This window comes from Pseudomonas sp. GXZC (assembly GCF_026967615.1).
Lineage (GTDB): Bacteria > Pseudomonadota > Gammaproteobacteria > Pseudomonadales > Pseudomonadaceae > Aquipseudomonas > Aquipseudomonas azotoformans_A.
The window spans coordinates 6,027,354-6,085,024 of sequence record NZ_CP114115.1 but is presented as its reverse complement, the minus strand read 5'-3'; the positions used below and the strand labels follow the sequence as shown (position 1 = coordinate 6,085,024).

General features: G+C 58.6%; 45 protein-coding genes, 2 tRNA genes, 3 rRNA genes and 1 pseudogene (2 of these 51 cut by a window edge). 27 read left to right on the top strand and 24 right to left on the bottom strand.

Annotated elements, in window-relative coordinates; genetic code table 11:
* The 12 genes from OZ428_RS28750 to dksA all read right to left on the bottom strand — a co-directional run.
* A protein-coding gene (locus OZ428_RS28750; protein ID WP_269132045.1) for an oxygenase MpaB family protein crosses the window boundary here: on the bottom strand, positions 1-670 show its 5' portion. 200 nt of this gene lie to the left of the window's left edge; only the first 670 of its 870 coding nucleotides appear in the window; it begins with the start codon at positions 668-670; its stop codon lies off the left edge, out of view.
* Between the two features lie 16 nt (positions 671-686).
* Positions 687-2,624: an acetate--CoA ligase gene (gene acs, locus OZ428_RS28745; RefSeq protein ID WP_269132044.1), complete on the bottom strand. Its 1,938-nt coding sequence runs from the start codon at positions 2,622-2,624 to the stop codon at positions 687-689.
* A gap of 105 nt (positions 2,625-2,729) precedes the next feature.
* Complete coding sequence (pgi, locus tag OZ428_RS28740; protein ID WP_269132043.1) at positions 2,730-4,394, bottom strand: glucose-6-phosphate isomerase; 1,665 nt, start codon at positions 4,392-4,394, stop codon at positions 2,730-2,732.
* 225 nt (positions 4,395-4,619) lie between these two features.
* Positions 4,620-5,471: a pantoate--beta-alanine ligase gene (panC, locus tag OZ428_RS28735; RefSeq protein WP_269132042.1), complete on the bottom strand. Its 852-nt coding sequence runs from the start codon at positions 5,469-5,471 to the stop codon at positions 4,620-4,622.
* A complete protein-coding gene (gene panB / locus OZ428_RS28730; RefSeq protein WP_269132041.1) occupies positions 5,468-6,268 on the bottom strand; it encodes a 3-methyl-2-oxobutanoate hydroxymethyltransferase in 801 nt (266 codons plus the stop codon). The genes panC and panB overlap by 4 nt, the downstream gene beginning before the upstream one ends.
* Positions 6,269-6,482: 214 nt before the next feature.
* Entirely contained in the window at positions 6,483-6,980 is a 498-nt protein-coding gene (gene folK, locus OZ428_RS28725; RefSeq protein WP_269132040.1) for a 2-amino-4-hydroxy-6-hydroxymethyldihydropteridine diphosphokinase, read from the bottom strand.
* 2 nt (positions 6,981-6,982) lie between these two features.
* Positions 6,983-8,371: a polynucleotide adenylyltransferase PcnB gene (locus OZ428_RS28720; protein ID WP_269132039.1), complete on the bottom strand. Its 1,389-nt coding sequence runs from the start codon at positions 8,369-8,371 to the stop codon at positions 6,983-6,985.
* A gap of 697 nt (positions 8,372-9,068) precedes the next feature.
* Positions 9,069-10,496: a sigma-54-dependent transcriptional regulator gene (locus OZ428_RS28715; RefSeq protein WP_177053169.1), complete on the bottom strand. Its 1,428-nt coding sequence runs from the start codon at positions 10,494-10,496 to the stop codon at positions 9,069-9,071.
* 22 nt (positions 10,497-10,518) lie between these two features.
* Complete coding sequence (locus OZ428_RS28710) at positions 10,519-13,473, bottom strand: sensor histidine kinase (RefSeq protein WP_269132038.1); 2,955 nt, start codon at positions 13,471-13,473, stop codon at positions 10,519-10,521.
* Complete coding sequence (locus tag OZ428_RS28705) at positions 13,457-13,633, bottom strand: hypothetical protein (protein WP_003176118.1); 177 nt, start codon at positions 13,631-13,633, stop codon at positions 13,457-13,459. The genes OZ428_RS28710 and OZ428_RS28705 overlap by 17 nt, the downstream gene beginning before the upstream one ends.
* 62 nt (positions 13,634-13,695) lie before the next feature.
* On the bottom strand, positions 13,696-14,583 hold the full coding sequence (gluQRS, locus tag OZ428_RS28700; RefSeq protein ID WP_269132037.1) for a tRNA glutamyl-Q(34) synthetase GluQRS: 888 nt from the start codon (positions 14,581-14,583) through the stop codon (positions 13,696-13,698).
* 83 nt (positions 14,584-14,666) lie between these two features.
* Complete coding sequence (gene dksA, locus OZ428_RS28695) at positions 14,667-15,110, bottom strand: RNA polymerase-binding protein DksA (RefSeq protein ID WP_025857127.1); 444 nt, start codon at positions 15,108-15,110, stop codon at positions 14,667-14,669.
* 319 nt (positions 15,111-15,429) lie between these two features.
* Between dksA and OZ428_RS28690 the strand changes: the two genes are divergently transcribed.
* Both OZ428_RS28690 and sfsA read left to right on the top strand, forming a co-directional pair.
* Entirely contained in the window at positions 15,430-16,602 is a 1,173-nt protein-coding gene (locus OZ428_RS28690; protein ID WP_033898290.1) for a pyridoxal phosphate-dependent aminotransferase, read from the top strand.
* Entirely contained in the window at positions 16,602-17,312 is a 711-nt protein-coding gene (gene sfsA / locus OZ428_RS28685; RefSeq protein ID WP_269132036.1) for a DNA/RNA nuclease SfsA, read from the top strand. The genes OZ428_RS28690 and sfsA overlap by 1 nt, the downstream gene beginning before the upstream one ends.
* Here the strand turns inward: sfsA and OZ428_RS28680 are convergent.
* Positions 17,309-17,626 carry a Rieske (2Fe-2S) protein gene (locus tag OZ428_RS28680; RefSeq protein ID WP_269132035.1) on the bottom strand — a complete coding sequence of 106 codons (318 nt, stop codon included), beginning with the start codon at positions 17,624-17,626 and terminating at the stop codon, positions 17,309-17,311. The two genes, sfsA and OZ428_RS28680, sit on opposite strands and share 4 nt — an antisense overlap.
* A 156-nt stretch (positions 17,627-17,782) precedes the next feature.
* On the opposite strand from OZ428_RS28680, the gene OZ428_RS28675 reads away from it, so the two are divergent.
* The 4 genes and pseudogenes from OZ428_RS28675 to OZ428_RS28660 all read left to right on the top strand — a co-directional run.
* The gene (locus tag OZ428_RS28675; protein ID WP_033898293.1) at positions 17,783-18,661 is read left to right on the top strand and encodes a heme/hemin ABC transporter substrate-binding protein; all 879 of its coding nucleotides are present in this window, start codon (positions 17,783-17,785) and stop codon (positions 18,659-18,661) included.
* On the top strand, positions 18,658-19,695 hold the full coding sequence (locus OZ428_RS28670) for a FecCD family ABC transporter permease (RefSeq protein WP_442964809.1): 1,038 nt from the start codon (positions 18,658-18,660) through the stop codon (positions 19,693-19,695). Before OZ428_RS28675 ends, OZ428_RS28670 begins: the two co-directional genes overlap by 4 nt.
* Positions 19,695-20,462 (top strand): heme ABC transporter ATP-binding protein, encoded by a 768-nt coding sequence (locus OZ428_RS28665; RefSeq protein ID WP_033898295.1) that lies wholly within the window; start codon positions 19,695-19,697, stop codon positions 20,460-20,462. The genes OZ428_RS28670 and OZ428_RS28665 overlap by 1 nt, the downstream gene beginning before the upstream one ends.
* Positions 20,463-20,613: 151 nt before the next feature.
* Positions 20,614-20,832: pseudogene (locus OZ428_RS28660) on the top strand (IS3 family transposase); the annotation flags it as partial.
* A gap of 98 nt (positions 20,833-20,930) precedes the next feature.
* Here OZ428_RS28660 and OZ428_RS28655 read toward each other — a convergent pair.
* The 4 genes from OZ428_RS28655 to OZ428_RS28635 all read right to left on the bottom strand — a co-directional run bounded on the left by OZ428_RS28655 (position 20,931) and on the right by OZ428_RS28635 (position 23,853).
* On the bottom strand, positions 20,931-21,350 hold the full coding sequence (locus OZ428_RS28655; protein ID WP_125862910.1) for a hypothetical protein: 420 nt from the start codon (positions 21,348-21,350) through the stop codon (positions 20,931-20,933).
* Complete coding sequence (locus OZ428_RS28650) at positions 21,316-21,570, bottom strand: hypothetical protein (protein WP_065758073.1); 255 nt, start codon at positions 21,568-21,570, stop codon at positions 21,316-21,318. The genes OZ428_RS28655 and OZ428_RS28650 overlap by 35 nt, the downstream gene beginning before the upstream one ends.
* A 10-nt stretch (positions 21,571-21,580) precedes the next feature.
* Positions 21,581-22,507, bottom strand: coding sequence for a hypothetical protein (locus OZ428_RS28645; RefSeq protein WP_065285140.1), 927 nt, complete (start codon positions 22,505-22,507; stop codon positions 21,581-21,583).
* 581 nt (positions 22,508-23,088) lie between these two features.
* Complete coding sequence (locus tag OZ428_RS28635; RefSeq protein WP_001389365.1) at positions 23,089-23,853, bottom strand: IS6-like element IS6100 family transposase; 765 nt, start codon at positions 23,851-23,853, stop codon at positions 23,089-23,091.
* On the opposite strand from OZ428_RS28635, the gene OZ428_RS28630 reads away from it, so the two are divergent.
* The 5 genes from OZ428_RS28630 to OZ428_RS28610 all read left to right on the top strand — a co-directional run bounded on the left by OZ428_RS28630 (position 23,840) and on the right by OZ428_RS28610 (position 31,504).
* Positions 23,840-25,240, top strand: a complete 1,401-nt coding sequence (locus tag OZ428_RS28630; protein WP_269132034.1) for an N-6 DNA methylase — start codon at positions 23,840-23,842, stop codon at positions 25,238-25,240. The genes OZ428_RS28635 and OZ428_RS28630 overlap by 14 nt on opposite strands.
* The gene (locus tag OZ428_RS28625; RefSeq protein ID WP_065761706.1) at positions 25,230-26,567 is read left to right on the top strand and encodes a restriction endonuclease subunit S; all 1,338 of its coding nucleotides are present in this window, start codon (positions 25,230-25,232) and stop codon (positions 26,565-26,567) included. Before OZ428_RS28630 ends, OZ428_RS28625 begins: the two co-directional genes overlap by 11 nt.
* The gene (locus OZ428_RS28620; RefSeq protein WP_021264142.1) at positions 26,560-27,495 is read left to right on the top strand and encodes a hypothetical protein; all 936 of its coding nucleotides are present in this window, start codon (positions 26,560-26,562) and stop codon (positions 27,493-27,495) included. Before OZ428_RS28625 ends, OZ428_RS28620 begins: the two co-directional genes overlap by 8 nt.
* Positions 27,496-27,590: 95 nt before the next feature.
* Positions 27,591-30,707, top strand: a complete 3,117-nt coding sequence (locus tag OZ428_RS28615; protein ID WP_021264141.1) for a type I restriction endonuclease subunit R — start codon at positions 27,591-27,593, stop codon at positions 30,705-30,707.
* A gap of 5 nt (positions 30,708-30,712) precedes the next feature.
* Positions 30,713-31,504 carry a hypothetical protein gene (locus OZ428_RS28610; protein WP_021264140.1) on the top strand — a complete coding sequence of 264 codons (792 nt, stop codon included), beginning with the start codon at positions 30,713-30,715 and terminating at the stop codon, positions 31,502-31,504.
* Here OZ428_RS28610 and OZ428_RS28605 read toward each other — a convergent pair.
* The 7 genes from OZ428_RS28605 to OZ428_RS28575 form a co-directional block, all read right to left on the bottom strand.
* Positions 31,451-31,756: a GIY-YIG nuclease family protein gene (locus OZ428_RS28605; protein WP_031300532.1), complete on the bottom strand. Its 306-nt coding sequence runs from the start codon at positions 31,754-31,756 to the stop codon at positions 31,451-31,453. The genes OZ428_RS28610 and OZ428_RS28605 overlap by 54 nt on opposite strands.
* The gene (locus OZ428_RS28600; RefSeq protein WP_087933163.1) at positions 31,749-32,861 is read right to left on the bottom strand and encodes a hypothetical protein; all 1,113 of its coding nucleotides are present in this window, start codon (positions 32,859-32,861) and stop codon (positions 31,749-31,751) included. The genes OZ428_RS28605 and OZ428_RS28600 overlap by 8 nt, the downstream gene beginning before the upstream one ends.
* Positions 32,862-33,057: 196 nt before the next feature.
* Complete coding sequence (locus OZ428_RS28595) at positions 33,058-33,537, bottom strand: helix-turn-helix domain-containing protein (protein WP_021264138.1); 480 nt, start codon at positions 33,535-33,537, stop codon at positions 33,058-33,060.
* 6 nt (positions 33,538-33,543) lie between these two features.
* Complete coding sequence (locus OZ428_RS28590; protein ID WP_223717154.1) at positions 33,544-34,722, bottom strand: tyrosine-type recombinase/integrase; 1,179 nt, start codon at positions 34,720-34,722, stop codon at positions 33,544-33,546.
* A 379-nt stretch (positions 34,723-35,101) separates the two neighbouring features.
* The gene (locus tag OZ428_RS28585) at positions 35,102-35,374 is read right to left on the bottom strand and encodes a TfoX/Sxy family protein (RefSeq protein ID WP_010206563.1); all 273 of its coding nucleotides are present in this window, start codon (positions 35,372-35,374) and stop codon (positions 35,102-35,104) included.
* Positions 35,375-35,565: 191 nt separating this feature from the next.
* Positions 35,566-35,910 carry a pentapeptide repeat-containing protein gene (locus tag OZ428_RS28580; RefSeq protein ID WP_033898296.1) on the bottom strand — a complete coding sequence of 115 codons (345 nt, stop codon included), beginning with the start codon at positions 35,908-35,910 and terminating at the stop codon, positions 35,566-35,568.
* A 93-nt stretch (positions 35,911-36,003) separates the two neighbouring features.
* Complete coding sequence (locus OZ428_RS28575; RefSeq protein ID WP_033898298.1) at positions 36,004-37,560, bottom strand: bifunctional aminoglycoside phosphotransferase/ATP-binding protein; 1,557 nt, start codon at positions 37,558-37,560, stop codon at positions 36,004-36,006.
* Between the two features lie 118 nt (positions 37,561-37,678).
* Between OZ428_RS28575 and mrcB the strand changes: the two genes are divergently transcribed.
* The 16 genes from mrcB to recB all read left to right on the top strand — a co-directional run.
* Positions 37,679-40,003 carry a penicillin-binding protein 1B gene (gene mrcB / locus OZ428_RS28570; RefSeq protein ID WP_033898300.1) on the top strand — a complete coding sequence of 775 codons (2,325 nt, stop codon included), beginning with the start codon at positions 37,679-37,681 and terminating at the stop codon, positions 40,001-40,003.
* Positions 40,004-40,019: 16 nt separating this feature from the next.
* Positions 40,020-40,754, top strand: a complete 735-nt coding sequence (locus tag OZ428_RS28565) for a tetratricopeptide repeat protein (RefSeq protein ID WP_269132033.1) — start codon at positions 40,020-40,022, stop codon at positions 40,752-40,754.
* Complete coding sequence (locus OZ428_RS28560) at positions 40,754-41,083, top strand: YqcC family protein (protein WP_269132032.1); 330 nt, start codon at positions 40,754-40,756, stop codon at positions 41,081-41,083. Before OZ428_RS28565 ends, OZ428_RS28560 begins: the two co-directional genes overlap by 1 nt.
* 431 nt (positions 41,084-41,514) lie before the next feature.
* A complete protein-coding gene (locus tag OZ428_RS28555; RefSeq protein WP_269132031.1) occupies positions 41,515-43,239 on the top strand; it encodes an acetolactate synthase 3 large subunit in 1,725 nt (574 codons plus the stop codon).
* Between the two features lie 2 nt (positions 43,240-43,241).
* Complete coding sequence (ilvN, locus tag OZ428_RS28550; protein WP_003176102.1) at positions 43,242-43,733, top strand: acetolactate synthase small subunit; 492 nt, start codon at positions 43,242-43,244, stop codon at positions 43,731-43,733.
* A gap of 47 nt (positions 43,734-43,780) precedes the next feature.
* Positions 43,781-44,797 (top strand): ketol-acid reductoisomerase, encoded by a 1,017-nt coding sequence (gene ilvC / locus OZ428_RS28545; RefSeq protein WP_003176099.1) that lies wholly within the window; start codon positions 43,781-43,783, stop codon positions 44,795-44,797.
* 145 nt (positions 44,798-44,942) lie between these two features.
* Positions 44,943-45,800 (top strand): CDP-diacylglycerol--serine O-phosphatidyltransferase, encoded by an 858-nt coding sequence (gene pssA, locus OZ428_RS28540; RefSeq protein ID WP_016976855.1) that lies wholly within the window; start codon positions 44,943-44,945, stop codon positions 45,798-45,800.
* Positions 45,801-45,863: 63 nt separating this feature from the next.
* Positions 45,864-46,877: a protein-methionine-sulfoxide reductase catalytic subunit MsrP gene (msrP, locus tag OZ428_RS28535; protein WP_269132030.1), complete on the top strand. Its 1,014-nt coding sequence runs from the start codon at positions 45,864-45,866 to the stop codon at positions 46,875-46,877.
* Positions 46,877-47,497 (top strand): protein-methionine-sulfoxide reductase heme-binding subunit MsrQ, encoded by a 621-nt coding sequence (gene msrQ / locus OZ428_RS28530; RefSeq protein WP_033898304.1) that lies wholly within the window; start codon positions 46,877-46,879, stop codon positions 47,495-47,497. The genes msrP and msrQ overlap by 1 nt, the downstream gene beginning before the upstream one ends.
* A 488-nt stretch (positions 47,498-47,985) precedes the next feature.
* Positions 47,986-49,522: ribosomal RNA gene (locus tag OZ428_RS28525) — 16S ribosomal RNA — on the top strand.
* An 82-nt stretch (positions 49,523-49,604) separates the two neighbouring features.
* Positions 49,605-49,681: transfer RNA gene (locus OZ428_RS28520), tRNA-Ile, on the top strand.
* A 30-nt stretch (positions 49,682-49,711) separates the two neighbouring features.
* Positions 49,712-49,787, top strand: a tRNA-Ala gene (locus OZ428_RS28515).
* Positions 49,788-50,036: 249 nt separating this feature from the next.
* A 23S ribosomal RNA gene (locus OZ428_RS28510) occupies positions 50,037-52,925 on the top strand.
* 153 nt (positions 52,926-53,078) lie between these two features.
* Positions 53,079-53,194: ribosomal RNA gene (gene rrf, locus OZ428_RS28505) — 5S ribosomal RNA — on the top strand.
* Together the 16S, 23S and 5S rRNA genes with 2 tRNA genes alongside form the textbook arrangement of a ribosomal RNA operon.
* A gap of 144 nt (positions 53,195-53,338) precedes the next feature.
* A complete protein-coding gene (recC, locus tag OZ428_RS28500) occupies positions 53,339-56,791 on the top strand; it encodes an exodeoxyribonuclease V subunit gamma (protein ID WP_269132029.1) in 3,453 nt (1,150 codons plus the stop codon).
* A protein-coding gene (recB, locus tag OZ428_RS28495) for an exodeoxyribonuclease V subunit beta (protein WP_269132028.1) crosses the window boundary here: on the top strand, positions 56,788-57,671 show its 5' end (the start). It continues 2,791 nt past the right edge of the window; only the first 884 of its 3,675 coding nucleotides appear in the window; the start codon lies at positions 56,788-56,790; its stop codon lies off the right edge, out of view. The genes recC and recB overlap by 4 nt, the downstream gene beginning before the upstream one ends.

Here is a 57,671-nt window from a genome sequence, read left to right as displayed (position 1 = left end):
CCAGCAGGCTGGGGGAGGGCGCATTCAGGAGCAAGCGCAGTACTTCGCGGCTGCGATCGTCGCACAGTAATTGCGGGCGGATGCGCGCCAGATAATCCGAAATTTCCTGCCGAGAACGCGGAACATGCCGCGCGCCCAGCTGTTCGGCGACTAAGGCAATTTCACTGTAGTAACGGTCCTGGTCTCGACCGGACAGATTCGGGTTGCGATAGCGCAAGTGGGCGGCGAGGAAGTTACTGACCTCTGCCACATGCACCCAGGTCAGCAACTCCGGGTCGCTGGCCGCGTAAGGTCGCCCGTCCGGGGCATGGCCGACTACCTGCAGGTGAATGGTGCGGACTTTTTCGATCAGCCCTTCGGCGTCTTTGCGCGAGCCAAATGTTGTGCCCGAGATGAACTGCGAGGTGCGCCGCAAGCGCCCGAGCATGTCCTGGCGAAAGTTGGAATGGTCCCACACGCCCGCCAGGGCCAATGGGTGCAAGGCTTGCAGCATCAAGGCGCTGATGCCGCCGATGAGCATGCTGCTGAAGTCGCCATGGACCTGCCAACTCACCGAATCGGGCCCGAACAAACCAGGGTCACCCTTGGGGTTTTCCAGGTCCAGTTGGCCCAGTGACAAACCGGTCAGGCTCATCAACTGGTTTTCGATACGGCTGCGGATAAATTCCATGGCGACTCAGGGGTTCCTATCGGTTCAGGCGTTTGTCGATCAAGCCCTCTACGACACTCGGGTCGGCCAGGGTCGAGGTATCACCGAGGCTGTCGAGTTCGTTGCAGGCGATCTTGCGCAAAATCCTGCGCATGATCTTGCCGGAGCGGGTTTTCGGCAAGGCCGTGGCCCATTGGATCAGTTCCGGCTTGGCAAAGCTGCCGATTTCCTTGCTGACCAGCTCCAGCAGGTGTTTTTTCAGCGCATCGTCGGGTTCCACTCCATTCATGGGCGTGACAAACGCATAGATGCCCTGGCCTTTGACGTCATGGGGGTAGCCCACCACGGCGGCCTCGGCCACCTGGTCGTGCAGCACCAGGGCGCTTTCCACCTCGGCGGTGCCGATGCGATGGCCCGACACGTTGATCACATCGTCGATGCGCCCGGTGATCCAGTAGTCGCCGTCGTCATCACGGCGTGCGCCGTCGCCGGTGAAGTAGTAGCCGGGGTAGGGTTTGAAATAGGTGTCGATCATGCGCTGCGGATCGCCGTACACGCTGCGGATCTGCCCTGGCCAGCTGGCTTTGATCGCCAATACGCCACTGCCGGCGCCGCTGAATTCCTTGCCCTGTTCGTCAAGCAACACGGGCTGTACGCCAAACATCGGCTGGGTCGCGCAGCCGGGCTTGATGCGCTGCGCACTGACCAAGGGGCTGAGCATGATGCCGCCGGTCTCGGTCTGCCACCAGGTGTCCACGATCGGGCAGCGTTGTTCGCCGACGGCATTGAAGTACCAGTCCCAGGCTTCCGGGTTGATCGGCTCGCCGACACTGCCCAGCAGGCGCAGGCTGGCGCGAGAGGTGTTCTCCAGCGGGCCGTGACCCTCACGCATCAGAGCACGCAAGGCGGTGGGCGCGGTGTAGAAGATGTTGACCTTGTGCTTGTCGATCACTTGCCAGAAGCGCGAGCTGTCCGGGTAGCTCGGTACGCCTTCGAACATCAGCGAAGTCGCGCCGTTGGCCAGCGGGCCGTACACGATGTAACTGTGGCCGGTGACCCAGCCCACATCGGCGGTGCACCAGAACACCTCGCCCTCGCGGTAGTCGAGCACGTATTTGAAGGTCATCGCCGCTTGCAGTAAGTAGCCGCCGGTGGTGTGCAGCACACCTTTGGGTTTGCCGGTGCTGCCGGAGGTGTAGAGGATGAACAGCGGGTCCTCCGCGTCCATTGGCTCGGGCGGGCAGTCGTCGCTGGCCGCATCCAGGGCCTGTTGATACTTGAGGTCGCGGCCTTCGCTCCAGTTGACGGTCGCACCGGTGCGCTCTACCACCAGCACTGTGCTTACATTTGGGCAACTGGTCAGGGCTTTGTCGACATTCTGCTTCAGCGCCACTGGCTTACCGCCGCGCACGCCTTCATCGGCGGTGATTACGGTGCGGCAGTCGGCGTCCAGAATACGGTCACGCAAGGCATCCGGCGAGAAACCACCAAACACCACGGAATGCACCGCGCCAATCCGCGTGCAGGCGAGCATGGCGTAGGCCGCTTCCGGGATCATCGGCATGTAGATGCACACCCGGTCGCCTTTCTTCACGCCACGGCTTTTCAGCACATTGGCCAGGCGACTGACGTTCTGGTGCAGTTGGCGGTAGGTGATGTTGGAGGATTTGGCAGGATCATCGCCCTCCCAAATGAAGGCCGGCTGATCGGCGCGTTGCGCCAGGTGACGGTCGATGCAGTTGTAGCTGACGTTCAGTTGGCCGCCGGCAAACCACTGGGCGGCGCCAGTGTTGATGTCGGAGCTTTGAACGGTGTGCCACGGGGTGATCCAGTCGAGAAAGCCTTTGGCCTGTTCAGCCCAGAAGGTGTCCGGCTGCTCGATGGATTGGCGGTAGAGGCGCTGATAGTCCTCTTGACTGAGTTGCGCAGCCCGGCGGACGGCATCGGCGGTGGGGAACGTGCTGATATCGAACATGAGCGATCCTTATTCTTGTTTTTGCGACAAGTCATAAAGATGCACCCTGCAAGGGGAGGGTTCAAGGCCAACGTCCAAACGGACGTTGGCCTTGCCATACCTGGATCAGCCGCGGTGACGACCGCGGAAGTAGTTGATCAGGCCCTGGGTCGAAGCATCCTCGGCCGAGGTTTCTTCGGCGCCGGTCAGGCGGTTGTAGACGCCTTTGCCCAGCTCTTTGCCCAGTTCCACACCCCATTGGTCGAAGGCGTTGATACCCCAGATCACGCTCTGCACGAACACTTTGTGCTCATACATGGCAACCAGAGCGCCCAAGCGACGCGGGCTGATGCGCTCGACCACGATGGTGTTGCTCGGACGATTGCCCGGGATCACCTTGTGCGGTGCCAGCTTCTGCACTTCGTCTTCCGGGATGCCCTTGTCGCGCAGCTCGGTTTCGGCTTCGGCGCGGGTCTTGCCGAGCATCAGCGCCTGGCTCTGGGACAGGCAGTTGGCGTACAGCCACTGATGGTGGTCGGACACCGGGTTGAAGCTGACGATCGGCACGATAAAGTCGGCCGGGATCAGTTGGGTCCCCTGGTGCAGCAACTGGTGGTAAGCGTGTTGGCCGTTGCAACCCACGCCACCCCAGATCACCGGGCCGGTATCGGTCGCGACGGGGGTGCCGTCCTGGCGCACGCTCTTGCCGTTGGATTCCATGTCCAGCTGTTGCAAGTGTTTGGTGATGTTACGCAGGTAGTGGTCGTACGGCAGGATCGCATGGCTCTGCGCGCCCCAGAAGTTGCCGTACCAAACGCCCAGCAAGCCCAGCAGTACTGGCATGTTCTGTTCGAACGGCGCGTTCTGGAAATGCTGGTCCATGGTGTAGGCACCGGACAGCAGCTCCTTGAAGTTGGACATGCCGATAGCCAGGGCGATCGGCAAGCCGATGGCCGACCACAGCGAGTAACGGCCGCCGACCCAATCCCACATCGGGAAGATGTTTTCTTCACGGATACCAAAGGCCACCGCCGCCGCGTTGTTGCTCGATACGGCGATGAAATGGCGGTACAGTTCGGCTTCCGAGCCACCCTGGGCCAGGTACCAGGCGCGGGCGGCCTGGGCGTTTTTCAGGGTTTCCAGGGTGTTGAAGGATTTCGACGAGACGATGAACAGCGTGGTCTCGGCGCGCAGCTTCATGGTCAGTTCGTGGAACTCGCTGCCGTCGATGTTCGCCAGGTAGTGGCAGCGCACGCCTTTGTGGGCGTAGGACAACAGCGCTTCGGAGACCAGCTCCGGGCCGAGGAACGAGCCACCGATACCGATGTTCACCACGTCGGTGATCGGCTTCTCGGTGTAGCCACGCCACAGGCCATCATGAATGCGGCCGACCAGGTCAGTGATCTGGTTCAGCACCTTGTGCACGTCCGGCATGATGTTCACGCCGTTCACCGACAACTTGTCGCCTACCGGGCGGCGCAAGGCGGTGTGCAGGGCCGGGCGGCCTTCGGAGGAGTTGACCGGCTCGCCGGCGTACAGCGAGTTGATCGCGTCTTTCAGGCCGACTTCTTTGGCGAGGCCCACGAGCAGGTCGCGGGTTTCGCTGGTGATCAGGTTTTTCGAGTAATCGAGGAAAAGTCCGCAGCTGCTCAGGGTGAACTGGGAAAAACGCTGAGGATCGGCATTGAACGCTTCGCGCATGCTGAAATCCTGCATGGCTTGGCGATGTTGATTGAGCGCTTGCCAGGCGGGCAGAGCGGTAACGTCATGAGGAGTGCGGTAGTACGCCATCGCTGCGGGTTTCCTTTTATTACGGGGACTGCCTTTAGGACACTTCTAAGCCCGGAACGTCCAGTCTTTGATCAAGCATTGGGTTCCGGACAGCGCTAACCATAGCGCAGGGCGATTACATTAAACCTAGCGTGTCGATATGTCTTGGCTTTGTCTGCGCTAAGGCCGGTACTTTTTTATACCGGCCCTTTTTATTGACGCAGCGAGGAGGGTGACTGAAAGGGGTCAGTCGAGGGTCAGGTGCAGGTTGTCGATGAGTCGGGTAGCGCCGAGATAGGCGGCGACGAGGATCACGATATCCCGATCCTCGGCCGTGGCCGGGCGCAAATGCACACCCTGACGCACTTCGAGGTAGTCCAGGCGCAACCCGGCGGCTTCGATCTGCTGGACCTGTTCGGCGCGCAGCTTGGCGAAGTCGTGGTCACCGGCTTTGATCGCGGCACCGATCTGGCTGAGGCTGCGGTACAGCACCGGCGCAATGGCCCGTTGCTCGTCGGTGAGGTAACCGTTACGCGACGACAGTGCGAGGCCGTCGTCGGCGCGCACGGTGGGCTCGCCGATGATCTGGATCGGCATGTTCAGGTCGTGGACCATGGCGCGGATCACGGCCAGTTGCTGGTAATCCTTCTGGCCAAACACCGCCATGTCCGGCTGGACCATGTTGAACAGCTTGCTCACCACCGTCGCCACGCCTTCAAAATGCCCCGGACGGCTGGCGCCGCACAGGCCTTCAGACAATTGCGGCACGCTGACGCGGGTCTGGCCGGTCATGCCGCCGGGGTACATTTCCTCGACGGTGGGCGCGAACAACAGGTTGCAGCCCGCTTGCAGCAGCATTTCCTGGTCGGCGGCCAGGGTGCGCGGATACTTGTCCAAGTCTTCGCCAGCACCAAACTGCAGCGGGTTGACGAAGATGCTGGCCACCACGAAATCCGCCTGCTGGGCGGCCTTGGTCACCAACGTGGCATGGCCGCTGTGCAGGTTGCCCATGGTCGGCACAAAGCCAATGCGCTTGCCGGCATTGCGAGCGTGGGTCACCGCAGCCCGCAGTTCACGTACGGTTTTTACGGTGTTCATGCAGAGAATCCGTGTTCAGCGCCAGGGAAGGTCACGCCTTTGACTTCGGCGACGTAGGCGCTCAATGCAGCGTGAATGCTGTCCTGGCCGGCCATGAAGTTCTTCACGAACTTCGGCACACGGCCGCTGATCGACAGGCCGAGCATGTCGTGCAGCACCAGCACCTGGCCATCGGTGGCCGAGCCTGCGCCAATCCCGATCACCGGCACTTTCACCGCCTGGGTGATTTCTGCCGCCAGTTCGCTTGGCACGCATTCGAGCAGGATCATTGCCGCGCCCGCCTGTTCCAGGGCGATGGCATCGGCGCGCATCTGCCGCGCCTGGGCCTCATTGCGGCCTTGTACCTTGTAGCCGCCGAGGATGTTCACCGACTGTGGCGTCAGGCCCATGTGCGCACACACCGGCACGCCGCGTTCCGCCAGCAGGCGGATCGACTCGGCCAGCCACACTGCGCCTTCGACTTTGATCATGTGCGCGCCGGCTTGCATCAGCTTGCCGGCATTCTGGAAGGTCTGATCGAGCGTCGCGTAACCCATGAACGGCAGGTCGGCGATGATGAACGCACCGTCGTTACCGCGTTTGACGCTGGCGGTGTGGTACGCAAGTTCATCGGTGGTGACGGGCAGGGTGCTGTCATTCCCTTGAAGAACCATGCCCAGGGAGTCGCCCACCAGCAACACTTCAACCCCGGCCTGGCAACTGGCGTGGGCGAAGGTGGCGTCATAGCAGGTCAGCATGGCGATTTTTTCACCTTTGAGCTTGAGGCTCTGCAAGGTGGTCAGGGTAATGTCTGGCATGAAAAGGGTCCTCATTCAGGCGCTTGGAAACAGCGAGTAACGCGCGTGAGTCTTCGTTTATACAGGCGCACGGTCTTGAGAGCAGTGCTTATATGGCCTGGATTGCGCCCTTTAGCGCCGGGTTGGCGGCAGCGGGACGCCTATAGTCGTGAGGAGGACACGGGAAGTCAATTGGATGTGTTACCGCATTGTTACGATGACGGTGTTACCGCTGTTACTGACGCGATTCAGCAACTGTAAGGCGTTCCAGACCGACAAACGGGCAGGCTGCCAGCAAGTCATCAAGAGTTTGGCCATCGGGTAACAGCAGGCTGGCGGGCGCCAGTTCGGCCAACGGGTACAGCACAAAAGCACGCAGGTGCATCTGATAGTGCGGGACCTTGAGGCGCGGTTCGTCGATCAGGTGATCGCCAAACAGCAAGATGTCCAGGTCGAGCGTGCGCGGGCCCCAGCGCTCAAGACGTTCGCGGCCCTGGTCGTTCTCGATGGCTTGCAGTGCATCCAGCAACTCAAGGGGCGCCAGATTGCTGTCCAGGGCGGCAACCGCATTGGTGTAGCGCGGCTGGCCTGGGAGCAGGGAATCACTTTGATAAAACGCGGACACACTGGCGACGGTGGTGCCCGGCAATTGCGCCAGCGCTTCGATAGCGCTGCGCAATTGCTGGTCCGGGGCCGCCAGATTGCTGCCCATGCCGATGTAGATGCGTTCCACGTTTATTCGCCCGAGGTATCGGCCGCGCTGCGCTTGCGCTTGGTGCCGCTGCGACGACGCTTCTTCGGCCCTTCGCCGTCGCTTTTGCTGCCGAGGTCACGAATCATGTCGCGGCGCTCGCTGTCATTGGCGTCCTGGTAATCGGTCCACCATTCACCCAGGCCATCGGTCTGCTCGCCAGCGCTTTCACGCAACAGCAGGAAGTCGTAGCCGGCGCGGAAGCGCGGGTTGTCCAGCAACAGGTCGGCGCGTTTACCGCTGCGGCGTGGCAGACGCTCCTGCATGTCCCAGATCTCGCGGATCGGCATGGTGAAACGTTTCGGAATGGCGATGCGCTGGCACTGCTCGGCGATCAGCTCATGGGCGGCTTCCTGCATGGCCGGGATCGGTGGCATGCCGCGCTCCTGCAAGCGCAGTACGCGTTTGGGCAACGCTGGCCACAGCAAGGCGGCAAACAGGAACGCCGGGGTGACCGGCTTGTTCTGCTTGATGCGCAGGTCGGTGTTGATCAACGCTTCGCTGATCAAGGTGTGGGTGTACGTCGGGTTGTATTCCAAAGCCTCGGCGCTGGCCGGGAACAGTGGGTCGAACAACTGCAGGTCCACCAGCATTTCAAAGGTGTCGGCGGCATAACCCGAGAGGAACAGCTTGAGCACTTCTTCGAACAGGCGTGCCGACGGGATCTCCCGCAGCATCGGTGCCAGTTCGCGAATCGGCGCGGCGGTATGGCGCTCAATACCGAAGTTCAGCTTGGCGGCAAACCGCACGGCCCGCAGCATGCGCACCGGGTCTTCCTGGTAGCGTTGGACCGGATCGCCGATCAGGCGAATCAGATTGTTACGAATATCGTGTACGCCATTGGCGTAATCGAGGATGCGCTCGCTGACCGGGTCGTAATACAGGGCGTTGATGGTGAAGTCGCGGCGTTGCGCGTCTTCTTCCAGGGTGCCGTAGACGTTGTCGCGCAGGATGCGCCCGCTTTCGTTGCGGGAGGACTGATTGGTGTCTTCCTCTTCATCGTTTTGCGGGTGGCCGGCACGGAACGTCGCGACTTCGATGATTTCGCGACCGAAGTGGATATGCACCAGCTTGAAGCGTCGGCCGATGATCCGCGCATTACGGAATTCGGCACGCACTTGCTCAGGCGTGGCGCTGGTGGCGACGTCGAAGTCCTTTGGCGTGATATTGAGCAGCATGTCGCGCACACAGCCACCGACCAGGTAAGCCTGGTAGCCAGCGTTCTGCAGGCGTTCGACGATATTCACGGCATAACGGCTGAATTGAGCGCGCTGCAGCGAATGCTGGCTGCTGTTGAGCACTTCAGGCGTGCTGCGTTTGTGTTGCGTACGACGCAAGGGAGAACGGAATGACTGGAACAACTTCTTCAGCATGGGATGCACTGTTTGAAGGAATGTTCGGCCATAACGAAGAATGACCGCATGATGGGCGGGGATTCTAGCATTTAGTCAGGGGATGGTGTAGGAACAAGCTACAGGCATTGCGCCATAAGCCTTGAAAGGTCAAATCCCGGAAACTACAAGGGGAGCCGAAGCTCCCCCAGAAGTAGTTGCGTGCTCTATTTTTATTATTGATTTCGGGCTTCTTGTTTTTGTTGATCGCCCTCGCCATGAAGCTTCACCTTCATGACACTCCCAATCGGGAGTCAAGAGCAAACGGATTGCTTTGGTCGCTGTGTTGCTGATCTACGATCCAACCAGTTCAGGCTCTGCCTTAGGGCAGTTTTTGTTGTTCTCGGCCTGGTTGCGGGGCAAGCCCCAAATGCAACGCCTCTCCAAAAGAATCAGTTAGCTGCGCCTCCGCCGTGTTGTTTTTGTTATGCGTGAGTCGATTCGTCTTATTTTTATTGTCTTGTACAAAGCTTGTTATTGTTTTTGTACTAAGCATATAGCAGGGTGCGTGCCAACTTTTGCGCCGCCCAGTAAAACCGGGGGTTTGAGGTGGTTTCGGGTTTTTGACGGGCCAAAAAAAGCCGGGGCTTCGTTACCGTAAGCCCCGGCTTTTGTTACGCGAAATATCCGCGGTAACAGTTTTTTCACATCGGTGGGTGTTACCTGTGGGCGCGCGCCCTCAGCTTTCGCTGGCCACACCGGTCTTGCGCCGTGGAATGCCCAGGCGCTGGCGGCGCTCCCACAGGCATTTACGGCTCACGCCTAGCTTGCGCGCCAGTTCGGTCTCGGTCATGTGGTCCTGGTGCTCAAGGACGAAATGCTGGAAATAATCTTCCAGTGACAAATCTTCCGTCGGCTCATGGCTGGTATTGCTACCGCCCTGCTGTGGGGCCAGACCGATGAAGTCGTCATCCTCCAGGTCGCTCAGCTCAATATCGATGCCCAGCAGTTCGGCGGAAATCTCCGGGCTCTCCGACAGGATCACCGCACGCTCCACCGCATTCTCCAGCTCCCGCACGTTACCCGGCCATGAGTAATGCCGGATCGCCTGCTCGGCGTCTGGCGCGAACTTCAGGTCGGTACGGTTGATGCGCGCGCTCTGGCGCAGCAGGAAGGCGTTGGCGATCTCGTTGACGTCGGCGCCACGCTCACGCAGGGCAGGCAGCTTGAGGGCGATCACATGCAGGCGGTAATACAAGTCTTCACGGAACTGGCCGATCTTGGCCAGGCTCTTGAGGTCGCGGTGGGTCGCTGCGATCAGGCGCACATCGACCTTTTGCGACTGCACCGAGCCTACGCGGCGAATTTCGCCTTCCTGTAGCACACGCAGCAATCGGGCTTGGGCTTCCAGCGGCAGCTCACCGATTTCATCGAGGAACAGCGTGCCGCCGTCCGCCGCTTCGACCAGGCCCGCACGCCCGGCGCTGGCGCCGGTAAACGCGCCTTTCTCGTGGCCGAACAGTTCGGACTCGATCAGCGATTCGGGGATCGCTGCGCAGTTCACCGAAATCATCGGCGCCTTGGCACGCTTGGACAGGTTGTGCAGGGCACGGGCCACCAGTTCTTTACCGGTGCCGGACTCGCCCTGGATCAAGACATTGGAGTCAGTCGGCGCTACTTTGCGGATCTTGCCGTACAGGTCCTGCATCGGAGGGCAGGAGCCGATGATGCCAATCTCGCCGTTGCTGTTATCGACGCCTGGCTTGTCGGCAGCTTTGCCCGCTGGACGTTGCTCGGCGGGCGCATTGCTGGCCGACTGTCGGTCGCGCAGGATGCGGGCCACGGCCTGAAGCATCTCGTCATGGTCGAAAGGCTTGGCGATGTAGTCCACCGCGCCCATCTTCATGGAGTCGACCGCCGAACGCAGGCTGGCGTAGCTGGTCATGATCAGCACCGGGGTGCCCTGGCCAAGCTTGATCAACTCGGTGCCAGGCGCGCCAGGCAGGCGCAGGTCACTGACAATCAGGTCGAACGTGGGAATGCTGAAACGCTCCTGGGCTTCCTGCACCGAGCCGGCTTCGCTGACCTGGTACTGATTACGTTCAAGCAGGCGACGCAAGGCAGAGCGGATAATGGTTTCGTCTTCGACGATCAAAATGTGCGGCATTGATTCAATTCTCTCGACGGTCTCAGTTCACAGCGGACGTCGCTTCGACATGACGCGGCAAGGTCACCCGAATACGGGTGCCGCGTTGGCTTTCGGTGTCAGCCGGGCTGTCGATGGTGATTTGTCCATAATGCTCTTCAACGATGGAATAGACCAGTGCAAGGCCCAGACCGGTACCTTCACCTGGGTCCTTGGTGGTGAAGAAGGGTTCGAACAATCGGTCCATGATGTTCTGTGGAATACCGCTACCTTCATCTTCGACGATCAGATCGACCGTATGTTCGAAAGCCTCGGTCTTGACGCGTACCGCACCGCCAGCCGGGGTGGCGTCACGGGCGTTGGACAGCAGGTTGATCAGCACTTGGGCCAGGCGTTGTGAGTCGCCATCGACCCAATGGTCGGGATCGCACAAATTGAAGAACTGTACTTCGAAATTGCGCCGGTTCAAGGCCAGTAGCCCAATGGCATCCTGCGCCACTTCGGCCAGGCATACCGCTTCATCCTGATTCTGATGGGCGCCGGCGTGGGCGAAGCTCATCAGCGACTGCACGATGCGTGAGACGCGCTTGGTCTGTTCGAGGATCTGCCCGCTGATTTCGGTGATTTCGCCGTCTTCTTCGCGTTCTTCGCGCAGGTTCTGCGCCAGGCAGGCGATACCGGTGATCGGATTACCGATTTCATGGGCCACGCCCGCCGCCAGCCGGCCGATGCTGGCCAGACGCTCGGAGTGCACCAGCTTGTCTTCGAGCATCTGGGTTTCGGTCAGGTCTTCTACCAGCAACACCAAGCCGCTGTTACCGGGTGCCAGAGGCTCGTCGATCGCGGCTTTGTGCAGGTTGAGCCAACGGGTCTGGCCGTCGAGCGCCAGGTGCTGTTTGTGCAAGTGCTCGTCGGGCAGGTTGATAAAACCTTGCAACAATTCTTTCCAGGGATCGCCAAGCGTGTTCAGGCGTGAGCCGACCACGCGCTGCGCGGCGATCCCGGTAAGTTCTTCCATGGCCTTGTTCCACATCAGGATCTCTTGATCCTTGGCCAGGGAACACACGCCCATCGGCAGTTCCTGCAGGGTCTGGCGGTGGTAGCGGCGCAGGGCGTCAAGTTCGGCGGCGAGGCCGGTGAGGCGTGAGTGGTAATCCTCCAGCCGGCTCTCGATGAAATGGATGTCTTCGGTGACGTAGTTTTCGCCGCCGGCCTTGTAGGGCAGGAAGGTTTCCACTATGTCCTGGGACACGCTCGGGCCCATCAGCCCGGACAGGTTGGCTTCGATACGGTCCCGCAGACGGCGCAGCGCGTACGGGCGCCGCTCATCGAACGGCAGATAGAGATCGCGCAGCGCCTGTTCGACCTCTTTTTGCGCCGCCTTGGCACCCAGTGGCTTGGCCAGTTGCGTGGCGAACTCCTGGGGGGAGGCCGCATGCAATTCGCGGCGCTGTGGGCGACGCACGTTGTCCACCGCGCAGGCTTCGGCGGCGCTGGTTTCTTCCGGGCTGGCATTGGTGAACAACGAGATCAGGGTAAACATCAGGACGTTGGCGGCCAGGGAGGCAATCGCGGCCATGTGCCAGCTGGTGTCATCGAGCACGTAGATCATGTTCAACAACGGGATGTAGAAGCCCTGCAGGTTACCGACCAGCGGCAACAGCATGGTCACGATCCACACCAAGATCCCGGCGAGCAAACCGGCAATGAAGCCACGGCGATTGGCGGTCGGCCAGTACAGCACCGACAGCACACCCGGCAGGAACTGCAAGGTGGCGACAAATGCGACGATGCCCAGGTTGGCCAGGTCCTGCCCGGCGCCCAGCAGCAGGTAGAACCCGTAGCCGGCCATGATGATCGCGACGATCAGCGCGCGGCGTGTCCATTTCAGCCAACGGTAGATATTACCTTCGGCCGGCGGCTGGTACAGCGGCAGCACCAAGTGATTCAGCGCCATGCCGGACAGTGCCAGGGTCGTGACGATGATCAGCCCGCTCGCCGCTGACAATCCACCCACATAAGCCAGCAGCGCCAAGGCTGGGCTGTTGGCGGCAATGCCGATGCCGAGGGTGAAGTATTCAGGGTTGGTGGTGGCCCCCAGTTTCAGGCCGGCCCACAAGATCAGCGGCACCGCCAGGCTCATCAACAGCAGGAACAACGGCAAGCCCCAGCTGGCGCTGACCAGCGAGCGCGGGTTGAGGTTCTCGGTGAAGGTCATGTGGTACATGTGCGGCATCACGATGGCCGAGGCGAAGAACACCAGCAGCAGCGTGCGCCATGGGCCTTCCTGCAAAGGCGTGTGCAGGGCGGCGAGGGCGGTCTGGTTTTGCAGCAGCCACAGTTCCAGCTGTTGCGGGCCATCGAACACGCCGTAGAGCGCATACAGGCCGACGCCGCCGATGGCGATCAGCTTGATCACCGACTCAAAGGCAATCGCAAACACCAGGCCTTCGTGTTTTTCGCGGGTGGCGATATGGCGCGAACCGAAGAAAATCGTGAACAGCGTGATCAGCGCACAGAAGGCCAGCGCTACGCGATGTTGCACCGGCTCGCGGGTGAGGATGCTGATGGAGTCGGCCACCGCCTGGATTTGCAGGGCCAGCAACGGCAGCACGCCGATCAGCATGAAAACGGTGGTCAGCGCGCCGGCCCAGGTGCTGCGAAAACGGAAGGCAAACAGGTCGGCCAGGGAAGATAATTGGTAGGTGCGGGTGATCTTCAGGATTGGGTACAGCAGCACCGGCGCCAGCAGAAACGCGCCGGACACCCCGAGGTAGCTGGACAGAAAGCCATAACCGTACTGATAGGCCAGGCCCACGGTGCCATAGAACGCCCAGGCGCTGGCGTAGACGCCGAGGGACAAGGTGTAGGTCAACGGATGGCGAATGATCGCCCGCGGAATCATTCCGCGCTCACTGATCCAGGCGACTCCGAACAACGCTGCCAGGTAGGCGGCGCTGATCAGCAGCATCTGGGTGAGGCTAAAGCTCATCGGCATCTTTTTGGCTCTGCAGGATGAAAGTCACGACGATCAGGATCAGCCACAGCAGATAAGGGCGATACCAGGCGCCCGTGGCGTCGATCCACCAATCCATGATGGCGGGGGAAAACAGGTAGATCCCGACGACCAGCAGCAGGACCAATCGATAGATGTACATGTTGGCCTCTGTGTAAAAACGTGCGGCGATGGTAACGGATGCTTGGCAAGCTGCAAGCGCCTTCAGCTCAATTGCGCTTCGGCCAGCGTGAGTGTGCGCGGGATCTGCGTGGCGTCCCAGTGCGCAATGCCCCAATCCAGCAGTTCCCGCGGGCTGGCGTGCAACAGTTCGTCACCGGGTTGCTGGCCTAGGGCGCGTAATGCCCTCAATAGCAAAGGCGTGGCCTGGTCAGGTGTCAACGGCGGCGAACGGTAGGATTTGCCCAGTTTATTGCCGTCCGGCTGGATGATCAGCGGCACGTGCAGGTAGCGCGGTTGGCGCAGGCCGAGCAGTTCTTGCAGGTAGAGCTGGCGAGGCGTCGAGTCCAGCAGGTCGGCACCGCGCACGATATCGGTCACGCCTTGCCACGCATCGTCGAGTACCACCGCCAGTTGATAGGCGTACAGGCCGTCGCGGCGACGGATGACGAAATCGCCCACGTCGCGGCCCAGGTGCTGACGGAATTCGCCCTGGACGCGGTCGGTAAAGTGGTACTCAAGCTCGGGAACACGCAAACGGATGGCGGCGTCTTGCTGGTCGTGGCCAGCATTGCGACACAGGCCCGGGTAGATCCCGTTGTAGGGTTCAAGCTGTTTGCGTGAACAGGTGCAGGCGTAGGCCAGGCCGTGGTTGAACAGGTCGTTCAGGACTTTGGCGTAGGCCTCGTGCCGCTCACTTTGTCGGACCCATTCACCGTCCCACTCGAAGCCATAGCTTTCCAGCGCGTGCAGGATTGCTGCCTGTGCGCCGGGTTCTTCGCGGGGTGGGTCGAGGTCTTCCATACGCATCAGCCATAGGCCTTGGTTGGCTCGGGCGTCGAGGTAGGAGGCGAGGGCGGCGACCAGGGAGCCGAAATGCAAATGGCCGCTGGGTGTGGGGGCAAAGCGCCCGATATAGGTAGAGGCTGTCATGGGCCGGATACTACTGGAAATTCGGTAAACGCCAGAAACAAAAATGGAGCGTTCGCACGCCCCATTCGTTCAGCTCGGCTGGATTACTTGCCGACCTGTTTTTCCTTGATTTCAGCCAAGGTCTTGCAGTCTACGCAGAGGTCCGCGGTTGGGCGGGCTTCCAGGCGACGGATGCCGATCTCGACACCGCAGGATTCGCACCAGCCGTATTCTTCGTCCTTGATCAGCTGCAGCGTCTTGTCGATCTTCTTGATCAACTTGCGCTCGCGATCACGGGCGCGCAGTTCAAGGGCGAATTCTTCTTCCTGGCTGGCACGGTCGGCCGGGTCAGGGAAGTTGGCTGCTTCGTCCTTCATATGGTCAACCGTGCGGTCGACCTCCTGCATCAAGTCCTGTTTCCACTTGTTCAGGATCTTGGTGAAGTGCTCGCGCATGGGCTCGCCCATGTACTCCTCACCTTTCTTTTCTACGTAAGGTTCGAAGCCATTGAGGCCTTGAGTCTGCTGTTGCTTTGCTTGGGTGGACATGAATAGACCGCCTCTCACTCTTCTAATCCATTGCGCAGGATTGCAACGTCACCGACACCTGCCGGCCCTGCGGCTGCAAGCGGGCGAACTTACCAGATAGATTCGGGGTGCGCCACTCCCGGTTGTCGAGGCCCACGGCAATGGGGTTGCAAACTGCATCAGCCCGTCGTTGCTGGGTATGTGATGCCTCAGATGTAGATTTTAGTCGTTTTGCTGGCGCTTGCCCGGGCGGCGCCTGCCGTCGGGCAGGCAATAGAACATGTTTTACGGCGCGGGTTCGGTAGAATCCAGATTTTGTCCTCACCGTTAAGGAAGGCTAATGGCTCAGCCCTACAGTGCGCGCAGTCGCGCCATCGAACCTTTTCATGTCATGGCATTGCTGGCGCGCGCCAATGAGCTGCAGGCCGCCGGTCATGACGTGATCCACCTGGAGATCGGCGAGCCGGACTTCACCACCGCCGAACCGATCATCCAGGCCGGCCAGGCAGCGTTGGCCAACGGCAAGACGCGCTATACCGCCGCCCGTGGCTTGCCTGAGTTGCGCGAGGCCATCAGCGGTTTCTATCAGCAGCGCTACGGGTTGGACGTGGACCCCGAGCGTATCCTGATCACGCCCGGCGGCTCCGGCGCATTGCTGCTCGCCAGCAGTTTGCTGGTGGATCCGGGCAAGCATTGGCTGCTCGCCGACCCTGGCTATCCTTGCAATCGCCACTTCCTTCGCTTGGTGGAGGGCGCGGCGCAACTAGTTCCGGTCGGCCCGGAGGTGCGCTATCAGTTGACCGCCGACCTGGTGGCCAAGCATTGGGATCAGGACAGTGTCGGCGCATTGGTGGCGTCCCCAGCCAACCCGACTGGCACGATCCTCACCCGCGACGAATTGGCCGGTCTTTCTGCTGCCATTAAGGCGCGCAACGGTCATCTGGTGGTGGATGAGATTTACCATGGCCTCACCTATGGCACCGATGCGGCCAGCGTGCTGGAAGTGGACGACGATGCGTTCGTCCTGAATAGTTTTTCGAAGTATTTCGGCATGACCGGTTGGCGCCTGGGTTGGCTGGTGGCGCCGCCAGCGGCGGTGGGTGAATTGGAGAAGCTCGCGCAAAATCTCTACATCAGTGCGCCGAGCATGGCGCAACACGCGGCATTGGCCTGTTTTACCCCGCAAACCCTGAGCATTCTGGAGGAGCGGCGCGCTGAATTCGGGCGCCGTCGCGACTTCTTGCTGCCCGCCTTGCGCGAGTTGGGGTTCGGCATTGCGGTAGAGCCTGAAGGGGCGTTCTATTTGTATGCCGATATCAGCGCGTTCGGCGGTGATGCCTTCGCATTCTGCCGCCACTTCCTCGAAACCGAGCATGTGGCCTTCACGCCTGGCCTGGACTTTGGCCGCTATCAGGCCGGTCACCATGTGCGTTTTGCCTACACGCAAAACCTTGATCGGCTACAGGAAGCGGTGGAGCGGATCGCCCGTGGATTGCGGAGCTGGCAAGGCTGATGCGCTTTCATCCTCCCCTCGAAGAAGCGCGGTTGATTCGTCGCTACAAGCGTTTTCTTACCGATATCGAAACCGTTACCGGCGAATTGCTGACCATTCACTGCCCCAACACCGGCTCGATGCTCAATTGCATGGTCGAAGGTGGGCAGGTCTGGTTCAGTCGCTCCAATGACCCCAAGCGCAAGTTGCCCGGCACCTGGGAAATTGCCGAGACACCTCAGGGCCGCTTGGCGTGTGTGAACACGGCGCGTGCCAATCAGTTGGTCGAGGAGGCGTTGCATGCGGGTGTCATCACCGAGCTGAACGGCTTCACCGCCTTGAAGCGTGAAGTACCTTACGGTCAGGAGAAAAGCCGCATCGACTTCCGTCTGGACTATCCCGACGGCGCGGCCTACGTCGAAGTCAAAAGTGTGACCCTGGGTTTCGATGGTACTTCGGTGGCCGCCTTCCCCGATGCGGTAACCCAGCGAGGCGCCAAGCATTTGCGCGAACTGGCCTATCTGGCGCGTGACGGTGTGCGGGCGGTGCAGTTGTATTGCGTCAACCTCTCGGGGATTGATGCTGTGCGCCCGGCAGTGGAGATCGACGCGGCCTACGCTGCTGCCCTGCGCGAAGCCAAGACGGCCGGGGTTGAAGTGCTGGCGTATGGCGTGCGCGTGACATCCGAAGAAATATGCGTGGACCGGCGCCTGGACGTGCTGCTCGACTAGAGTTCCACCCACAGCCCCTGGGCGTCTTCGCGGCCGGGCAGGGCGGTGAGGCTTTGTCCGGCGCAAGGGCCGGAGATGCACTCGCCGCTCTCGATCAGGAACAGCGCGCCGTGGGTGGCGCATTGGATCAGGCTGGCGCTGTCGTCGAGGAACCGGTCGGGCTGCCATTCCAGTGGAATGCCGCGATGGGGGCAGCGGTTGATATAGAAGTAGGCAACGCCGTCCCGGCGCACGGCCAACAATTTGCAACCATCGATTTCAAAACCGAGGCTGCTGTCTGGCCCGAGGGTATCGGAGGGGCAGAGAAACTTCATTTCAGTCCTTAAGTGCCTTGACGTTCAAATGCAAACAATTATCAAATGCCGGCTTCGCCCGTTAGCCGACCGGGCGCTCAATACGATGCGGGGCAGGGGTTATCTGTCACATTGATGAGCGTTTGAGCGGCCCTGCCCCTGGAAGGAAACCCTGTTATGCGCCTGAGTGCCAGTGCTATTGCGCTTGTTGTCGGACTGCTGGTCAACCCTGGGGCGCAAGCCTCTGAACTGCCACAACGTTGGGTGAGTGCCGGTGGGGCGCTGTCGGAGTGGGTGACGGCCTTGGGCGGTGAGCCGAAGTTAGTGGGCGTGGATACCACCAGCCAGCACCCTGAGTCCCTCAAGGCGTTGCCGAGCATTGGTTACCAGCGACAGTTGTCCGCCGAGGGCATCTTGAGTCTGCGCCCGCAGGTGTTGGTGGGTACTGAAGAAATGGGCCCGCCGCCCATACTGGCGCAGATCCGCAGCGCAGGTGTGCAGGTGGAAATGTTCTCGGCGCAGCCTGACTTGCCGACGTTGAAGGGCAACCTTCAGCACCTGGGCAAGTTGCTGGGCGCTGAGGCCAAGGCCAACGAATTGTTTACCGGATATGAGCAGGCGCTGAACCAGCAGAAACGCTGGGTCGCCAAGGCTCAGGCCACCCAAAAGGCCCCCGGCGTATTGCTGTTGCTGGGTCATGCGGGCGGCAAGCCGCTGATCGCGGGCAAAGACACGGCGGCTGACTGGATGCTGCAGCAGGCGGGCGGACGCAACCTGGCCACCCATACCGGGTACAAGCCGTTTTCGGTGGAGTCGTTGGCGGGGTTGAGCCCGGATGTGTTGGTGTTTGCGGACCGTGCCCTGACCGGGGATGCGGCGCGTGCGGCGCTGTTCAAAGAAAACCCGATCCTGGCGTCCACGCCGGCGGCCAAGGCTGGGCGGGTATTTGAGGTCGATCCTACATTGCTGGTCGGCGGGCTCGGGCCACGTTTACCGCAAAGCCTCGCGGATCTGTCTGCCGGGTTCTACCCGTCCCAGGCCAAGCCAGCCCCATGACGACTCTGGTAAAACCGAAGACGCTGTTTGTTGGGCTGGCGATGTTGTGTGCCTTGGCGATCTGGCTTTCTTTGGCGCTGGGGCCGGTCAGCTTGCCCCTGTTGGATACGCTCAAGGCCGCCTTGCGCTTGATGGGGTTGCCGATTGAGGCGCATGGGCTGGAGCAGGCTGAGCTGATTCTGGGGCAGATCCGGTTGCCGCGCACGTTGCTGGGCTTGGCCGTCGGTGGTGTGTTGGCCTTGTCTGGGGTGGCGATGCAGGGACTGTTCCGCAATCCCTTGGCTGATCCAGGCTTGGTGGGGGTTTCCAGTGGCGCTGCGCTGGGGGCGGCGGTGGCGATTGTCGGTGGTTCGTTTTTCGGAGGTTTGCCGGATGCGTTTGGCCCCTATCTTCTGTCGCTGTGTGCATTCCTGGGTGGGCTGGGTGTGACTGCACTGGTCTATCGACTGGGGCGGCGTAACGGCCAGACCAACGTCGCGACCATGCTGCTTGCCGGCATTGCCCTCACGGCGCTCGCCAGTTCAGCGGTGGGCCTGTTTACCTACCTGGCCGACGACGCCACCCTGCGCACCCTGACCTTTTGGAACCTGGGCAGCCTCAACGGCGCGAGCTATTCGCGGTTATGGCCATTGTTGCTGGTGAGCGCGGGCGTGGCGCTGTGGTTGCCGCGCCGGGCCAAGGCGTTGAATGCCTTGCTGCTGGGTGAGTCGGAGGCCAATCATCTCGGCATCGATGTGGAAGGGCTCAAGCGCGAATTGGTTTTCTGCACGGCGCTGGGCGTCGGGGCAGCGGTGGCTGCCGCGGGCATGATCGGTTTTGTAGGGCTGGTGGTGCCGCATCTGGTGCGTTTGCTGGCGGGGCCGGACCATCGCGTGTTGTTGCCGGCATCGGTTCTGGCAGGTGCGAGCCTGCTGTTGTTTGCCGATCTGGTCGCACGGCTTGCCCTGGCGCCGGCTGAATTGCCGATCGGTATCGTCACTGCGTTTATCGGCGCGCCGTTTTTTCTTTACCTCTTGTTGCGGGGGCGAGCCTGATGCTGCGTGTGGAAGACTTGCAGATCCGTCGTGGTCGCAAAACCGTGTTGGCGGATGTCACGCTTGATCTGTTACCGGGGGAAGTACTCGGCGTGCTGGGCCCCAATGGTGCGGGTAAAAGTACACTGCTCGGTGGATTGTGCGGTGAGCTGCACCCCGACCAAGGCAAGGTGTGGTTGGATCAACGCCCGTTGAACGAGTGGAGTGGTGCGCAGCGGGCGCAGCGCCTGGCGGTATTGCCGCAAAGCTCGACGCTGGACTTTGCTTTCCGTGTCGAAGAGGTAGTCGGCATGGGGCGCTTGCCTCATCAGACCGGGCGAGCCCGCGATGACGAGATTATTGAGGCGGCCCTGCAAGCGGCAGATGTCGGCCACTTGAGCGGCCGCAGCTACCTGGCGCTGTCCGGTGGCGAGCGTCAGCGGGTGCACCTGGCACGGGTGCTGGCGCAGTTATGGCCGGGCGAGGCGGGGCAGACGTTGCTGTTGGATGAGCCGACGTCGATGTTGGACCCCCTGCATCAACACACCACCTTGCAAGCCATTCGCACCTTTGCTGATCGAGGGGCGGCGGTGTTGGTGATCCTTCACGACTTGAACCTTGCAGCGCGTTACTGCGATCGGATTTTGCTGCTGGAGGCGGGGCGGCCACACGCATTGGATACGCCGGCGCAGGTGATGCAGCCTGAACCGTTGAAGGCGGTATTTGGTTTGGATGTGCTGGTGCAGCCACACCCGGAGCGTGGTCACCCGCTGATCATTGCGCGCTGAAGGCGGCTTTCTTACAGGCAAAACCGGATAGGTGAACTATCGCTTGGGGAAGGGTGAACTATTGCGAGTGCTTTTGCATGCGATGGTGGCTGAGGCCGGGCGTGACCTGGCTTTGGAGTCGACGTTCTATCGTGCCCTGCATGCGGCCGACCAGCACCGGCACAGCCGCATCGGTTTTGTGCCCCCTGCAGAACGCCATCGGGGCGAGGATCAGCGCGTATTGGCTCGCCGCCAGGCGCTGTACCAGGAGGCCCGTAACCGGATACCGACGCGCTGGTCAGGCAACACATGCAACTGGACGCTCGCTGGAGCAGTGACACTCAATCCCGAGCGGGTGCAGGAACCACAGTCGCTGAAAGGGGCTGCCTGAAACACGGTCTGCGCAACAGCTATCTTGAAAAACGCCGCAGCGAAGATCTCAAAGACCCACTTTCCGGTAAACCTAGTTCATAGCCGAGCTTTTCTGGGTCAACCGCCCAACTTATTCAGATCCACCGTTCCATTCGCAATGTCCCGCTCGGCGCTCGCACGCTTTTCAAGGGCCGCCTCCAGTTGGTTCTGCCAGCGCTTTCTGGCCTCATCGGAGATGCCATTATGGCTCATCGCCTTAGTGATGTGCGCGATCTCCCGCCCAAGCATGGCGTCATACTTGACGTACTCCAGCGAGTGGCCATACCGGGAGAACAGCCATACGATCCCACTTGCAACCAGTGCCACAACCACGCTGCTTGCTGAGAACCAAATGCTCTGCCACTCACCGTCCACCAGCTTCGCGATGCAGGCATTACTGAAGGTGCCCAAACCACCATACCAAAACGCCATCGTACCGATCTGAGCAGCCGACTTCCCTTTCTCAGCCATGACTTCCCTTTCCAGCACGGCGATCATCAATCGCCATCAGCTTCTCAATGAGTGAGTCCGTAGCCGTGACGGTGGTCTCACGCACCTGCCCATCAGTACCCTTGACTCGGATGACAATCGTTCCTGTGCGAACGTAGCGGGCCATCAGCCAGCGCACGATTAGGCTACCCAGCTTCCAGAAGCCAGGCAGCAGAAACAGGAATGACCCGATGATCAGCAGGTTCAGAATCTGTTCCGTCTGCAGCATAACCATCACCTCAAGTCAGGCGGCGATCCTTGCCGGCAAAGTGGCGATCAACGGACTTGATTACACGCTTGTAGTCAGAGCGGCTCGCACTGGAGCTCTTGATCTCTTCAAGCGTCACCTCAAACAGGTCACCTTTCAAAAACGCCTGCTGCTTACCCTGTACCTTCTTGAGAAAGGCGTCATCTGCCATCTCGACAGCGTAATCATCGTCCCCAGCTCCAATGACCGCGCGCCACCCTTTGTGGCTATCGAAGTTCACCTGGGTGAAACACACAGTCGCTTTCTCGGTCTTGCTCTCCACTTCCTTCAGACTTGCAACAGGTACAGTGCTGTACTGATGAGCATCCTCTTCCTTGACCATAACCAAAACCTCGGCCTTCGTCTCATCCACTGGGTCAGTCTTCAGAACCTTGAACACCCCACCCTCAGCACCGCTGATCGGCACCTGAATGACGGCATGCAGTGCATCCCGGGCTTTCTTGTCAGTGGCCAGCCGAGCAACAGCCTTGGAGCACTCGATAACTTCGACCTGCTGCCCTTGCTCAGACTGTACCGAGATCTTTGCGGTTCCTGTCGTCTCATCGATGTCAACCTGAGTCACCTTCCGCGACTTCATCTGACGCACTACTTCCATCAGGCCGCCACCGGCTGTAGCGCCACCCGCAACGAAACCGAGCGTTTTCAGAAGCGTCAGTGGCTCCAGGCTGGCAGCCATCAGGATGAACTCAACGACCAGCGACCCTTCCTTCGGCGCTGCAGCTACCGAAACCTCGATCTTCGAGCCCTTGCCGAGTTGGCTGTTTGCAGCGTTCAGCAGGTCATGCACGGCGAGAATCGCCTGGCCGAGGGTCTTGGCGTCCATCACATGACGGCTCAGATCGCCCTCTTTGTCGTCATAAGAAATGGAAAATGCTTCCTTGTATACTTTCTCTTCCATAGCACGCCCGAGCCAGAAAAAATCATGGCCAGGGTCAAGGCCCCGGCCATCTCAATGTAGGCGGAATCCGCCTACCACGTCTGGCGAATTTTCCCACAACTCTCCGTGTTTGACAGCCACAATTCGGCTAGCAGTTGCTAACGGCTAACGCCCCCGCCCCATACCTCACACGCTGAAGCGAACCGAAGGTACGAACGAACGGGATAGGTGAGCTATTGCCCTGCTGAGGAAGGGGCGAGAGAACCCACCAGCAGCGATGGATCGCGATGCCCATATCTACTGCTGGTGGTATGAGGTCTGTGATGGACGGGCAGTCGTGGCCTGTAAGCAAGAAAACGACCGTTTTCTTTACGCTCTCGGCACCACCTCAAAACCTGTCATTTTCAGAAGACGACTGCACCAGTTGATTGGGCGTAATGGCTGTTGTGCAGCCAGCTCCTGACAGTTCAATATCAGAAGTGATCTGCACCAATCTCGACTATGCTCAATACTCGTGTGCACCAAAGCGAGGTGAGCATGGCGACGGAGGCTCTGTTGCAAAGATTGGCGGCAGTCAGAGGTAGGCTGTCGCTCTGCGCCGATCAGGCGGCTGCTGCGAAATGGTGGTTGAGCATGCCCATGGCCTCCGTCAGCGCCGAGGGCCCAATGCCAAAAGCTCTCTCCACAAGGCGCACCTCGCCCCTGATGCCGGGCTGCAGGCACCAGGGGCGAGCCTGTCCTTTGCGCAGGGCTCGCATGACTTCGAATCCCTTGATCGTGGCATAGGCCGTGGGGATCGATTTGAAACCGCGCACCGGCTTGATCAGTATCTTGAGCTTTCCGTGATCGGCCTCGATCACGTTATTGAGATACTTCACCTGCCGGTGGGCCGTCTCCCGGTCCAGCTTTCCTTCGCGCTTCAATTCGGTGATCGCTGCACCATAGCTCGGCGCTTTGTCGGTATTGAGCGTGGCAGGCTTTTCCCAGTGCTTCAGGCCTCGCAGGGCCTTGCCCAGGAACCGCTTCGCTGCCTTGGCGCTGCGGGTCGGCGACAGGTAGAAATCGATCGTGTCGCCCCGCTTGTCGACTGCCCGGTACAGGTAGGTCCACTTGCCCCGCACCTTGACGTAGGTTTCATCCAGGCGCCAGCTCGGATCAAAGCCACGCCGCCAGAACCAGCGCAGCCGCTTCTCCATCTCCGGGGCGTAGCACTGGACCCAGCGATAGATCGTCGTATGGTCGACCGAAATGCCGCGTTCCGCCAGCATTTCCTCAAGGTCGCGATAGCTGATCGGATAGCGACAATACCAGCGCACCGCCCACAGGATCACATCACCCTGGAAATGGCGCCACTTGAAATCCGTCATCGTTCCGTCCGTCCAATCTCCGCCAAGCATGCTCAAGCTTCACGATTTTTGCAACAGAGCCGCGGAGGCCAAGTTCAGCAAGCTGCTGGAGAAAGCGGCGGCAGCCGATTTCGCGCAGCAACTCGACAAGGCCATGGCGCTGATCGAGGCGGAGAACCCCAGCCTTAAAGGCGTGCTGTACCGCGAGTTCTCACGGCTGGAGCTGGAGCCTGGCAAGCTCGGCGAGCTGTTCCAGCTGATCGCCAAGCTGAAGTTCGACCCCAAGCAGCACGGCAGCCGGGATGTGTTCGGCGAGGTCTACGAATACTTCCTTGGCCAGTTCGCCTTGAACGAGGGTGCCCGTGCCGGCGAGTTCTACACGCCCAAGAGCCTGGTCACCCTGCTGGTGGAAATCCTCGCGCCGTTCAAGGGCACCATCTACGACCCGGCCTGCGGCTCAGGTGGGATGTTCGTGCAGTCGGCCAAGTTCAAGGATGCCCACGCCAAGCAGCTTGGCTCTTCGGGTGATCTGCCGATCTATGGTCAGGAGAAGATGGCCGAAACCCGCCGCCTGTGCCTGATGAACCTGGCTGTGCATGGCCTGGAAGGCAACATTGGCCAGACTTACGGCTCGACCTTCACCAACGACCAGCACAAGACGCTGCGTGCCGACTACATCCTGGCCAACCCGCCGTTCAACATCTCCGACTGGGAAGGCGAGAAGCTGCAAGACGACCCGCGCTGGGTGCATGGCATTCCGCCCAAGGGCAATGCCAACTACGCCTGGTTGCAGCACATGCTGGCCCGTCTCTCCAGTCGCGGTCGTGCGGGCGTCGTGCTGGCGAATGGCTCGATGTCTTCGCAGCAGTCCGGCGAGGGCGAGATTCGCCAGAACATGGTCATCAAGGATGTAGTGGAGTGCATGGTCGCCCTGCCAGGGCAGCTGTTCTCCAACACCCAGATTCCCGCGTGCCTATGGTTCCTCTCCAGGGACAAGCGTGTCGGCCCGAACGGCAAGGCGGATCGCAGCAACCAGATTCTCTTCATCGACGCCCGCAAGTCAGCCTCCAGCCGTATTTCGCGCACCCAGGTCGAGTTCACTGACGCTGACATGGCGCGCATCGCGCAGACCTACCACCGCTGGCGGAATACCGTGTTCAGCGATGGTGAGTCCTACGAGGATGTGCCGGGCTTCTGCTACTCGGCCAGCTATGAGGATGTGCAGAAGCATGGCTTCGTGCTGACGCCTGGTCGTTATGTTGGTGCCGAGGAAGTGGAAGATGATGACGAGCCTTTCGGCGAGAAGATGGATCGTCTGACAGATCAGCTCGTATCGTTGATCACTGAGCGCAATTCGATTGAGCAAAACATTCTCCAGAAGTTGAAGGGGATGGGCTATGAGTTTTGAGCTTGTCCATTTAGAAGAGCTTGCAGCCCCTGTCAAAAATGCAATAGTTGGCGGCCCGTTTGGCTCAAATCTTGTCTCCAAAGATTATGCTGAAAGTGGCGTTCCGGTAATTCGCGGGCAAAATATGGGGCGGCGGTGGATTGCGGGGCCGTTTGCTTTTGTTTCTCCGGATAAGGCAGAGTCCCTCAGTGCCAATAAGGCTCGGCCTGGTGATCTGGTCTTTACTCAGCGAGGCACACTGGGTCAAGTGGCTATTGTTCCGAGCGGAGCTTTCCCAGAATATATCGTATCGCAGAGCCAAATGAAGATTACGCTCAACCCTGCGAGGGCTGATGTAAAATTCATTTACTATGTGTTTTGCTCCCAAGAACAGCTTGACCACATAAAGAATACTGCAATCCAGACCGGGGTTCCGCATACCAACCTGGGGCTTCTGAGAAAGACGCCACTCAGGCTTCCTCCACTTGCTGTTCAAAGAGAAATAGCCGAAGTTTTAGGCTCTCTGGACGACTGCATAGCTATCCTGCACGAAACCAACGCCACCCTAGAGGCCATGGCCCAAGCCATCTTCAAGTCGTGGTTCGTCGATTTTGACCCAGTGCGTGCAAAGGCTGAAGGTCGCCAGCCCGAGCGTATGGACGGAGCTACGGCAGCGCTTTTCCCAGATAGCTTCGAGGACTCTGAACTTGGAGAAGTGCCAGCGGGATGGAGTGTTTTTCCTATTGGGGAATTGGTCAAGTGTGTTGGAGGAGCAACTCCTAGCACAAAGAATAGTGAGTTCTGGGAGCCTGCAGAGTTTGCCTGGACCACCCCTAAGGACTTATCAGGTTTGCAGTCACCTATTCTTCACAAGACGGAGAAGATGGTTTCCTCGAAAGGTGTTCTAAAAATCAGCTCTGGACTTCTTCCGGCCGGGACGCTGCTTATGTCATCTAGGGCGCCGATTGGATATCTTGCTATTTCATCTATTGCTGTTGCAGTAAATCAGGGGTACATAGCAATTCCACCCGGCGGCAAGCTATCGCCACTCTACCTGCTGCACTGGTGCAGACAAAACATGGAATTAATCAAAAGCCATGCAAACGGGTCAACATTTATGGAGATAAGCAAGAAGGCATTCCGTCCGCTTCCTGCCTTGCTGCCTTCCGTAGAAGTTCTGGCAGAGTTTACCAAGAGAGTAAGTCCGATTTTTGAAAGCATTGCGGCAAATGATCGTCAGATTAATTTGCTGGCAGAGATCCGCGACACCCTGCTGCCCAAGCTGATTTCCGGCGAGATTCGTCTTCCCGAAGCCGAATCCATTGTCAGGAGTGCTGTGAATGCATGACTACCCTCTCCATGCTGTGGAAACGGACGTGCTGCTCCACGAGGGCGATCTGCTCGTGGAGCTGGCTCGCCGGCCAGGCGTCGAGATCCTACCGCTGCTCAAGGGCCGGCTTGCCGGCCTGCTCAAGCCGGAGATCACCTCGATCAGCATTGCCGACGATGGCCTGGTCCGGGTGCTGAGCACTGAACGGGATCTCCGCGAATGTGGCGGTGAGCCACCCTTCGCAAGCATGCAGCCTGTACAGCGCACGACGCTGAATCTCTTCGAGGCGGTAACGATGCCGCGCAGCGTGAGAGCGAACATTGACCTAGCCCCAGGCCTCAGCCCCGCGATGCTTGAATGGGCCGTGCAGGCCTGCCTGGAGCCTTCCGTGGCCATGTCGTTGCGACTGGTCGATGAATCGGCCTTACCGCTGCTGGAGGCCGGCAGTGCAGCGGATGAGCTGGAGGCTGAGCTGGATGAGCACAAGACTGCCGTCAAGCTGCTGCTCGACATGGGTAATACCTTTGCCGGGCTGCTGCTGCCCACGCTGGATCGCAAGGTCATCAAGGCCTCGATTCAGAAGTTGAGTGGAATGCCGCCCTTTGGCTTCGTAGACGGCTGCGATTCCTATTGGGCGGAAATCTGTGCTCTCGACACGGGTTTCATGTTCGCAGAGCAGGTCGCTGCCGATGTGCAGGCCAAGGCCGAAGAAGCGCTGGCGGAGCTAAGCGCAGAAGAGCGCCTGGCACTCCTGCTGAGCAAGCAGGACTGCGATGGCTGGCTGCATGACCGCATCGGGGACCAAAACACGCCGGAGTACATCCAGCTTCTTGAGCCGTACCTGGATGCCGAGCTGCTGCTGAGCGATCTGGTCGAAGGCATTCTTCATGAGGCCGCCAGCCAGGGCGCTCTGCGAGCCTCTGGGCAAGGCGAATTGTTTTCCTAGGGTGATCCTGCAACCATCAGCACTTTGCCATTCGGCGCCCGCTGTAGAGCCTCTGGCCGCAGGGGGCGCTATCTGCCGAAGGACGATGTGCGGGAATGAACGAAAACCATCTGGAGCAAGCGTGCCTGGGGTGGCTGGAGAGCCTGGAGTTCACCAGCCTGAAAGGCGAAGTCGTCTCCCCAGGCGGCACGGAAGGCGGGCGCGAGAAGTATTCCGAGGTGGTGCTGCAAAACCGCCTGCGCGATGCCATCGAAAGACTGAACCCTGGGATCAGCAGTGCGGAAGCAGATGCTGCGGTATCCAGGTTGGCCCTCTACAGCGCGCAGTCGATGGTGGACGGCAACCGAGAGGTCTACAGCTGGTTACGCGATGGCGTACCTGTCGAGCGCATCGAGAGTGATGGGACGCGAACCTTCCCACGGGTTCAGGTGATCGACTTTGCCGGCCCGAACGACCTGCTGGCTGTTCAGCAGTTCACTGTGCATGGTCAGCAGGTCAGGCGGCCGGATGTCGTTCTGTTCGTGAATGGCCTGCCGCTGGTGGTGATCGAGCTGAAGAATCCGGCCGACCCGAACGCCGATATCCTGTCGGCCTTCAATCAGATTCAGACCTACAAGACCGACATCCCGCAGCTGTTCTATTTCAACCTGCTCAACATCATTTCCGATGGCGTCGTGGCCCGTTACGGCTCGCTGACGGCCGACTTCAACCGCTTCTCGCGCTGGCGACTGCTCGATGATGAAGTCGCGCCCAAGTCGCTGCTGGAGCTGGAAGTGATGGTGCGCGGTCTGCTCAACGCCGAGACGCTGATGACGTTCTTCCGGGGCTTCGTCGCCTACGGCGGCACCGATGGTGGCACGTCCTTCAAGATCATTGCCCAGTGGCACCAGTACAGCGGTGTGCTCAAGGCAGTGGAGCGTGCCGTGGGTGCGCTACTGGAGCGTCACGATGGCAAGGGCGGCGTGATCTGGTTTACCCAGGGCTCCGGCAAGTCGCTGCTGGCCCTGTTCTATGTGATGGCGCTACGCGACAGACCGGAGTTCAAGAACCCTACGGTCGTGCTGGTGACCGACCGTAACGACCTGGATGGGCAACTCTTCGAGACCTTCGCTGATTGTGGGTGGTCGCTGCGAGCCACACCCCAGCAGGCCGACAGCCGGGACGATCTCCGCGACCTGCTTTCGTCTGTCGAGGCCGGTGGCATCTTCTTCACCACGATCAACAAGTTTGCCCCGGAGCGCGGGCAGACCAGCGCTCCCAAGCTGTGCGAACGCTCCAACGTGATCGTGATCGCCGACGAGGCGCACCGCACCCAATACGGCTTCAAGGCCTCGCTGGACACCAAGAGCGGCACCACCAAGTACGGCCTGGCCAAGTACATGCGCGACGCGCTGCCCAATGCCATTTACCTAGGCATGACCGGCACCCCCGTCAGCGACGATGACCGCGACACCGAAGAAGTATTCGGTAGCTGCGTTGATATCTACGACATGATCGCTGCCCAGGAAGATGAAGCCGTCGTTCCGGTCAGTTACGAGTCCCGGATCATCGAGCTTCGCTTCAACGAGGCCGAAAAGCAGGATCTCATGGAGGAGTTCCTGGAGGCGACCGAGGCCGAGGACGAGGGCGAGCAGAACAAGACGGCCAGCCGCCTGACGCGACTGGAAGCACTGGCCATGGCCGATGGCCGGCTCACAACCCTGGCTGAGGATTTCGTCGAGCACTGGGAGGCTCGCAAGGAAGCCATTGCCGGCAAGGCCATGATGGTGGCCATCTCGCGTGAAGCGGCCGTTCGCCTGTTCGAGGAAATCGTCAAGCTGCGCCCCGAGTGGGAGGGCAATGACCTCAACTCCGGGCGGATCAAGATCATCATGACTGGCTCCTCTGCTGATCCCGAGGAGTACCAGAAGCACCGGACGAACAAAGCTCAGCGAAAGCAGCTGGAAAAGCGCTTCAAGGACGAGAACGACCCCTTGGAAATCGTCATTGTCCGCGACATGTGGCTGACCGGCTTCGACGCTCCGCCCGTCCACACGCTGTACGTTGACAAGCCGATGCAGGGGCATGGACTGATGCAGGCCATCGCCCGTACCAACCGTATCTGGAAGGACAAGCCGGGCGGCCTGGTGGTGGACTACATCGGCATCGGGCATGAGCTGCGCGAAGCCATCAGGCGTTACACCAAGGCTACCGGCGATGACCGCGAGCCTGTCGATATCAGCGGCCAGGCCCTCAAGATCCTGCTCGACACCCTGGACGTGATCCGCCGCGAGTTCTTCGCCAAGTTCGACTACAGCGGCTTTGAAGACCCACTGAAGGCCCTGGCGCTGCTTGGCGGTGCAATGGAGCATCTGCTTCAGCTCAACCCGGAAGCCGACGAGAAGGGCCGCAACAAGGGCGTGCGGGCCTACCTGGATCAGGTCGTCAAGCTGACCAAGGCGCAGGCCCTCGCTGGCACGTCAGCGCAGGCGATGGCGGCACGCGAAGAGATCGCCTTCTTCCAGGCCGTGCGTGTTTGCCTGATGAAGCTGACCCGCTCCGGCGAAATGCGCTCGCAGCTGGAAAAGGAGGCCGCGCTGCGTCAGCTGGTGGCCAAGGGCGTGCTGGTCGATGGGGTCAAGGACATCTTCGCCACGCTGGGCATGAGCAAGCCTGACATCTCGCTGTTGGATGAGGATTTCCTGGCGCAGATTCGGAAAATGCCCACCAAGAACCTGGCCGCTGAGCTGCTGAGCCGCTTGGTGGCCGATCAGGTCAAGGCGCGGGGGCAGAAGAACGCTACCCAGGCGAAGCTGTTCACCAAGCGCCTGGAAGAGGCGATCAACCGCTACCAGACCCGTGGCCTGACGACTGCCGAAGTCATCGAGGAGCTGATCAAGCTCGCCCAGGAGATCAACTCGGCCAAGCCCCCGGAGGGCCTGAGCGAGGAGGAGTTCGCGTTCTACCAGGCGCTTTCTGAGAACGAGTCGGCGGTTCGCGAGCTGGGGCATCCGGTGCTGAAAGCTCTAGCTCTGGAGCTAACCGACAAGCTGCGGAAATCAGCCACGATCAACTGGCAGAACCGCCAGTCAGCGCGGGCCAGGATGCTGGCAATGGTCAAGGTGCTGCTGGCCAAGCATCGCTACCCGCCGGACAAGGCGCTTGAGGCGACCGAAAAAGTGATTGCGCAGGCTGAGCTGTTGGCCGATGCCTGGGCATTCGAGCATCCCTGACTGCCATGCCAATCCTTTGCTATGAAATCACGGGTTCGGCATCCCCGAACCCGCGCAGTACAACTGGGGCCGAGGACGGCCAGCTCTCCGCAGTTCTCAAGGTTGACCACGAAGCTGCCACCGCGCAGGTCTACTCCGAGCTTGTGGCGAACCGCCTGGCGATGTTTCTCGGCATTCCTGTGGTGGTTGGCGTGCCTGCGCGTGCTGCCACGGATGAGCGCCTGCGCTTTGCTGCCTTGCGCGCAGCGGAGGCCAGCCTGAACGTGTACGACTTCACCGATGACGATCACGCTGACCCTGATGCGGACGAGTATGCCGAGGTGGTTTTACCAGAGGGCATGCACACCCAGTCGGGGCATGCCTACGCCATCAAGAGCCTATGCGAGAAGTACCCGTTGGAGACTGCACAGATTGCCGTGTTCGACCTCTGGATCGGCAATGAAGATCGAGCGCTCAACTTCAAGGCCGAGCTGTCCAATCAGGACCGTGGAGTCATTTTCGCACTTGATCAGGGATCGTCTCTGCTGGCGTGTCGCCGAGGAATTGATGAGTCTCTCGCCTGCCTGGAGCGCGACGATCAGCCGACTTTCCATCCCTTCCAGAAGCTGGTCAACGCCCGTTACTGCGGTGCGATGGTCGAGCGGATCATGTCCATGCCGGACTGGGCGATCCTCTCTGCGACGACCTATGACGACACGGTGGGCAACGTCATGCTGCATGAGCAGTTCGCCACCTATGAGGTGCTACTGCGGCGGAAAAAGCTGCTGGGCGATCTCGTCGATCGGGTGCTGCTCTGACCAAAGGCGGGCCAGGGTCCGCTTGTAGACTGCGGGGAGGCGTTTGACCTGCAGCTCCACCTGGCGAGCCTCTCGCTGGCTGGGAAAGGGCTTGGCGGCAATGAGGCCTTGCGGTGAGTCGAGCTTGGTGAACAGTGCGCCCTGGCCCTTCTGGTGGGCCAGGATGCGCTGATCCAGGCGGGGGGTGACCCCTGTATAGATTCGCTTGCTACGACATTCCAGCATGTAGACGAACCATGTTGCGTCAGTCATCGGCTGTGCCCAGGATGTGCTTGTTACGCTTCTTGATGAACTCAGGATCAAGGCGGCAATGAATGTCGGCAGACAGCAGCTTTTCCAGTTGCACGAGGTGCGGCATCGAAACGCCCATGGCGTGGTGTAATGTTACGCGATCAAGGTTTCCACGCATCATGGCGGAGAAGATGGCCGAGTTTCGCAGGATGCGTGTTTTTCCTTGGAACGCCTTGTCAATGAAATATGGTTGTGCCGGGATGTGTTTGGCAAACAGCTTTATCAGTGACCGCTCTTTGGGTGGAGTCTCTGCCCAATCTGGCTTTATTTCAGAAAGGACTTCAAGGAGTATCCTTTCAATGCTCTTGGGGACGGAAAGCCACGCCCGAGCAGGTTTGATTACGATATGGCCATTTTCGTGCATTTCAATACAGTCGAGGTTGAGCTTCAAGGCTGCGGTCGCTGTCATGCCCATTCGGCATACAAGCCATGCAACAAGATACTCGGCGTCTGTTGTGCGTGAACGGATCTCTGCGAGAAACCGATTAAGATCATCGGGCATCATCAGCTGGAAGTTGTAAGGCGGCTTGGTGGAAGGCTTCGATTTTTTCCTGCCACGGCCATCCTGGAACTTTTGCCGGGTATCAATGAATCGATAAAATCGAAATATTGGCCTGATTTCTTCTTTGGTGCATTTTTCAAAGAATACAACGATGTCTCGTTTTTTCACCGCATCCCAATCGATGATTCCATTGGCATGAAGGTAATGCGCGAGGCGTATCGGCCCTCCCAGTGCTCTGGCAACATACTTTTCAGAACGAGTGTGACCTTTCTCTGTGAGTATGTTGTAGCGCCTTTCGAGTTTTTTCTTGTAGGCATTGAGCTTTCCCCGGAGCCCTTCGGGGAGTTCTTCAGGAATTGATCTGTCCTTCAGCGGAACTCTGATTTCTATGGATGGCAAGAGGGAAATCTGCTTTGCCAGATATATCGAGAGTTCTGCGGATGCCCGTTTAAGCAAGATGTGCCGCTCTTCGGGGAGTAGATCGGCAAGGTACTCTTGCACTTTGGCTTCGGACTGGTCGTGTGCATGACCAAGACCCGCCAGCAGGCTGATGAAGTGCGTCATCTCATTTCCCGACGGTTTCCGGGAGCGTAGAGACTCTGCACATGTTTTCAGCAGGCTGCCATCAGGTTGATTGCTCCAGCACTCGCTTGAGCGCTCTACATTGGAGCGCATGCAGTGGTCAGGGGCAGGGCCGCACCAGGCCGCTCGCTGAAAGCGACCGCCACAAAGCGTGCAGTCCACGATAAGCGGCGGGCGCTTAGTCGTTCTTGATTTTTCCTGCATGGAGGTGCGATACCTTCGGGCCTACAATGTCTTCGTCTGCGATGTTTTTGAGCTGCTTTGCACGGGAGGGCTTTGTGCGCTTGCCTTCATTCTGTGTAGAGACAGCACCATCGGCAGGCCGCTCCTCCGCAGCATCACTCCCTTGCCTTTGAAGTCGAATTACGCCGTATCTGAACGGTTGTAGACGGCTTCTAAGCTCCTCGACGAACTCCTCAGATGCATCGGTGATATTGGTCTCAAAGAGATCGCCAGGGAGGCACTGCAGCTCATTGCAGATAGCCTCTATCATCGAAAGACTCAGCGAAACATCGTCGGATCGAAATTTTCGACTGAGGGCGGTTCTGGTGATTGGCCATCCCTGGTTTTCAGTGAGCCGCTGAGCCATTTCCTCGAAGGTGTTTATGCCTGAGTCTTTCATCAGGACTTCCAGGCGATTGCCCAGCTTGATTTTCATTTCTTGTCAGTCCTCATCATCAAAAAAGCTGCTGAACAGGTCGAGCGGGGCATTTGCCTCGTTCGCGGCATCCAGCGGCGCAGGGTGGTAGTACCCCAGCGTTGTGTAGAGGTTTTTGTGTCGCATATATTTCTGCGCTACCTCTGCTGAGAAGACGCCAACCATATTCGTGCAGCCGGTATGCCTGAGAATATGCGGTGTCAGCTTGTGGTGCATGAGGCCGGCTTTGACCGCCATGCTGTTAAGGCGAGTTCGGAAAGCGTTGGGGTTGATGACGCCACCGCGCTCGCTGGGGAACAGGAGGTTGACAGTCGCATACTCTTTGTCATCGTAGCGACATAGCCCGTTCCCAGAATTTTTCCGGCGGAGGAGGATTTTTTGCCGAATGCTCGACAGATACCACATGAGCAGTTCATAGATCTCAGGCTCACGCATCGGGATAGTTCCCGTTGCATCATTTTTTCCAGTGATGGTAAGCGTCCCGAAATTCTGGAAAGCCTTCATTCTCGGATCGTGACTGGCCTTGAAATCATGCAGTTGAATGGTGACCAGCTCTGATACGCGCAGAGCAAAATGGATTGCGATATGAAACATCACGCGATCACGTTGCAGCGGCAGGAGAGACTTGCTGCGAGCCGCATATGCTGCCTTGATATCGAAGGCAAACTGTTGGTCGATAGCATCAATTTCAGTCGGCGTCAGAGCCCAGGCCTTGGGGCGGGCGGCATTCAATTTATGCCGCTTGACTGCAATGCCATTTTCTTCTGTTACGAACTTGACTGGGCGGACCTTGAAGGTCGCCTGGATTTCGTTGACCCGCTCCATATCGAGCATATAGGCCTGGAAGGAGCGCCAACCCGCACAGTAGACGGCCACAGTGGAGGGGGCCAGCTGGTGGCCGTCCTTGCTCATGCGCGACTCGAAGAAGCGGCTGACGTGGACGGGCTTGAGTTCCCAGGGGGCGACCTGAGCGTGGTTCAGCAAGCGGAAGAGATTGGAGGAGTGAGACTCGACGCTTTTCTTCTTCAATCCGTCCAGATGGAGGAGCTGGGCCTCCCAGTCACGGATCAGGTTGGTAGCGTACACCAGTGCTTCGCCGCCCAAGAAGCTCAGGCTGCGGGCATTGCCGGCTGTTCGGCCACTCTGCTTAGAGGCTGAACTAATGGCTGTGCGGTTTAGGTTCACTACGTTCTCCATGTGCACAAACGTAGCCTAAGTGGTTCATTCGTGCAAGATTTGCACGAACAAATTTTAGCTCTGCTCGCTTCAGCTCATGGATTTTGGGAAAAAGCTCCTGAGCGTGCAAATTCTGCACGATAATAGTGGTGATATTAGATATAAAAAAAGACCCGGCAAGAGCCGGGTCAAATAACCGTGATTAGCCTGATGAGGAGATAATCTGAGAGTCCGAACCAATGGTCTTTCAGTTATCGGCTGATCTCGCGACCAGTTGTGATAATCATAACGATTCTCATTTGAGAGTCAACATTTGTTTTTGCATGTTCTCTGCATTTTCTCAAACGCTTGTTCACAATGCCTGTAAATGCTGGGGTTAATCGACGAGCTAATTCTTCTGGCGTGCCGATAGCGCGTCCAATTGGCGGTTCAACGCTTCCTTGCGCTCGGCAGGAATGTCATTCCAGTGCACATCCATCAAAGCCCCTTCGATCGCATACAACAGCACTTTCGAGGCGCGAAACCCACGCGTCCGGACGGCCCGGTATGCATCGACCGCACCCAGGCGGCGCAAGTCCGACGCACTGTGGATGCCCACCGCATGCAGCCACTGTGCTGACGTCTTGCCGAGGTTTTTCAGGTGTTGCAGCTCATCGTTCATCAAGCCTCCTTGCGACGGCCGAATGGTGCGGTGGGTATCGAGACCAGGCAAGCCTGCAAAGGAGTGTAGCGCTCAGTAGGAAAAACGTGGTTCTTTAGTCGGAAACGGCCTAAAGCTTATAAGAATGGCGAGGTCAGGCAGGCGGGAAGTCCCCGGCTCGGCTGCGCGAACCGGGGCTTAAGCAGAGGGGTTCAGCGGGTGCGGTAGCGCAGGCGAGTACCGAAATTAACCGACATGAGGATCTCATCAGCGGTCAGCTCTGGTGGGAAGTACGTTCCGGAAATCTGCGCATGGGCCAGGCTGGCGCCTTCCAGTGGGCAGTCGCGCAAGTCCAGGCCGCGCAGGTCGGCGGAGCGGAAGTAGGCATCGGTGAAATCCACGCCAGCGGTGTTCAGCTCACGCAAATCCAGCCCGCGGAAGTCGCCACCGCGCATGTCGATGATCCCGTCTTTCGGGCGTTCCTGGTTGAAGCCACGGATATCGTCTTTATGCAGGAGCGAGTAAAGCGGCGTATCAAGAAGCTTGGGGTGACTCATGACGGCGACTCCTGTTGGATTTATGACGCCATTATAGTGCCACTATTGCTTGGCCGTGCCCCCTAAGTAGACGACACGACCAAGAAATTTTTCTTACAGGCCAGGCAGGCGCTGACGAATATGCGCCACCAACGCGTCGAGGGTGCCACTTTCATTGGTCTCGACGCGTTTGCTGAGGAGCAATTCCTCGGCAGTCAGCGGGTCACGCTTGGCCTGTTGTTCTTCGATAATCGCCAGTGTCGCGTCGGAAGGATCGTTTTTGTCCGCCTGACGTTGTGCCAACCAACTGGCGATAACGGCTTGCGGCGCATTGCAATCCAGGATCAGGAAGGGCGCGCCGGTGGCCTCTGCTACTTTGGCCGCTGCATCGCGTTGTTCGCGTTTAAGGAAGGTCGCATCTAGCACCACCGGGTAACCGGCGCGTAGCACGGTATCGGCGATTTCATTCAAGCGTGCGTAAGTTGCCGCACTGGCGTCGGCCGCATAGATGCCGGCCTGTGGCGTGTTTTCCACTTGCTGTTCGCCGAACAGGCGCTTGCGCTCCACATCCGAACGCAGGCGAACGGCGCCCAGGGCTTCCACCAGTCGCATGGACACGTGGCTTTTACCAACGGCCGAAACACCGTGGGTAATGGCCAGGAAGCGCGACGGAATGGTGCTGTAGCTTTCTGCCAGGTTGGCGTAGTTGCGGTATTGGCGCAGGGTCGTGGCGCGTTGCACCGGGCTGGCTTCACTCGGCATGCTGAACAACGCGATCTTGGCGCGGACCAAGGCGCGGTAGGCTTTATAGAAGTTGAGCACTTCCAGGCCCTGATAGTCGCCGGTCAGCTCCAGGTATTGGCTGATAAAGCGGCGAGCCAGGGACTTGAGGCCCCGATCTTCAAGGTCCATGGCCAGGAAGCCGGTGTCGGCATATACATCGGTGAAGCGGAACGGCTCGTTGAACTCGATGCAGTCGAAGATCACCACATGACCATCGATCAAGGTGGCATTGCCCAGGTGAATATCACCGTGGCATTCGCGGGTGAAACCGTCTTTTTTGCGCTGGGAGAACAGTGGCTTGAGGCGCTCGAAGCTGCTTTCGGCCCAGGCCTGCAGAGCGTCCAACTGAGTCAGGTCGGCCTTGTCGCTGAGGAACGGACGGATCTGGTCGAAGTTCTGGCGAACCGGTGCCATGACCTCATCCGGGGTGCCGGCCGGGTGTTCCTGCGGGACTTTTGGCGCCGTGAGGTGGAAGTGCGCGATTTGCTTGGCCATCTCATCGATGTGCGCGCTGGTCAGTTCACCGTTGGCCTGCAAGGTGCTGAGCAGTTGGCTCTGCGGGAACTGGCGCATTTTCAGTGCGTATTCGATGGCCGGGCCGTCGCCGCCCAATTGCGGTGCTTCGGCACTGCCGGTGATCGGCAACACGTCAAGATACAAATCTTCGGTCAGGCGCTGGTTGAGGCGCAGTTCTTCCCGGCAGAAGTGGCCGCGCTTTTCCAGATCGGTGAAGTCGAGAAAGCCGAAGTTCATCGGCTTCTTCAGCTTATAGGCATACGGGCCGGTCAGAACGACCCAGGAAATATGGGTTTCGATGACTTGAAACGCTTCAACCGGGTGAGGGTATAAAGCCGGGTTTTGCAGGGCAGCGATCAGGGACTGGCTCACGGGCGATCCTTCAGAGTCTGGGGAAAAACATGGCGGGCATTATGGCCGCTACGAGCGGTCGTGCAAACCGCTGTCCGGCTCATGTTGATCATCAATAAAGTGCGTATAATCCGCCGCCATGACTCGAACCCGATCTCCCCGTTCCCGTAAAAAACCTCCTTCCCGTGGCCTGCGCCCTTGGCTGGGCTGGGCGCTCAAGCTCGGCCTGGTAGGCCTGGTAGTACTCGCTGGCTTCGCGGTGTACCTCGATGCCGTGGTGCAGGAGAAGTTCTCTGGCAAGCGCTGGACCATTCCGGCCAAGGTGTACGCCCGCCCGCTGGAACTGTTCACCGGCCAGAAGCTGAGCAAGGACGACTTCCTTACCGAGCTCGACGCCTTGGGCTACCGCCGCGAACCCGTGAGCAACGGTCCCGGTGCGGCCGCCGTCAGTGGCAACACCGTCGACCTGAATACCCGTGGCTTCCAGTTCTACGAAGGCCTGGAGAAAGCCCAGCCGGTGCGCGTGCGCTTCTCGGGCGATTATGTAGCCGAACTGTCGTCGCTCAACGGTTCAAAGTTGCCGGTGGTTCGCCTCGAACCGCTGATGATTGGCGGCATTTACCCGAAAAACCTTGAAGATCGCATCCTGATCAAGCTCGATCAGGTGCCTCCATACCTGCTGGAAACCCTGGTTGCCGTTGAAGACCGCGATTTCTACCATCACTGGGGTGTCTCGCCCAAGTCGATCGCCCGCGCAGTCTGGGTGAACACCTCCGGCGGCAAGATGACTCAGGGCGGCAGTACGCTGACGCAACAATTGGTCAAGAACTTCTACCTGACCAACGAGCGCAGCCTGACCCGCAAGCTCACCGAAGCGATGATGGCGATGCTGCTGGAGCTGCACTACAGCAAGCAGGAAATCCTTGAGGCGTACCTCAACGAGGTATTCGTCGGTCAGGATGGCCAGCGCGCCGTGCACGGCTTCGGTTTGGCGAGCCAGTTCTTCTTTGGTCAGCCGCTGTCCGAACTGAAGTTGCACCAGGTCGCGTTGCTGGTGGGCATGGTCAAGGGACCGTCCTACTACAACCCGCGCCGCAATCCTGAGCGTGCGCTGGAGCGTCGCAATCTGGTGCTCGACGTGCTTGAGCAGCAAGGCGTTGCCACGGCTGAACAAGTCGCCGCGGCCAAGAAAATGCCACTGGGTGTAACCACTCGCGGCAAACTGGCAGACAGCTCCTTCCCAGGCTTTATCGACCTGGTCAAACGCCAACTGCGTGAAGACTACCGCGACGAAGACTTGACCGAAGAAGGCCTGCGGATCTTCACCAGTTTCGACCCGATCCTGCAGATGAAAGCCGAAGCGTCGGTCAATGACACCTTCAAACGCCTGACGGGCCGCAAAGGTTCTGATGAAGTCGAAGCGGCCATGGTGGTGACCAACCCGGAGACCGGTGAAGTACAGGCCATGATCGGCAGCCGTCAGGCCAGCTTTGCCGGCTTCAACCGCGCACTGGATGCGGTGCGGCCGATCGGCTCGCTGGTCAAGCCCGCCGTTTACCTGACCGCCTTGGAAAAACCGAGCAAGTACACCCTGACCAGTTGGTTGTCGGATGATCCGCTGTCGGTCAAAGGGGCTGATGGCCAGGTGTGGACGCCGCAGAACTTCGACCGTCGCTCCCACGGTACGGTGTTCCTGTATCAGGGTATTGCGCACTCCTACAACATTTCCACGTCGCGACTCGGCCTTGAAGTCGGCGTACCGAATGTCCTCAAGACCATCGCGCGGCTGGGCGTCACCCGTGAGTTCCCGGCCTTCCCGTCGATCCTGCTGGGCGCTGGCGCAATGACGCCGATGGAAGTTGCGACCATGTACCAGACCCTCGCCAACGGTGGCTTCAATACGCCGATGCGCGGGATCCGCAGTGTGTTGACCGCCGAGGGCGAGCCGCTCAAACGCTATCCGTTCCAGATTCAGCAGCGGTTTGATGCAGGTTCCATCTACCTGATCCAGAACGCTATGCAGCGTGTGATGCGTGAAGGTACCGGGCGTTCGGTCTACAGCGTGCTGCCAGCGAACCTGACGTTGGCGGGCAAGACCGGCACCAGTAACGATTCGCGTGACAGCTGGTTTGCCGGTTTCGGCCAGGATGTGCTGGCAGTGGTGTGGCTGGGGCGTGACGATAACGGCAAGACGCCATTCACCGGTGCGACCGGTGCGCTGCAGGTCTGGACCAGTTTCATGCGTAAGGCCGACCCGTTGCCGTTGAATATGCCGCAGCCGGATAACATCGTGCAGGCCTGGATAGATCCGCACACCGGGCAGGGCTCCGATGCCAACTGTCCGGGCGCGGTGCAGATGCCGTATATTCGCGGCAGCGAACCGCCACCCGGCGCCGCGTGCGGTGGCAGTGCCCCTGCAGATGCGGAATCGGTGATGGATTGGGTCAAGGGCTGGATGAATTAAGCAAAGAGGGTTTCAAGTGAACAAGTGGTTGTTTCCAGCTATTACAGCTCTGGCTTTGCTCGGCGGTTGCTCCAGTGTGCAGCGCGGCTCCATTCCCGTGGTGGACTCGAGCACGGCCGTCTCCAATAACGATCGGATTTCGGCGAATGGCGGTTTCCGCCAGACCGTGACCAATCGTCCTGCCCAAGCCAAACCACAGGCGGTGCCGCAGGATTCGGGTGTGGTAGTGATGGTGCCAGGCGGTGGCGCAGCGACATCGGCACCGATCAGTGCCGAGCCATGGACCCCAGGGCCAAGCACTTCCGGCCCGATCGATACCACGCCGATCCAGACGGCCCCGATCAACCAGGGCAGCTACAACATGCCATCGACGCCGAGTGGCATTCCATCCTCGTCCAGCGGCAGTGGCCTGTCGGCTGATGAGCAGTTGGATGGCCCGGTGCTGGCCTTGTTGACCACTGCCCAGCAACAGCAGGCGGGCGGTGATTTGAACGGTGCGTCGTCGAGCCTTGAGCGTGCCCAACGCGTTGCGCCACGGGAGCCGCAAGTGCTGTATCGCCTGGCCCAGGTACGCATGGCCCAGGGTGATGCACCGCAGGCCGAGCAGTTCGCCCGTCGCGGTTTGTCGCTCGCCAACGGCCGTCCCGACCTGCAAGCCAGCCTGTGGGCGTTGATTGGCGACGCGCGTGCCGCACAAGGCGATGCCGCTGGCGCTGCCCAGGCGCGTCAAAAAGCCAAGGTCAGCCTCTGATGGATGCACGGTTTCCCGCTATCGCCGAACAGTTGTTGCTCATAGAGCGAGAGTTGCGCGTGCAAGGCTGGTGGGACGATGCGTCCCCCAGCGCCGAGGCGCTCAGCAGTGTCGAACCGTTTTCCGTGGATACCCTGGATTTTCACCAGTGGCTGCAGTGGATCTTCCTGGTGCGAATGAAGCAGATCCTCGAACAGGACCTGCCGCTGCCCAATGCCTCGGGTATTCTGGAAATGGCCGAGATGGTCTATGCCGACCGCCCGCAAGAGAGCCTTGGCTTGCGTAACGCGCTGAAAAAGTTCGACCAATTGATCGTCGACGCTCGTTAATTGCCTGACTGCCGGTTTTTTCGGCAGTCTTGCGCACATTTCTACCGCTTGACGACATTCAGGCGAGTTTTATCCCTCCTCAAAGCCCTTTCTCCTACGTTCTCATGCGCTTAGTTGGAAAAAAGCGCAATTATTGCTTGACTTGAAGGGCCTGAAACAGAAGAATCCAAAGTCCGCTGTATCGGGACTGCCAGAAGCAGGCCCGCTCAGCAGATCATGAGGCGCACATCCGCGCCGACCTGTTACACCCGCAACGCGTTACCTCGCGCTGGGTGGGAAAAGCCCGCAACACTTGGGACGATCCCAATACTTGCTCAGTCAGTGCTGACGTAGTCGGCGACCACCGTCGCTCATGCTCTGTTGAGAAGTAAACCTATTAAGACCCGTCGGTTTTCAACGGACGGTATTCTGGCGTTTTAGAGGTGAACAACGTGGAGCTTTTATCTGGTGGTGAGATGCTCGTCCGCTTTTTGCGTGACGAAGGCGTCGACTATATCTACGGGTACCCAGGTGGTGCTCTGCTGCATGTCTACGACGCACTGTTCAAGGAGCCGGCTGTTACCCACATCCTGGTTCGCCACGAACAGGCCGCGACCCATATGGCTGACGGTTACGCCCGTGCCACCGGTAAAGCCGGCGTGGTACTGGTAACGTCCGGCCCAGGCGCAACCAATGCCATTACCGGCATCGCGACTGCGTATATGGACTCCATCCCGATGGTGATCATTTCCGGCCAGGTGCCCAGCACCATGGTAGGCACCGATGCATTCCAGGAAACCGACATGATCGGTATCTCCCGGCCGATCGTGAAACACAGCTTCATGATCAAGCATCCGTCGGAAATCCCGGAAGTCATGAAAAAGGCTTTTTACCTCGCACAGTCCGGTCGTCCGGGTCCTGTCGTGGTCGATATCCCGAAAGACATGACCAACCCGGCGGAAAAATTCGAATACATCTTCCCGAAGAAAGCCAAGCTGCGTTCCTACAGCCCGGCCGTGCGTGGGCACTCGGGGCAAATCCGCAAGGCGGCAGAAATGCTCTTGGCGGCCAAGCGTCCTGTGTTGTACTCGGGCGGTGGCGTGATTCTGGGCGGCGGTTCCGCACCGTTGACCGAATTGGCCAAGCTGCTCAACCTGCCGGTGACCAACACCTTGATGGGCCTTGGCGCATTCCCGGGCACCGACCGTCAGTTCGTCGGCATGCTCGGCATGCACGGCAGCTACACCGCCAACCTGACCATGCACCACGCTGACGTGATCCTGGCAGTGGGCGCACGTTTCGATGACCGTGTGATCAACGGCGCGAGCAAATTTTGCCCGAATGCCAAGATCATCCACATCGACATCGACCCGGCATCCATCTCCAAGACCATCAAGGCCGACGTGCCGATCGTAGGTCCTGTGGAAAGCGTATTGACCGAAATGGTTGCCGCGCTCAAGGACATTGGCGAGACGCCGAACAAGGAATCCGTCGCCAGTTGGTGGAAGCAGATCGACGAATGGCGCGGTGATCGTGGCCTGTTCCCTTACGACAAGGGCGACGGCAGCATCATCAAGCCACAAACCGTGATCGAGACCCTGTGCGAAGTGACCAAGGGCGACGCCTTTGTGACCTCCGACGTGGGCCAGCACCAGATGTTCGCCGCGCAGTACTACAAGTTCGACAAGCCTAACCGCTGGATCAACTCCGGTGGCCTGGGCACGATGGGCTTTGGTTTTCCTGCGGCCATGGGCGTGAAACTGAGCTTCCCGGACACCGACGTCGCGTGCGTCACCGGTGAGGGCAGCATTCAGATGAACATCCAGGAATTGTCGACGTGCCTGCAGTACGGCCTTCCGGTGAAGATCGTCTGCTTGAACAACGGCGTGCTGGGCATGGTTCGTCAATGGCAGGACATGAGCTACAACAGCCGTCACTCCCACTCCTACATGGAATCGTTGCCGGATTTCGTAAAATTGGTTAAAGCCTATGGCCACGTCGGCATTCGCATCACCGATTTGAAAGATCTGAAGCCGAAGATGGAAGAGGCGTTCGCCATGAAGGACCGCCTGGTGTTCATCGATATTCAGGTGGATACCAGCGAGCACGTCTACCCGATGCAGATCAAAGACGGCTCTATGCGCGACATGTGGCTGAACAAGACGGAGCGTACTTAATCATGCGGCACATTATCTCCCTGCTTCTGGAGAACGAACCCGGCGCTCTGTCTCGTGTTGTCGGTCTGTTTTCGCAACGCAACTACAACATCGAAAGCCTGACCGTGGCTCCGACCGAAGACCCGACTCTGTCGCGTCTGACGTTGACCACTGTGGGCCACGATGAGGTGATCGAACAGATCACCAAGAACCTCAACAAGCTGATCGAAGTGGTCAAGCTGGTCGACCTGTCGGAAAGTGCCCACATTGAGCGCGAGCTGATGCTGGTTAAAGTCAAGGCCACGGGTGCCCAACGTGCCGAGATCAAGCGCACTACCGATATTTATCGCGGGCAGATCGTCGATGTGAGCGCCAGCGTTTATACCGTTCAACTGACCGGTACAAGCGACAAGCTGGACAGCTTCATCCAGTCGATCGGGACGGCCTCGATTCTGGAAACGGTACGCAGTGGTGTCACCGGGATTGCCCGTGGCGACAAAGTACTCAGCATCTAACCCAAATTAGCGAATGGCCTTACGGCCTGGATATATAGAGGAACCTCATGAAAGTTTATTACGATAAAGATTGTGACCTGTCGATCATCCAGGGCAAGAAAGTCGCCATCATCGGCTACGGCTCCCAAGGTCACGCGCAAGCTTGCAACCTGAAAGATTCCGGCGTTGACGTGACTGTTGGCCTGCGCAAAGGCTCGGCCACTGTTGCCAAGGCTGAGGCCCACGGCCTGAAAGTGACTGACGTTGCTTCCGCCGTTGCTGCTGCCGACCTAGTCATGATCCTGACCCCGGACGAGTTCCAGTCCGCGCTGTACAAGAACGAAATCGAGCCGAACATCAAGAAGGGCGCCACCCTGGCCTTCTCCCACGGCTTCGCGATCCACTACAACCAGGTTGTGCCGCGCGCTGACCTCGACGTGATCATGATCGCGCCGAAAGCACCGGGCCACACCGTGCGTTCCGAGTTCGTCAAAGGCGGCGGCATCCCTGACCTGATCGCGATCTACCAAGACGCATCGGGCAACGCCAAGAACGTGGCACTGTCCTACGCTGCTGGCGTCGGTGGCGGTCGTACCGGCATCATCGAAACCACCTTCAAAGACGAGACTGAAACCGACCTGTTCGGCGAGCAAGCTGTTCTGTGCGGCGGTACCGTTGAACTGGTAAAAGCCGGTTTCGAGACCCTGGTTGAAGCCGGCTACGCGCCGGAAATGGCCTACTTCGAGTGCCTGCACGAACTGAAGCTGATCGTTGACCTCATGTACGAAGGCGGTATCGCCAACATGAACTACTCGATCTCCAACAACGCTGAGTACGGCGAATACGTGACGGGCCCGGAAGTGATCAACGCCGAGTCCCGTCAGGCCATGCGCAACGCCCTGAAACGTATTCAGGACGGCGAATACGCCAAAATGTTCATCAGCGAAGGCGCTACCGGCTACCCTTCGATGACCGCCAAGCGTCGTAACAACGCCGCTCACGGTATCGAAGTCATCGGCGAGCAACTGCGCTCCATGATGCCGTGGATCGGTGCCAACAAGATCGTCGACAAAGCCAAAAACTAAGTCGTACGTGTCAACGGAAAACGCGGCTTAGGCCGCGTTTTTTCGTTTGGGGGGCGGGTTCTGGTATAAAGCTGCATCGTTTGCGGGCGAACACGCGCCGCAAGTATTTGTCGAATTCTTTTCACACCGTTGCAAGGTAAAGTCCATGAGCGAACGTCCCGAAGAGCCAAACCAGGCTCCTGACGCCGAAAGCCTGCTGCCGATCGATGAACATGTCGAAGAAGGGCATGACGCTGAAGGCCGCAAGGTCCGGCATCGTGGCATCTATCTTTTGCCCAACCTGTTCACCACGGCGAACCTGTTTGCCGGGTTCTACTCCATCATCAACTCCATGAGCGCCCAAAGCGCACTGGCGGCAGGTGATGCGGCGAGTGCCAGCAAGTATTTCGGCTTTGCTGCCATCGCCATCTTTGTCGCCATGGTGCTCGACGGCCTGGATGGTCGTGTTGCGCGCATGACCAATACGCAAAGTGCCTTCGGTGCCGAGTACGACTCGTTGTCGGACATGGTCGCGTTTGGTGTCGCGCCCGCGTTGCTGGCATTTGCCTGGGCGCTGGGTGACATGGGCAAGGTCGGTTGGATGGTTGCCTTTATCTATGTCGCGGGTGCTGCTTTGCGCCTGGCGCGCTTCAATACCCAAGTGGGGACTGCCGATAAGCGTTACTTCATCGGTCTGGCCAGCCCGGCCGCTGCGGGTGTGGTGGCAGGTATTGTCTGGGCATTCAGCGATTACGGCATCCAGGGTTCGAAGATGTCGTTCCTGGTAGCCTTGATGGTGGCTGCGGCCGGCATGCTGATGGTCAGCAACATCAAGTACAACAGCTTCAAGGAACTGGACTTGAAGGGGCGTGTGCCTTTCGTGGCGATTCTGGCAGTGGTGCTGGTGTTCGCCGTGGTGTTCAGCGATCCGCCGCGCATTCTGCTGCTGGCGTTCCTGGTCTACGCCGCTTCAGGTCCGGTTCAGTACTTGCTGCACCTGCGCCGCGACAAAACATTGCCTTAATGTAATTTCCCCCATACTCCGCAGTCTATTGGTGCATCAGTTCTCCAATGCTGCGGAGTTGCCATGTTAATCAAATTGCCCAAAGCGTCCGATTGCCACGAATCGGACGTCACATCTGAATCCTTCTACCTTTCTCGCCGTAGCTTGCTCGGTGGTGCGCTTGCTGGCATCGCAGCCAGCAGCCTGCCGCGTTGGGCGAGTGCGGACGAAGCCTCGCGTTATGCCGATGTCGAGGCGGGCAGGGCGCCGAGCTGGTTTACCGAGAAACTGCCGGGAACGAAATGGCAGGCGATCACGGTAAAGGACGAAGCGATCACGCCGTTCAAGGATGCAACCCACTACAACAACTTCTATGAATTCGGTACAGGCAAGGGCGACCCGGCAACCAATGCGGGCTCGCTCAAGACCGAGCCTTGGAGCGTGGTGATTGATGGCGAAGTTGCGAAGCCAGGCCGTTATGCCCTGGAAGACTTCATGAAGCCGTATCAGTTAGAAGAGCGTATCTACCGTCTGCGCTGTGTCGAAGCGTGGTCGATGGTTATTCCATGGATCGGTTTTCCGATCTCGGCGTTGCTCAAACAGGTTGAGCCGACTTCCAAGGCCAAATACATTCGTTTTGAAACCCTTCAGGATCCCAAGAGCATGCCGGGGCAGCGTTCGAGTTTCGGCTTGATTGATTGGCCTTATGTGGAGGGGCTGCGACTGGATGAGGCGATGAATCCTCTGGCGATCCTTGCTGTGGGGATGTATGGGCGTGAATTACCTAACCAGAATGGCGCGCCGCTGCGGTTGGTCGTGCCATGGAAGTATGGCTTCAAGAGTGTGAAGTCGATTGTCCGCATCAGTCTTGTAAGCGAGCAGCCGAAAACCACCTGGCAGAGCATTGCAGCGGACGAATATGGTTTTTATGCGAATGTGAACCCTACGGTTGACCATCCGCGCTGGACTCAAGCGCGGGAGCGTCGTCTGCCGAGTGGGTTGTTCAGTCCCAATGTGCGCGAGACTCAGATGTTCAATGGCTACTCGGATGAGGTGGCGTCTCTTTATACCGATCTCGACCTGCGGAAGAATTACTGATGCGCTACCCGATCTGGCGTATTGGCGTCTTTATAGCGGCGGCGGTTTGGCCGTTGTTCTGGCTATATGAAGCTTGGAGTTCTGTCCTGGGGCCGGATCCGGGCAAGGTGTTGGTTGACCGGCTGGGGCTCGGCACGTTGATACTGTTGTTGATCACCCTGGCAATGACCCCGTTGCAGAAGCTTAGCGGTTGGGCAGGGTGGATAGCGGTACGCCGGCAGCTTGGGTTGTGGTGCTTTGCTTATGTCGTGCTGCATCTGGCTGCTTATTGTGTGTTTGTGCTTGGGTTGGATTGGTCGCAACTGGGTGTGGAGCTGCGCAAGCGGCCTTACATAATTGTCGGGGCGTTGGGTTTCCTGTCGCTGTTGGTGCTGGCGGTGACGTCGAATCGTTACAGTCAGCGTCGGTTGGGCAGTCGCTGGAAGAAGCTGCATCGCCTGGTGTACGTGATTTTGGGGCTTGGCTTGCTTCACATGTTGTGGATTGTGCGGGCGGATCTCAAGGAATGGGCTATCTATGCCTCTATAGGTGCGCTGCTCCTGGTGCTACGGATCCCGCCTGTAATGCGCCGAATCCCGCGACTTATTGCGAAAAAGCCACTTTCTGCAACAAAAGCGTAATTAACGGTTGACGGCGAATTGTAACTGTCTATAATTCGCCCCACTTCCGGCGCAGTCGAAACGTAAAACTCCTTGGTAAACAATGAGTTATGTAGGTTTCGGCAGTAGGTTGCTTCAGTTCATCGAAGCCAAAAGGAAGTTGAAAAAGAGGTGTTGACAGCAGCGTGTAACGCTGTAGAATTCGCCTCCCGCTGACGAGAGATCTGAAGCGCAAGTGGTTGAAGTTGTTGAAGAAATCTTCGAAAGCTTCTGAAAATAATCACTTGACAGCAAATGAGGCTGCTGTAGAATGCGCGCCTCGGTTGAGACGAAAGATCTTAACCACCCGCTCTTTAACAACTGAATCAAGCAATTCGTGTGGGTGCTTGTGGAGTCAGACTGATAGTCAACAAGATTATCAGCATCACAAGTTACTCCGCGAGAAATCAAAGATGTAACCAACGATTGCTGAGCCAAGTTTAGGGTTTCTTAAAAACCCAAAGATGTTTGAACTGAAGAGTTTGATCATGGCTCAGATTGAACGCTGGCGGCAGGCCTAACACATGCAAGTCGAGCGGTAGAGAGAAGCTTGCTTCTCTTGAGAGCGGCGGACGGGTGAGTAATGCCTAGGAATCTGCCTGGTAGTGGGGGATAACGTTCGGAAACGGACGCTAATACCGCATACGTCCTACGGGAGAAAGCAGGGGACCTTCGGGCCTTGCGCTATCAGATGAGCCTAGGTCGGATTAGCTAGTTGGTGAGGTAATGGCTCACCAAGGCGACGATCCGTAACTGGTCTGAGAGGATGATCAGTCACACTGGAACTGAGACACGGTCCAGACTCCTACGGGAGGCAGCAGTGGGGAATATTGGACAATGGGCGAAAGCCTGATCCAGCCATGCCGCGTGTGTGAAGAAGGTCTTCGGATTGTAAAGCACTTTAAGTTGGGAGGAAGGGTTGTAGATTAATACTCTGCAATTTTGACGTTACCGACAGAATAAGCACCGGCTAACTCTGTGCCAGCAGCCGCGGTAATACAGAGGGTGCAAGCGTTAATCGGAATTACTGGGCGTAAAGCGCGCGTAGGTGGTTTGTTAAGTTGGATGTGAAATCCCCGGGCTCAACCTGGGAACTGCATTCAAAACTGACTGACTAGAGTATGGTAGAGGGTGGTGGAATTTCCTGTGTAGCGGTGAAATGCGTAGATATAGGAAGGAACACCAGTGGCGAAGGCGACCACCTGGACTAATACTGACACTGAGGTGCGAAAGCGTGGGGAGCAAACAGGATTAGATACCCTGGTAGTCCACGCCGTAAACGATGTCAACTAGCCGTTGGAAGCCTTGAGCTTTTAGTGGCGCAGCTAACGCATTAAGTTGACCGCCTGGGGAGTACGGCCGCAAGGTTAAAACTCAAATGAATTGACGGGGGCCCGCACAAGCGGTGGAGCATGTGGTTTAATTCGAAGCAACGCGAAGAACCTTACCAGGCCTTGACATCCAATGAACTTTCTAGAGATAGATTGGTGCCTTCGGGAACATTGAGACAGGTGCTGCATGGCTGTCGTCAGCTCGTGTCGTGAGATGTTGGGTTAAGTCCCGTAACGAGCGCAACCCTTGTCCTTAGTTACCAGCACGTTATGGTGGGCACTCTAAGGAGACTGCCGGTGACAAACCGGAGGAAGGTGGGGATGACGTCAAGTCATCATGGCCCTTACGGCCTGGGCTACACACGTGCTACAATGGTCGGTACAGAGGGTTGCCAAGCCGCGAGGTGGAGCTAATCCCATAAAACCGATCGTAGTCCGGATCGCAGTCTGCAACTCGACTGCGTGAAGTCGGAATCGCTAGTAATCGCGAATCAGAATGTCGCGGTGAATACGTTCCCGGGCCTTGTACACACCGCCCGTCACACCATGGGAGTGGGTTGCACCAGAAGTAGCTAGTCTAACCTTCGGGAGGACGGTTACCACGGTGTGATTCATGACTGGGGTGAAGTCGTAACAAGGTAGCCGTAGGGGAACCTGCGGCTGGATCACCTCCTTAATCGACGACATCAGCTGCTCCATAAGCTCCCACACGAATTGCTTGATTCATTGAAGAAGACGATAAGAAGCAGCCCGAAATTGGGTCTGTAGCTCAGTTGGTTAGAGCGCACCCCTGATAAGGGTGAGGTCGGCAGTTCGAATCTGCCCAGACCCACCAATTTTGTGTGGGAAACGCCTGTAGAAATACGGGGCCATAGCTCAGCTGGGAGAGCGCCTGCCTTGCACGCAGGAGGTCAACGGTTCGATCCCGTTTGGCTCCACCACTACTGCTTCTGAAGTTTGAAAGCTTAGAAATGAGCATTCCATCCAGGTGATGGTGAATGTTGATTTCTAGTCTTTGATTAGATCGTTCTTTAAAAATTTGGGTATGTGATAGAAAGATAGACTGAACGTTACTTTCACTGGTAACGGATCAGGCTAAGGTAAAATTTGTGAGTTACTCAGTTTTGAGTATTATCGAATTTTCGGCGAATGTTGTCTTCACAGTATAACCAGATTGCTTGGGGTTATATGGTCAAGTGAAGAAGCGCATACGGTGGATGCCTTGGCAGTCAGAGGCGATGAAAGACGTGGTAGCCTGCGAAAAGCTTCGGGGAGTCGGCAAACAGACTTTGATCCGGAGATGTCTGAATGGGGGAACCCAGCCATCATAAGATGGTTATCTTACACTGAATACATAGGTGTAAGAGGCGAACCAGGGGAACTGAAACATCTAAGTACCCTGAGGAAAAGAAATCAACCGAGATTCCCTTAGTAGTGGCGAGCGAACGGGGACTAGCCCTTAAGTGGCTTTGAGATTAGCGGAACGCTCTGGAAAGTGCGGCCATAGTGGGTGATAGCCCTGTACGCGAAAATCTCTTAGTCATGAAATCGAGTAGGACGGAGCACGAGAAACTTTGTCTGAATATGGGGGGACCATCCTCCAAGGCTAAATACTACTGACTGACCGATAGTGAACTAGTACCGTGAGGGAAAGGCGAAAAGAACCCCGGAGAGGGGAGTGAAATAGATCCTGAAACCGTATGCGTACAAGCAGTGGGAGCCCACTTTGTTGGGTGACTGCGTACCTTTTGTATAATGGGTCAGCGACTTATTTTCAGTGGCGAGCTTAACCGAATAGGGAGGCGTAGCGAAAGCGAGTCTTAATAGGGCGTCTAGTCGCTGGGAATAGACCCGAAACCGGGCGATCTATCCATGGGCAGGTTGAAGGTTGGGTAACACTAACTGGAGGACCGAACCGACTACCGTTGAAAAGTTAGCGGATGACCTGTGGATCGGAGTGAAAGGCTAATCAAGCTCGGAGATAGCTGGTTCTCCTCGAAAGCTATTTAGGTAGCGCCTCATGTATCACTGTAGGGGTAGAGCACTGTTTCGGCTAGGGGGTCATCCCGACTTACCAAACCGATGCAAACTCCGAATACCTACAAGTGCCGAGCATGGGAGACACACGGCGGGTGCTAACGTCCGTCGTGAAAAGGGAAACAACCCAGACCGTCAGCTAAGGTCCCAAAGTTATGGTTAAGTGGGAAACGATGTGGGAAGGCTTAGACAGCTAGGAGGTTGGCTTAGAAGCAGCCACCCTTTAAAGAAAGCGTAATAGCTCACTAGTCGAGTCGGCCTGCGCGGAAGATGTAACGGGGCTCAAACCATACACCGAAGCTACGGGTATCACGTAAGTGATGCGGTAGAGGAGCGTTCTGTAAGCCTGTGAAGGTGAGTTGAGAAGCTTGCTGGAGGTATCAGAAGTGCGAATGCTGACATGAGTAACGACAATGGGTGTGAAAAACACCCACGCCGAAAGACCAAGGTTTCCTGCGCAACGTTAATCGACGCAGGGTTAGTCGGTCCCTAAGGCGAGGCTGAAAAGCGTAGTCGATGGAAAACAGGTTAATATTCCTGTACTTCTGGTTATTGCGATGGAGGGACGGAGAAGGCTAGGCCAGCTTGGCGTTGGTTGTCCAAGTTTAAGGTGGTAGGCTGGAATCTTAGGTAAATCCGGGATTCTAAGGCCGAGAGCTGATGACGAGTTAACTTTTAGTTAACGAAGTGGTTGATGCCATGCTTCCAAGAAAAGCTTCTAAGCTTCAGGTAACCAGGAACCGTACCCCAAACCGACACAGGTGGTTGGGTAGAGAATACCAAGGCGCTTGAGAGAACTCGGGTGAAGGAACTAGGCAAAATGGCACCGTAACTTCGGGAGAAGGTGCGCCGGTGAGGGTGAAGGACTTGCTCCGTAAGCTCATGCCGGTCGAAGATACCAGGCCGCTGCGACTGTTTATTAAAAACACAGCACTCTGCAAACACGAAAGTGGACGTATAGGGTGTGACGCCTGCCCGGTGCCGGAAGGTTAATTGATGGGGTTAGCTAACGCGAAGCTCTTGATCGAAGCCCCGGTAAACGGCGGCCGTAACTATAACGGTCCTAAGGTAGCGAAATTCCTTGTCGGGTAAGTTCCGACCTGCACGAATGGCGTAACGATGGCGGCGCTGTCTCCACCCGAGACTCAGTGAAATTGAAATCGCTGTGAAGATGCAGTGTATCCGCGGCTAGACGGAAAGACCCCGTGAACCTTTACTATAGCTTTGCACTGGACTTTGAATTTGCTTGTGTAGGATAGGTGGGAGGCTTTGAAGCGTGGACGCCAGTCTGCGTGGAGCCAACCTTGAAATACCACCCTGGCAACTTTGAGGTTCTAACTCAGGTCCGTTATCCGGATCGAGGACAGTGTATGGTGGGTAGTTTGACTGGGGCGGTCTCCTCCTAAAGAGTAACGGAGGAGTACGAAGGTGCGCTCAGACCGGTCGGAAATCGGTCGTAGAGTATAAAGGCAAAAGCGCGCTTGACTGCGAGACAGACACGTCGAGCAGGTACGAAAGTAGGTCTTAGTGATCCGGTGGTTCTGTATGGAAGGGCCATCGCTCAACGGATAAAAGGTACTCCGGGGATAACAGGCTGATACCGCCCAAGAGTTCATATCGACGGCGGTGTTTGGCACCTCGATGTCGGCTCATCACATCCTGGGGCTGAAGCCGGTCCCAAGGGTATGGCTGTTCGCCATTTAAAGTGGTACGCGAGCTGGGTTTAGAACGTCGTGAGACAGTTCGGTCCCTATCTGCCGTGGACGTTTGAGATTTGAGAGGGCTGCTCCTAGTACGAGAGGACCGGAGTGGACGAACCTCTGGTGTTCCGGTTGTCACGCCAGTGGCATTGCCGGGTAGCTATGTTCGGAATAGATAACCGCTGAAAGCATCTAAGCGGGAAACTAGCCTCAAGATGAGATCTCACTGGAACCTTGAGTTCCCTGAAGGGCCGTCGAAGACTACGACGTTGATAGGTTGGGTGTGTAAGCGCTGTGAGGCGTTGAGCTAACCAATACTAATTGCCCGTGAGGCTTGACCATATAACACCCAAGCAATTTGACTACTCGAAAGAGCATCAGATTGCGGTGTGTGAAGACGATAGAACCGAAAGTTCGATCTCACAAAACACCGAAAGCTATCACATACCCAATTTGCTGAAGCGAGGCACCTGCCACGACTCAGTACCCGAATTTCTTGACGACCATAGAGCATTGGAACCACCTGATCCCATCCCGAACTCAGCAGTGAAACGATGCATCGCCGATGGTAGTGTGGGGTTTCCCCATGTGAGAGTAGGTCATCGTCAAGATTAAATTCCGAAACCCCATTTGCGAAAGCAGATGGGGTTTTGTTTTGGGCGGTCGAAAAGACAGCTAACATCCCAATTCCGCCAACAACTGCCCACAGTGCTAAAGTCGCACCCTCGATTTTTGCTTTTCCCAAGGAAGCCGTTATGCCGGATGCGACGTCCCTCAGCCCTGGATTCATGGTGGTTCACGGCAACCGCCTGGACGAACTGCGCAGCCTGGTGGTCAGTTGGATGCGCCGCTATCCCCTCGCGCCCCTGGAAAACGAAATCGCCCTGGTCCAAAGCAACGGCATCGCCCAGTGGCTCAAGCTGGCCCTGGCTGAAGATCCGGAAGACGACGACATGGGCGGTTGCGGCATCGCCGCAGCAATCGATGTTCAACTGCCCGGCAGCTTTATGTGGCAGCTCTACCGCATGGTCTTAGGCAAAGATGAAATTCCGCCCAAGTCCCTGCTCGATAAAGCACCGCTGACCTGGCGCCTCATGCGCCTGCTGCCGGAGCTTATCGATCAACCGCACTTCGAGCCGCTGCAGCGCTTTCTCACCCACGACACCGACCTGCGCAAACGCTACCAACTCGCCGAGCGCCTGGCTGACCTGTTCGACCAATATCAGGTCTACCGCGCTGATTGGCTCGAAGACTGGGCTGCCGGCCGCCACCAACTGCGCAACGGTCGAGGCGAGTCAAAACCGCTCAATCCGGCCAATTGCTGGCAAGCCGAACTATGGCGCGCACTGCTGCTGGATGTCGGTGAAGAAGGCATGGCCGAAAGCCGCGCCGGGGTTCACCAGCGTTTTATCGAGCGCATCAATACACTGGAAACAGCGCCTGCGGGCCTGCCATCCCGAGTCATTGTTTTCGGCATCTCCTCGTTGCCCGCCCAGGCACTGGAAGCCCTCGCCGGCCTCGCGCGATTCAGCCAAGTCCTGCTCTGCGTGCACAACCCCTGCCGTCACCATTGGTCTGACATCGTCGCCGACAAAGACTTGCTACGTAACGAATACAAGCGCCAGGCGCGTAAAGCCGGCATGCCGGTCACCATCGACCCACAAACCCTGCACCAGCACGCCCACCCGCTGCTGGCCGCCTGGGGCAAACAAGGCCGTGACTACATCAGCTTGCTGGACAGCTACGACGACCCCAACAGTTACCGCGCAGCATTCCGCGATGGCCGCATCGACCTGTTCAGCGACAGCGAGCCCACCACACTGCTCAACCAGCTCCAAGACGACATCCTGGAACTGCGTCCACTCAATGAAACCCGCGAGCGATGGCCTGCTGTCGACCTGGAACCTGATACCTCCATCCGCTTCCACATCGCCCACAGCGCCCAGCGCGAAGTGGAAATCCTGCACGACCAACTGCTCCAACGCTTCAGTGCCGACCCCTCGCTGCGTCCGCGAGATATCATCGTCATGGTCCCGGATGTCGACAGCTATGCGCCGCATATCCGCGCCGTGTTCGGCCAACTCGAACGCAATGACCCACGCTTCATCCCGTTCACCCTGACCGACCAGGGCCAGCGCGGCCTGGACCCGCTGCTAATCGCCGTCGAACATCTGCTGAAACTGCCCGACAGCCGCTTCCCGGTGAGCGAGATCCTCGACCTGCTCGACGTGCCGGCCCTGCGCGAACGCTTCGCCATCCAGGAGCGCGACCTGCCGACGCTGCATCGCTGGATCGAAGGCGCCGGCATCCGCTGGGGGCTCAACGCCGAACAACGTGCCGGCCTAGGCCTGCCAGCAGAGTTGGAACAAAACAGCTGGCGTTTCGGCCTGCGCCGCATGTTGCTTGGTTACGCCGTAGGCACCGGTGCCGCGTGTGAGGGTATCGAGCCCTACGATGAAATCGGTGGCCTCGACGCAGCGCTCATTGGTCCTCTGGTCGCTTTGCTCGACGCACTCAACGACGCACATCAAGCACTGTCGCTACCTGCGGCTCCTGCGCAATGGGGTGAGCGCCTGCAACGCCTGATGCAACTGTTCTTCCTGCCCAGCAGCGAACACGATGACTACCTCTTGGGCCAACTCGAACAACTCAGGGAAACCTGGCTGGAAACCTGCGAATCCGTCGGCCTGCAGGACGAGTTACCTCTGACCGTAGTCCGCGAAGCTTGGCTCGCAGGTCTGGACCAAGGTCGCCTCTCCCAGCGTTTCCTCGCCGGAGCTGTCAATTTCTGTACGTTGATGCCCATGCGAGCGATCCCATTCAAGCTCGTTTGCCTGCTCGGCATGAACGATGGCGATTACCCACGCGCCCAACCCCCGCTGGACTTCGACCTGATGGGCAGCGACTACCGCCCCGGCGACCGTTCACGCCGTGAAGACGACCGCTACCTGTTGCTCGAAGCACTCCTGTCAGCCCGCGACCAACTGTACATAAGCTGGGTGGGCCGCAGCATCCGCGACAACAGTGACCGCCCTGCGTCGGTACTCATCGGCCAACTGCGTGACCACCTCTCCAGCGGCTGGCACCACGCTAATGGCGATGAATCGCTGATCGACGCCATGACACAAGAGCACCCACTGCAACCGTTCAGCGCCCGTTACTTCCATGAGGGCGACGCGCTGTTCAGCTACGCCCGTGAGTGGCAATTACTGCATGAAACGCCGGATGCCATGCCAAAAGAAGAAGAACTCAGCTCGCATCAACAGGACGAACCCCTGAGCCTCGGTCAGCTTCAAGACTTCCTGCGCAACCCGGTCAAACATTTCTTCAGCCAACGCCTGAAAGTGTTCTTCGAAGCCGCCGAAGTGCCACTGGCCGACGAAGAACCCTTCGTTCTCGACGCCCTGCAACGCTACAGCCTGAGCGACAGCCTACTGAGCGCCGCACTCACCCAACCCGATCATCTCGACCAAGCCCTGAACGCCCAGGCCCTGCGCCTGCAAGGCAGTGGCCTGTTGCCGATGGTGGGTTTCGGCGAATGCCTGCGCAACGAACTGATCGAACCGTTACCCGATCTGTTGCGACGCTATCAGCAACTGCTCGTCCTCTGGCCCACCCCGCACACCGGCGCCGAACCAGTCAGTTTTGAGCATAATGGCGTGCAGCTGGAAGGCTGGATCAGTGGTCTGTATCGACGCAGCGATGGCGGGTTGCTCAGCATTACCACCATCCCCAACAGCATCGGCTCGATCAAGACCCGCAAGTGGCATCGCCTGATTCGCCCCTGGGTCAATCACGTGGTTGCCTGCGCCTGCGGCCTGCCGCTGAGCACCGGCTTGGTGGCCAGCGATGACACCCTGCTGCTGCCGCCTCTGGATAAAGCCAATGCCCAGGAAATCCTCGGTAACCTATTGCTGGCCTGGCATACCGGCATGAGCCAACCGTTACCCGTCGCCGTCAAAACCGCTTTCGCTTGGCTCAGCCAAACTGACCCCGCCAAGGCCCAGGCGGCGGCCAGCAAAGCGTACGAAGGCGATGGCCTGACTACCGATGGCGAACGCCGCGAAACCCCGGCGCTCACCCGGCAATTCCCCGACTACGCCACGCTCATCGCCAGCGAAGAATTCGAAGGTTGGTGCGAAACTCTATATCGCCCGCTGCTCAATGCCCCGTGGCGATCACTGACAGGCGAGGAGGCCGGCGCATGAACAGCAAACCCTTGGCCCTGGCCTTCCCGCTCAAAGGCAGCCAACTGATTGAAGCCAGCGCCGGCACCGGCAAGACCTTCACCATCTCTGCCCTCTACCTGCGGTTGGTTCTCGGCCACGGTGGCGACGAATCAGGCTTTGGTCGCGAACTGTTGCCGCCGCAAATCCTGGTAGTGACTTTCACCGATGCGGCCACCAAAGAACTGCGCGAACGCATCCGCATCCGCCTGGCTGAAGCAGCACGCTTCTTCCGCGAAGAAATCGAACAGCCCGACGCCCTGATCGCTGATCTACGCGACGAATACCCACTCGAACAATGGCCAGCCTGCGCCAACTGCCTGGACATCGCCGCGCAATGGATGGACGAAGCCGCCGTCTCGACCATCCACAGTTGGTGTCAGCGCATGTTGCGCGAGCATGCGTTCGACAGCGGCAGCCTGTTCACCCAAACCCTGGAAACCGATCACAGCGACTTGCTCGGCGAAGTGTTGCGCGATTACTGGCGACTGTTCTGCTACCCGATGCACGACGACGCACTCAATTGGGTACGCAGCAACTGGGGTGGCCCCGCCGCATTGATGCCGCGAGTGCGCGCGTTGTTCGGCAGCGAACGGCCCACGGATGAAGCCCGCGAGCCCGCAGAGCTGATCACAGCCTGCCTGCAAGAGCGCCGCGAAGCGCTGACAGCCATCAAGGCGCCTTGGCAACAATGGGCCGCCGAGCTGCGCGATATCTGCCTGCAAGCCGTGGCCGCCAAAGCTGTCGATGGTCGCAAGATGCAAGCGCGTTACTTCGAACCCTGGTTCGAAAAGATCAGCGCTTGGGCCGCTGACGAAACCCTCGAACAACTCGACATCGGCACCGGCTTCACCCGCTTGAC

Coding starts and splice junctions, on each gene's coding strand:
- acs (WP_269132044.1), bottom strand. CDS start 2,624: ATGTTCGATATCAGCACGTTCCCCACCGCCGATGCCGTCCGCCGGGCT.
- pgi (WP_269132043.1), bottom strand. CDS start 4,394: ATGGCGTACTACCGCACTCCTCATGACGTTACCGCTCTGCCCGCCTGG.
- panC (WP_269132042.1), bottom strand. CDS start 5,471: ATGAACACCGTAAAAACCGTACGTGAACTGCGGGCTGCGGTGACCCAC.
- panB (WP_269132041.1), bottom strand. CDS start 6,268: ATGCCAGACATTACCCTGACCACCTTGCAGAGCCTCAAGCTCAAAGGT.
- OZ428_RS28720 (WP_269132039.1), bottom strand. CDS start 8,371: ATGCTGAAGAAGTTGTTCCAGTCATTCCGTTCTCCCTTGCGTCGTACG.
- OZ428_RS28715 (WP_177053169.1), bottom strand. CDS start 10,496: ATGCCGCACATTTTGATCGTCGAAGACGAAACCATTATCCGCTCTGCC.
- OZ428_RS28710 (WP_269132038.1), bottom strand. CDS start 13,473: ATGCCGATGAGCTTTAGCCTCACCCAGATGCTGCTGATCAGCGCCGCC.
- OZ428_RS28705 (WP_003176118.1), bottom strand. CDS start 13,633: ATGTACATCTATCGATTGGTCCTGCTGCTGGTCGTCGGGATCTACCTG.
- gluQRS (WP_269132037.1), bottom strand. CDS start 14,583: ATGACAGCCTCTACCTATATCGGGCGCTTTGCCCCCACACCCAGCGGC.
- dksA (WP_025857127.1), bottom strand. CDS start 15,110: ATGTCCACCCAAGCAAAGCAACAGCAGACTCAAGGCCTCAATGGCTTC.
- OZ428_RS28690 (WP_033898290.1), top strand. CDS start 15,430: ATGGCTCAGCCCTACAGTGCGCGCAGTCGCGCCATCGAACCTTTTCAT.
- sfsA (WP_269132036.1), top strand. CDS start 16,602: ATGCGCTTTCATCCTCCCCTCGAAGAAGCGCGGTTGATTCGTCGCTAC.
- OZ428_RS28680 (WP_269132035.1), bottom strand. CDS start 17,626: ATGAAGTTTCTCTGCCCCTCCGATACCCTCGGGCCAGACAGCAGCCTC.
- OZ428_RS28675 (WP_033898293.1), top strand. CDS start 17,783: ATGCGCCTGAGTGCCAGTGCTATTGCGCTTGTTGTCGGACTGCTGGTC.
- OZ428_RS28670 (WP_442964809.1), top strand. CDS start 18,658: ATGACGACTCTGGTAAAACCGAAGACGCTGTTTGTTGGGCTGGCGATG.
- OZ428_RS28665 (WP_033898295.1), top strand. CDS start 19,695: ATGCTGCGTGTGGAAGACTTGCAGATCCGTCGTGGTCGCAAAACCGTG.
- OZ428_RS28655 (WP_125862910.1), bottom strand. CDS start 21,350: ATGATCGCCGTGCTGGAAAGGGAAGTCATGGCTGAGAAAGGGAAGTCG.
- OZ428_RS28650 (WP_065758073.1), bottom strand. CDS start 21,570: ATGCTGCAGACGGAACAGATTCTGAACCTGCTGATCATCGGGTCATTC.
- OZ428_RS28645 (WP_065285140.1), bottom strand. CDS start 22,507: ATGGAAGAGAAAGTATACAAGGAAGCATTTTCCATTTCTTATGACGAC.
- OZ428_RS28635 (WP_001389365.1), bottom strand. CDS start 23,853: ATGACGGATTTCAAGTGGCGCCATTTCCAGGGTGATGTGATCCTGTGG.
- OZ428_RS28625 (WP_065761706.1), top strand. CDS start 25,230: ATGAGTTTTGAGCTTGTCCATTTAGAAGAGCTTGCAGCCCCTGTCAAA.
- OZ428_RS28620 (WP_021264142.1), top strand. CDS start 26,560: ATGCATGACTACCCTCTCCATGCTGTGGAAACGGACGTGCTGCTCCAC.
- OZ428_RS28615 (WP_021264141.1), top strand. CDS start 27,591: ATGAACGAAAACCATCTGGAGCAAGCGTGCCTGGGGTGGCTGGAGAGC.
- OZ428_RS28610 (WP_021264140.1), top strand. CDS start 30,713: ATGCCAATCCTTTGCTATGAAATCACGGGTTCGGCATCCCCGAACCCG.
- OZ428_RS28605 (WP_031300532.1), bottom strand. CDS start 31,756: ATGACTGACGCAACATGGTTCGTCTACATGCTGGAATGTCGTAGCAAG.
- OZ428_RS28600 (WP_087933163.1), bottom strand. CDS start 32,861: ATGACGCACTTCATCAGCCTGCTGGCGGGTCTTGGTCATGCACACGAC.
- OZ428_RS28595 (WP_021264138.1), bottom strand. CDS start 33,537: ATGAAAATCAAGCTGGGCAATCGCCTGGAAGTCCTGATGAAAGACTCA.
- OZ428_RS28585 (WP_010206563.1), bottom strand. CDS start 35,374: ATGAACGATGAGCTGCAACACCTGAAAAACCTCGGCAAGACGTCAGCA.
- OZ428_RS28580 (WP_033898296.1), bottom strand. CDS start 35,910: ATGAGTCACCCCAAGCTTCTTGATACGCCGCTTTACTCGCTCCTGCAT.
- mrcB (WP_033898300.1), top strand. CDS start 37,679: ATGACTCGAACCCGATCTCCCCGTTCCCGTAAAAAACCTCCTTCCCGT.
- OZ428_RS28560 (WP_269132032.1), top strand. CDS start 40,754: ATGGATGCACGGTTTCCCGCTATCGCCGAACAGTTGTTGCTCATAGAG.
- ilvN (WP_003176102.1), top strand. CDS start 43,242: ATGCGGCACATTATCTCCCTGCTTCTGGAGAACGAACCCGGCGCTCTG.
- ilvC (WP_003176099.1), top strand. CDS start 43,781: ATGAAAGTTTATTACGATAAAGATTGTGACCTGTCGATCATCCAGGGC.
- pssA (WP_016976855.1), top strand. CDS start 44,943: ATGAGCGAACGTCCCGAAGAGCCAAACCAGGCTCCTGACGCCGAAAGC.
- msrP (WP_269132030.1), top strand. CDS start 45,864: ATGTTAATCAAATTGCCCAAAGCGTCCGATTGCCACGAATCGGACGTC.
- msrQ (WP_033898304.1), top strand. CDS start 46,877: ATGCGCTACCCGATCTGGCGTATTGGCGTCTTTATAGCGGCGGCGGTT.
- recC (WP_269132029.1), top strand. CDS start 53,339: ATGCCGGATGCGACGTCCCTCAGCCCTGGATTCATGGTGGTTCACGGC.